Origin of the sequence: Pseudomonas sp. DCB_BI, from assembly GCF_026240995.1 — a bacterium.
In the GTDB taxonomy this organism is placed as follows: Bacteria; Pseudomonadota; Gammaproteobacteria; order Pseudomonadales; family Pseudomonadaceae; genus Aquipseudomonas.
The window spans coordinates 57,672-115,342 of record NZ_JAPFCG010000022.1 but is presented as its reverse complement, the minus strand read 5'-3'; the positions used below and the strand labels follow the sequence as shown (position 1 = coordinate 115,342).

The 57,671-nt window shown below is 63.9% G+C and carries 43 protein-coding genes (2 of these 43 cut by a window edge); 28 read left to right on the top strand and 15 right to left on the bottom strand.

Annotated elements, in window-relative coordinates; all coding sequences use genetic code 11:
* The 4 genes from OO258_RS22225 to OO258_RS22210 form a co-directional block, all read right to left on the bottom strand.
* A protein-coding gene (locus OO258_RS22225; RefSeq protein ID WP_110745640.1) for an MFS transporter crosses the window boundary here: on the bottom strand, positions 1–876 show its 5' portion. It extends 450 nt beyond the left edge of the window; only the first 876 of its 1,326 coding nucleotides appear in the window; the start codon lies at positions 874–876; its stop codon lies beyond the left edge, outside the window.
* A 71-nt stretch (positions 877–947) separates the two neighbouring features.
* Complete coding sequence (locus tag OO258_RS22220; RefSeq protein ID WP_266032667.1) at positions 948–1,427, bottom strand: histidine kinase; 480 nt, start codon at positions 1,425–1,427, stop codon at positions 948–950.
* Between the two features lie 167 nt (positions 1,428–1,594).
* Positions 1,595–2,071 (bottom strand): sigma-70 family RNA polymerase sigma factor, encoded by a 477-nt coding sequence (locus OO258_RS22215; protein ID WP_110745638.1) that lies wholly within the window; start codon positions 2,069–2,071, stop codon positions 1,595–1,597.
* 122 nt (positions 2,072–2,193) lie between these two features.
* Positions 2,194–3,819: a twin-arginine translocation signal domain-containing protein gene (locus OO258_RS22210; protein WP_266032665.1), complete on the bottom strand. Its 1,626-nt coding sequence runs from the start codon at positions 3,817–3,819 to the stop codon at positions 2,194–2,196.
* Between the two features lie 182 nt (positions 3,820–4,001).
* Between OO258_RS22210 and OO258_RS22205 the strand changes: the two genes are divergently transcribed.
* The 4 genes from OO258_RS22205 to OO258_RS22190 all read left to right on the top strand — a co-directional run bounded on the left by OO258_RS22205 (position 4,002) and on the right by OO258_RS22190 (position 8,871).
* Positions 4,002–5,348 (top strand): dipeptidase, encoded by a 1,347-nt coding sequence (locus OO258_RS22205; protein WP_266032662.1) that lies wholly within the window; start codon positions 4,002–4,004, stop codon positions 5,346–5,348.
* A gap of 16 nt (positions 5,349–5,364) precedes the next feature.
* On the top strand, positions 5,365–6,654 hold the full coding sequence (locus OO258_RS22200; RefSeq protein WP_266032659.1) for an aminotransferase class V-fold PLP-dependent enzyme: 1,290 nt from the start codon (positions 5,365–5,367) through the stop codon (positions 6,652–6,654).
* Between the two features lie 64 nt (positions 6,655–6,718).
* Positions 6,719–7,840: a cupin-like domain-containing protein gene (locus tag OO258_RS22195; protein ID WP_266032655.1), complete on the top strand. Its 1,122-nt coding sequence runs from the start codon at positions 6,719–6,721 to the stop codon at positions 7,838–7,840.
* 74 nt (positions 7,841–7,914) lie between these two features.
* Positions 7,915–8,871: a siderophore-interacting protein gene (locus OO258_RS22190; RefSeq protein WP_266032652.1), complete on the top strand. Its 957-nt coding sequence runs from the start codon at positions 7,915–7,917 to the stop codon at positions 8,869–8,871.
* Between the two features lie 40 nt (positions 8,872–8,911).
* Here the strand turns inward: OO258_RS22190 and OO258_RS22185 are convergent, their stop codons facing one another.
* Entirely contained in the window at positions 8,912–10,303 is a 1,392-nt protein-coding gene (locus OO258_RS22185; RefSeq protein WP_266032649.1) for an aspartate aminotransferase family protein, read from the bottom strand.
* 508 nt (positions 10,304–10,811) lie between these two features.
* Here OO258_RS22185 and OO258_RS22180 point away from each other — a divergent pair.
* Positions 10,812–11,765: an IS110 family transposase gene (locus OO258_RS22180; protein WP_266032646.1), complete on the top strand. Its 954-nt coding sequence runs from the start codon at positions 10,812–10,814 to the stop codon at positions 11,763–11,765.
* A 309-nt stretch (positions 11,766–12,074) separates the two neighbouring features.
* Here the strand turns inward: OO258_RS22180 and OO258_RS22175 are convergent, their stop codons facing one another.
* From OO258_RS22175 to OO258_RS22145, 7 genes are all read right to left on the bottom strand, one after another.
* Positions 12,075–13,397 carry an ATP-binding protein gene (locus tag OO258_RS22175; protein WP_266032643.1) on the bottom strand — a complete coding sequence of 441 codons (1,323 nt, stop codon included), beginning with the start codon at positions 13,395–13,397 and terminating at the stop codon, positions 12,075–12,077.
* The gene (locus OO258_RS22170; protein WP_266032640.1) at positions 13,394–14,077 is read right to left on the bottom strand and encodes a response regulator transcription factor; all 684 of its coding nucleotides are present in this window, start codon (positions 14,075–14,077) and stop codon (positions 13,394–13,396) included. The genes OO258_RS22175 and OO258_RS22170 overlap by 4 nt, the downstream gene beginning before the upstream one ends.
* Positions 14,078–14,481: 404 nt before the next feature.
* Positions 14,482–15,045, bottom strand: coding sequence for a nucleotidyltransferase family protein (locus tag OO258_RS22165; protein WP_266032637.1), 564 nt, complete (start codon positions 15,043–15,045; stop codon positions 14,482–14,484).
* Entirely contained in the window at positions 15,042–16,013 is a 972-nt protein-coding gene (locus OO258_RS22160) for an XdhC family protein (RefSeq protein WP_266032634.1), read from the bottom strand. The genes OO258_RS22165 and OO258_RS22160 overlap by 4 nt, the downstream gene beginning before the upstream one ends.
* Positions 16,014–16,016: 3 nt before the next feature.
* Positions 16,017–17,228 (bottom strand): cytochrome c, encoded by a 1,212-nt coding sequence (locus OO258_RS22155; protein ID WP_266032631.1) that lies wholly within the window; start codon positions 17,226–17,228, stop codon positions 16,017–16,019.
* Positions 17,229–17,230: 2 nt separating this feature from the next.
* Positions 17,231–17,767: a (2Fe-2S)-binding protein gene (locus OO258_RS22150; RefSeq protein WP_266032628.1), complete on the bottom strand. Its 537-nt coding sequence runs from the start codon at positions 17,765–17,767 to the stop codon at positions 17,231–17,233.
* Positions 17,760–20,591 carry a xanthine dehydrogenase family protein molybdopterin-binding subunit gene (locus tag OO258_RS22145; RefSeq protein WP_266032626.1) on the bottom strand — a complete coding sequence of 944 codons (2,832 nt, stop codon included), beginning with the start codon at positions 20,589–20,591 and terminating at the stop codon, positions 17,760–17,762. Before OO258_RS22145 ends, OO258_RS22150 begins: the two co-directional genes overlap by 8 nt.
* 366 nt (positions 20,592–20,957) lie before the next feature.
* Between OO258_RS22145 and dsbD the strand changes: the two genes are divergently transcribed.
* From dsbD to OO258_RS22120, 5 genes are all read left to right on the top strand, one after another.
* Positions 20,958–22,673 carry a protein-disulfide reductase DsbD gene (gene dsbD / locus OO258_RS22140; RefSeq protein ID WP_266032623.1) on the top strand — a complete coding sequence of 572 codons (1,716 nt, stop codon included), beginning with the start codon at positions 20,958–20,960 and terminating at the stop codon, positions 22,671–22,673.
* Positions 22,673–23,509, top strand: a complete 837-nt coding sequence (locus tag OO258_RS22135; RefSeq protein ID WP_010954989.1) for a TlpA disulfide reductase family protein — start codon at positions 22,673–22,675, stop codon at positions 23,507–23,509. Before dsbD ends, OO258_RS22135 begins: the two co-directional genes overlap by 1 nt.
* A 1-nt stretch (position 23,510) precedes the next feature.
* A complete protein-coding gene (dsbG, locus tag OO258_RS22130) occupies positions 23,511–24,269 on the top strand; it encodes a thiol:disulfide interchange protein DsbG (RefSeq protein WP_266032620.1) in 759 nt (252 codons plus the stop codon).
* Between the two features lie 535 nt (positions 24,270–24,804).
* Positions 24,805–25,548, top strand: coding sequence for a hypothetical protein (locus tag OO258_RS22125; RefSeq protein ID WP_266032617.1), 744 nt, complete (start codon positions 24,805–24,807; stop codon positions 25,546–25,548).
* Positions 25,548–26,249, top strand: coding sequence for an ATP-binding cassette domain-containing protein (locus OO258_RS22120; protein ID WP_266032614.1), 702 nt, complete (start codon positions 25,548–25,550; stop codon positions 26,247–26,249). The genes OO258_RS22125 and OO258_RS22120 overlap by 1 nt, the downstream gene beginning before the upstream one ends.
* A 42-nt stretch (positions 26,250–26,291) precedes the next feature.
* Here the strand turns inward: OO258_RS22120 and OO258_RS22115 are convergent, their stop codons facing one another.
* Positions 26,292–39,245: a non-ribosomal peptide synthetase gene (locus OO258_RS22115; RefSeq protein WP_266032611.1), complete on the bottom strand. Its 12,954-nt coding sequence runs from the start codon at positions 39,243–39,245 to the stop codon at positions 26,292–26,294.
* A 305-nt stretch (positions 39,246–39,550) separates the two neighbouring features.
* Between OO258_RS22115 and OO258_RS22110 the strand changes: the two genes are divergently transcribed.
* Positions 39,551–40,081, top strand: a complete 531-nt coding sequence (locus tag OO258_RS22110; protein ID WP_110747973.1) for an RNA polymerase factor sigma-70 — start codon at positions 39,551–39,553, stop codon at positions 40,079–40,081.
* Position 40,082: 1 nt separating this feature from the next.
* On the opposite strand, the gene OO258_RS22105 is transcribed toward OO258_RS22110, so the two are convergent.
* A complete protein-coding gene (locus OO258_RS22105) occupies positions 40,083–40,892 on the bottom strand; it encodes a substrate-binding periplasmic protein (RefSeq protein WP_266032675.1) in 810 nt (269 codons plus the stop codon).
* Between the two features lie 171 nt (positions 40,893–41,063).
* Here OO258_RS22105 and OO258_RS22100 point away from each other — a divergent pair, with 171 nt between their 5' ends.
* Both OO258_RS22100 and OO258_RS22095 read left to right on the top strand, forming a co-directional pair.
* On the top strand, positions 41,064–41,615 hold the full coding sequence (locus OO258_RS22100; protein WP_266032606.1) for an exonuclease domain-containing protein: 552 nt from the start codon (positions 41,064–41,066) through the stop codon (positions 41,613–41,615).
* Between the two features lie 75 nt (positions 41,616–41,690).
* Positions 41,691–41,975: a pyrimidine/purine nucleoside phosphorylase gene (locus tag OO258_RS22095; RefSeq protein WP_054894773.1), complete on the top strand. Its 285-nt coding sequence runs from the start codon at positions 41,691–41,693 to the stop codon at positions 41,973–41,975.
* Between the two features lie 113 nt (positions 41,976–42,088).
* Here OO258_RS22095 and OO258_RS22090 read toward each other — a convergent pair whose 3' ends face one another.
* Positions 42,089–42,781: an alpha/beta family hydrolase gene (locus tag OO258_RS22090; protein WP_266032595.1), complete on the bottom strand. Its 693-nt coding sequence runs from the start codon at positions 42,779–42,781 to the stop codon at positions 42,089–42,091.
* A gap of 50 nt (positions 42,782–42,831) precedes the next feature.
* Between OO258_RS22090 and ccoN (OO258_RS22085) the strand changes: the two genes are divergently transcribed.
* The 15 genes from ccoN (OO258_RS22085) to fnrA form a co-directional block, all read left to right on the top strand.
* On the top strand, positions 42,832–44,256 hold the full coding sequence (gene ccoN / locus OO258_RS22085) for a cytochrome-c oxidase, cbb3-type subunit I (protein ID WP_110747986.1): 1,425 nt from the start codon (positions 42,832–42,834) through the stop codon (positions 44,254–44,256).
* 13 nt (positions 44,257–44,269) lie between these two features.
* Positions 44,270–44,878: a cytochrome-c oxidase, cbb3-type subunit II gene (gene ccoO, locus OO258_RS22080; protein WP_110747989.1), complete on the top strand. Its 609-nt coding sequence runs from the start codon at positions 44,270–44,272 to the stop codon at positions 44,876–44,878.
* A gap of 5 nt (positions 44,879–44,883) precedes the next feature.
* On the top strand, positions 44,884–45,078 hold the full coding sequence (locus OO258_RS22075; protein WP_266032591.1) for a cbb3-type cytochrome oxidase subunit 3: 195 nt from the start codon (positions 44,884–44,886) through the stop codon (positions 45,076–45,078).
* Complete coding sequence (ccoP, locus tag OO258_RS22070; protein WP_266032588.1) at positions 45,075–46,016, top strand: cytochrome-c oxidase, cbb3-type subunit III; 942 nt, start codon at positions 45,075–45,077, stop codon at positions 46,014–46,016. Before OO258_RS22075 ends, ccoP (OO258_RS22070) begins: the two co-directional genes overlap by 4 nt.
* Positions 46,017–46,676: 660 nt before the next feature.
* Entirely contained in the window at positions 46,677–48,119 is a 1,443-nt protein-coding gene (gene ccoN, locus OO258_RS22065; RefSeq protein ID WP_085625437.1) for a cytochrome-c oxidase, cbb3-type subunit I, read from the top strand.
* Positions 48,119–48,727 carry a cytochrome-c oxidase, cbb3-type subunit II gene (gene ccoO / locus OO258_RS22060; RefSeq protein ID WP_016488340.1) on the top strand — a complete coding sequence of 203 codons (609 nt, stop codon included), beginning with the start codon at positions 48,119–48,121 and terminating at the stop codon, positions 48,725–48,727. The genes ccoN (OO258_RS22065) and ccoO (OO258_RS22060) overlap by 1 nt, the downstream gene beginning before the upstream one ends.
* 5 nt (positions 48,728–48,732) lie before the next feature.
* Entirely contained in the window at positions 48,733–48,924 is a 192-nt protein-coding gene (locus tag OO258_RS22055; RefSeq protein WP_056801413.1) for a CcoQ/FixQ family Cbb3-type cytochrome c oxidase assembly chaperone, read from the top strand.
* A complete protein-coding gene (gene ccoP, locus OO258_RS22050; RefSeq protein WP_266032583.1) occupies positions 48,921–49,901 on the top strand; it encodes a cytochrome-c oxidase, cbb3-type subunit III in 981 nt (326 codons plus the stop codon). Before OO258_RS22055 ends, ccoP (OO258_RS22050) begins: the two co-directional genes overlap by 4 nt.
* Before the next feature lie 309 nt (positions 49,902–50,210).
* Positions 50,211–51,626: a cytochrome c oxidase accessory protein CcoG gene (ccoG, locus tag OO258_RS22045; RefSeq protein ID WP_266032580.1), complete on the top strand. Its 1,416-nt coding sequence runs from the start codon at positions 50,211–50,213 to the stop codon at positions 51,624–51,626.
* 15 nt (positions 51,627–51,641) lie between these two features.
* Positions 51,642–52,169, top strand: coding sequence for a FixH family protein (locus OO258_RS22040; protein ID WP_266032578.1), 528 nt, complete (start codon positions 51,642–51,644; stop codon positions 52,167–52,169).
* A 148-nt stretch (positions 52,170–52,317) separates the two neighbouring features.
* Complete coding sequence (locus OO258_RS22035; protein WP_266032576.1) at positions 52,318–54,792, top strand: heavy metal translocating P-type ATPase; 2,475 nt, start codon at positions 52,318–52,320, stop codon at positions 54,790–54,792.
* Entirely contained in the window at positions 54,771–54,986 is a 216-nt protein-coding gene (gene ccoS / locus OO258_RS22030; RefSeq protein WP_110746488.1) for a cbb3-type cytochrome oxidase assembly protein CcoS, read from the top strand. Before OO258_RS22035 ends, ccoS begins: the two co-directional genes overlap by 22 nt.
* Complete coding sequence (locus OO258_RS22025) at positions 54,979–55,662, top strand: sulfite exporter TauE/SafE family protein (protein ID WP_266032573.1); 684 nt, start codon at positions 54,979–54,981, stop codon at positions 55,660–55,662. Before ccoS ends, OO258_RS22025 begins: the two co-directional genes overlap by 8 nt.
* 103 nt (positions 55,663–55,765) lie before the next feature.
* On the top strand, positions 55,766–57,148 hold the full coding sequence (gene hemN / locus OO258_RS22020; RefSeq protein ID WP_266032571.1) for an oxygen-independent coproporphyrinogen III oxidase: 1,383 nt from the start codon (positions 55,766–55,768) through the stop codon (positions 57,146–57,148).
* Positions 57,149–57,334: 186 nt separating this feature from the next.
* Positions 57,335–57,671: the beginning of a Crp/Fnr family transcriptional regulator FnrA gene (fnrA, locus tag OO258_RS22015; RefSeq protein WP_110746481.1), read on the top strand. 398 nt of this gene lie beyond the right edge of the window; only the first 337 of its 735 coding nucleotides appear in the window; it begins with the start codon at positions 57,335–57,337; its stop codon lies off the right edge, out of view.

Sequence of the window (57,671 nt, the reverse complement as noted above, 5' to 3'; positions counted from 1 at the left end):
GACGATGCCCACGCTGCTCAGGGCGAAGGTGTACCCGGCACTCATGCCGAAACGCTGCTGCATCACCGTCGGCGTGATCACCACCAGCACCACCACCGCCGAGGTCAGCACACAGGTCAGCAGCGCGGCGGGGATCAGCGCCCGGCGGTGCTCGCCCAGCACGCGTCGCAGCGGGAACGTCACAGGTTGCGCCTGGCGCGCGCGCAGGGCGAGAAACACCGGTGTTTCACTGAGCCACCGGCGCAGCCACACACCCATCACACCAAACACCCCACCCAGGAGGAACGGGTAGCGCCAGGCGTAATCGAGGATTTCCTGCGGGGTGAACAGTTGCGCCAGCAAGGTCGCGGTCAGCGCCCCCAGCAGGTAGCCGAAGGTCAGCCCCGCCTGCAGAAACCCCAAGGCATAGCCGCGTCGCCCATTTGGCGCATGCTCGGCGACGAAGGTCCAGGCGCTCGGCACTTCCCCGCCTACAGCAGCCCCCTGGAGGATACGCAGGGCCAACAGGACCAGCGGTGCCGCGTAGCCAATGTCGGCGTAGGTCGGCATCACCCCGATCAGCAGGCATGGCAAGGCCATCATCAGGATGCTCAGGTTGAACACCCGCTTGCGCCCCAGGTGGTCGGCGAAGTGCGCCATCAGGATGCCGCCCAGCGGACGCGCCAGGTAACCGGTGACGAAAATGCCGAAGCTTTGCAGCAGGCGCAGCCACTCGGGCATTTCGGGTGGAAAGAACAGCTGGCTCAGGGTCAGCGCAAAGAACACGAAAATGATGAAATCGTAGATTTCCAGCGCGCCGCCCAGCGCCGCCAGGCCCAGGGTCCTGTGGTCGCCGCGGCTGAACCGGGGCGGGCGAGCGGTATCGATGGCAGTCATGGCAGGGTCCGCAAATCGGCAAAGGGCAAGAGCATAACAAATCGCTGCCCGATTGCCCGCTGGCGGCTTGGCTAGCGGTTGAACACCGTGTGCGCGAAGTTGGCCCGTGGCCGTGGCCTGACAGCATTGGCAGGCGCGTTGCCCGGCAGCGGCAACTTGCCCACCAGCAGGGGTGCATCGATGATTGCCATGAACGTCTCCAGCGCCTCGTTATCAGGCGCCTGCGGCAGGCTCAGGCTGACCGCCTGGCGCTCGGTTTGCGGCACCGCAGGCACTTTCAACTGGCTGGAGTGGTACAGCAGGGCGTGCTGGATCTGGGTGCTGACGCGACAGAAGCGCGCCAGGTCGACGCCAGCATGGCTGGCCAGTTCGATATTGCCCAGCAACAGGTTGAAGGGCTGTAAGGCGCACAGCACCAAGCGCTGTAGCTCCTCGAAGCTGTCCACTGGGGCTATCCGGTAATAGCCCAGGCCATTGAGCAACCGCTCCAGCTGCAAGCGCTGGCACGGGTGTTCATCGGCGATGAGAATGCGCAGGGTCTTGTTTGCCATGGGCGGACCTGGGCAGCTGGGTAATGGGCACGCTCCATGACCATACTGCGCCAGTGACGGCGACTGCCACAGTAACGCAGGCAGCGGTCTTCTTTGATAGAAGTCGGAAAAGCCGCATAAATCAAGTGATTGACTGACGGAATTTGCATTCGCCTTTAGCCAGGCAATCAGGACTCCCACTGCCGCATGCGCACCCGGCAGTGCTTCATGGCATTGACGATGTGCTTTTCCACCAGGCTGCGCGAGATGCCCAGGCGCTCGGCGATCTGCAGATGGGACAAGCCTTCGATCTTGCGTAGCAGGAAGCTTTCGCGGCAGGGGCCGGTCAGTTCGTCAAGTGCCCGCTGCATCAAGGCCAGGCGCTGATCGAGCTGCAACTCCTGCGCTAGCGCCGGCACGTGCCAGCACTCATCACTGTCCAGAACCTCCAGCGGCTCGGCCTGACGCACCAGATGGCGACGATGGCGGTCTACCAGCAGGTTCAGGGCGGTGCGGTACAGGAAGGCGCGCGGATGCTCGATCTGCCCGTTGTCCGTTCGCTCCAGTACCCGCAGGTAGGCATCGTGGGCAACGTCCTCCGCCGCCTGACGGTTACCCAGGCGCGCGGACAGGAAACTCACCAATTCACGATAGTAACGTTCCACAACCACACCTGGAATCGTCCTGCACACCCACGCTGGGGCCGATGCAGAACTGAGTGATATCAGCGCGCGATCTTACAAAATATAATGATTCTCAGCAACGCATGGTTGCACTGCGTTTATCGTCAGCCCGACGCCTGCACGAGTTTCAGATTGCGGGCGTACCAAGGCCGCTGCGGCACCCGCGGTCGCAAGCGGGCAAAGAGGTCTTCGTTGCCGTATATGATGCGCAACGCCAGCTTCATGGTTTCCGGGTCCATCTCGACACTTCGACCCGGCCGCAGGCCCGGCACCGTGGAGCAGCCATGGGTATCGGGACCAAGCCATGGGTCCGCCACCTCCACCCAGCGCCCGGGGGCGAACCAGGATACGCCGTTCACCTGCAGGCGACGGATCTCGCCCGGGTGGATCCGCTCATGGGCGCGAAACCAGTCGTCGATCCGGTCGTCGATCCAGCCATGGAAATGCCAGAACACCGGATTTACATGTGACGAGAACGGGTCGCCGAGAAAGTCGTTGCGTGCCTCGAACCAGCGCTCGGCAAAATCACCCGGCGTTCGTGCGGCGGGCACCGGCATACCGTTGGACGGGTCGCGCGGCACCGCTGCCCAGCGCATGTGCAACCAGTCATGCAGGCCCAGCTCCAGCTCTGAGCCGAACTGCCCCAGGGTCAGCTTGCCCAGGTAATCCGGGTCACTGTATCGCGACTCCCAGACCTGGAAGTTGCCATGGAAGGTGTCCGGGCTCTTGATGGCGCGTACCCACTGGGTGTATTCCGGGTCGTCATGGGCCAGCCAGGTCGGTGGCAGGGCGTTGCCGTCGTGGTTGTCGTAGTACCGCGCAAACCCGATGCGGTCACGCTCGAGTTCCGGCTGAGGCAGCGGGAACCGGGCCCACGAGGGCAGTGCCTGCAGGGCCCTGGCACTGCCAAGCATGTGCCGGTGCATGAACAGGAAGTCCTCTCCGGAGCCGTTGCGATCCTTGTGTCGGCCACGTGCATCACGCTCCTGGCCACGCGGCCCGGGCTGCCAGCCCAAGCCACGCAGGGCGGACTGCTTGTCTTCTTCCAGCTTGTGCCACTTGTCCCGTGAAGCGTGCCAGAGCTGGTGGAACAGCCGGTGCTCCGGTGCTATGAGCCAAGCCAGCAACTGCGGCGACAGCGGTGTGCGTTCGCGAGCCTCCGGGAAGGGGCGCTTCAAGGCCAGGAAGCCATTGTCCAGCACAGGCAGAGACAGGGCGCGGTCCAGGGCCGAGACACGGCCGTTGAGCGTTGCCGGCCCGGCATTGCCAAAGGCGCCCCAGACCTCATCGATCACGACATGGCATTCATAGCGCGCCTGCCCTGCACCGGGCTCGGTTGAAAACAGCCGCCAGCGCAACGTCCCGGGCTTGTCCGTCAGCAAGTCACCCATCACCCGATAACGTGGTTCCTGCTCACTGCGCAGCCGTTCGGCGGTGTCCAGGTAGCCGCGCAGCCCCCGGCCATTGCTGGCGACATCCAGAAACAACTCCAGCTCGCCGTCGGGCAGGCCCTGCAGCTGGGCATCCATGCCCTGTGCAGTCCAGCGCCAGACGCCCCGCAGGATGTCGCCCAGCTGCTGCAGGCGGGTATCGGCCAACTCGACAACAGCCTCGCCAGGCGTTTCCGGAAACGCCTCGGCATCCCGCTGGCGCTGCACATACAGCGCACCGGGCACCGCCACGCCCGTCAATGCCACAGCGGCGATGAACCCGCGTCGAGAAATCGTCATTGCCACTACCTGTGCCTTCATTGCGGCCATGGAGCACGGCCCGTCCAAGGCTAGAACGTTGTACCTGCGCTGAAATTTAGCGCCGCGGCCGGGGCGGCTAAATTTCCTTCGTGTCGACTCGTTCACCCCAGGTAGCGGCGGCCCCTGTGCCATCCCTCGACGGTGAACCTACTGAGACCAAGATGACGACACCACGCTGGAAAAAAGCCCTGTACATCAGCCTGGCTGCGGCAGTCGCCGCGGGTGCCGGTCTGGCTGCCTGGTACCATTTCGCGACCCCTGGCGGTTACCCCCGGGAGGTGGTTCGTCAAGCCAACGACTTGCAAGAACGCATCATCTCGTTCGACAGCCATGTCACCTTGCCGCTGGACTTCGGCAACGAAGGCAGCGAAGCCGACAAGAATGGGCCGGGCCGCTTCGACCTGGCCAAGGCTGCCCAAGGGCGGTTGTCTGGCGCGGCGCTGACCATCTTTGCCTGGCCCGAATCCTGGACGGGCGCAAACAGCCCGCATCGCCCCACGCCAGGCTTCGTCGAGGCGGCCCGGCATACTCAGGAGGTGCGCTACAACGCGATCACCGCGATGGTGCGCGACTTCCCTGAACGCGCTGCGGTTGCCTACACCCCCCAGGACATGCGGCGCTTGCACGGCGAAGGCAAATTCGCGGTGTTTCTGAGCATGCTCAATGCGTATGCGCTGGGGGACGATATCGACCAGCTCGACCGCTGGGCGGCACGCGGGGTGCGCATGTTCGGCTTCAGCTATGTCGGCAACAACAGCTGGGCCGACTCGTCTCGTCCCCTGCCATTCTTCAACGACACCGTCGATGCACTCGATGGCCTGTCCCCCATCGGCAAGCGCGCCGTACAACGGCTCAATGACCTGGGCGTGATCATCGATGTCTCGCAGATGTCCACCAAGGCACTGACCCAGGTCCTCCAGCTCAGCCGTACACCAGTGGTGGCCTCGCACTCCGCACCGCGGGCCATGGTCGATATCAACCGCAACCTGTCCGACAAGGAAATGCAACTGATCAAGGACGGCGGCGGTGTCGTGCAACTGGTCGCGTTCTCCAGCTACCTCAAGCCGCTCAGCGCGCAAACCCAGGAAAAGCTCAATGCCTTGCGCGCACGCTACGCCCTGCCCCCCTTGGCAGACCTGAACTACGCACTGATGCCAGGTGACCCGGTCATTGCCGGCTGGCCGGAGCAGAAAGTCGGGCAGTACGCCAATGAGCTCTACGCAATCCTCGATCAAGAGCCCCCGGCGACGCTGAAGGACTACGGTGATGCCATCGACTACACCGTGCGCAAGATCGGCATAGACCACGTAGGCATCAGCTCGGACTTCAACGAAGGCGGCGGCATCGACGGCTGGCACGACGTCAGCGAGGCACGCAACGTAACCGCCGAACTCATCACCCGCGGCTACTCCGAAGCCGATATCGCCAAACTGTGGGGCGGCAACTTCCTGCGCGTCTGGGAACAGGTGCAGAGCGCCGCCCACGGCACCGAACCCTCTCAGCGCTAAGCCATCGAGCACCGTCATGAACGACCGCCGCACCTTTCTCAAACAGGCTGGCATCCTTGCCGCCAGCCTGCCGCTTGCCGGCCAGCTGCTACCGGTTGCCGAGGCGGCCACGGCGACCCCGAGCGCCGGCAACCAGCGTTGGGCCGATTTTCGTCGCCTGTTCGAACTCGACCCCAACTATGCGCACTTCGCCAATTTCCTGATCACCTCTCATCCAAAGCCGGTGCGCGAAGCCATCGAGGCCCTGCGTGCACGTTTCGACCGTCACCCGGCGCGAATGGTCGACTGGGATGCCCAGTCGGAGTGGAAACACGAGGCTGAGGTACGCCAATGGGCGGCACGCTACCTGGAGGTGGCGCCACGCCAGATTGCCCTGACGGGCAGCACTACCGAGGGCCTGGGTTTGATCTATGGCGGCATCAAGCTGGCGCCCGGCCAGGAAATCCTGACCACGGTGCACGAGCACTCCGCCGCCCGACAGACCATGAACTACCGCAGCGCCCGCGATGGCAACCCGGTACGCAGGCTGCGCCTGTTCGAGCAGCCCTGGCAGGTGAGCACCGACCAGGTGCTGGGCACCTTGCGTGCGGCCATCTCCCCGCAAACGCGTGTGCTGGGCATGACCTGGGTACATTCGGGCAGCGGGGTCAAACTGCCGGTTGGCGAAATCGGCGCGCTGGTACGCGAAATCAATCGGAACCGGGATGAGCGCGACCATATCCTGTATGTCATCGACGGGGTGCACGGCTTCGGTGTCGAGGACATGCGCTTCGCTGACCTGAACTGCGACTATTTCATCTCCGGCACCCACAAGTGGATGTTCGGCCCGCGCGGTACCGGCATCATCTGCGCTGCATCCTCGGCGCTGGGGCAACTGCACCCGAGCATCGCCACCTTCTCGGAAAACGAAGACTTCGCCACCACCATGAGCCCGGGCGGCTACCACGCCTTCGAGCACCGATGGGCCTTGGGCAAGGCATTCGAATTGCACCTGCAAACCGGCAAGGCAGCCGTGCAGGCGCGTATCCACGCCCTCAACGAATACCTCAAACAACAGCTGGAAAGCCTGCCCGCCATCGAACTCGTGACCCCGCGCAGCAGCACTCATTCAGCGGGTTTCACCTTCTTCCGCGGCAAAGGCCAGGACGCCGACGAACTGGCCAGGTACCTGACTAGCCAACGCATCGTCGTCGACGCCGTTTCGCGCGATGCCGGGCCAGTGGTGCGCACTGCGCCGGGCCTGTTGAATACCGAAGCGGAAATCGACCGACTGGTCGACGTGCTGCGCCAGCGCTTGCGCGCCTGACAGGCCGCGCCCGGCATCGCGATCCCATGCCAAACCTGCACAACAACAACCGACGAGGCTTACCGTGGACTTTCAGCGCATACTCGAAAAACTGTTCGTCAATGCCCATGCCGTCGGTATCGAAGGCGTGTTCCAGTTCGACTTCGGCCAGGGGCTCGCCTACTGGTCCGAGGTACGCGACAACCCATGCACGGGGGGTGGCCGGCATGAGGCTCCGGACGTCACGATCGAAGTGGCCCAGGATGACTTCCTCGGCATCATGGCGGGCGCTGTCGACGTAGAGGAGCTGTTCGCCAGCGGACGCCTGAAAATAACCGGCAACATGGGCCTGGCGACCCTGCTGCCGCAGGTTATCAGCAGCGCGCGGCAAGGCACGACCGCCAGCAAGGCAGCGATGAACCAGCGCTACCCCACGCCAGGACGCTACAGCGAGGAGGTCTCGGCAGCCCAACCCGCGCTGCATGAGGTACAACGCCTGTCACGGGCCGAAATGCCGCCGTCGCGGTTTCACCATGAACACCTTTCAACGGGCGTGCCAGTGGTGCTGAGCGATGCCCTTGGCGACTGGCCGCTGTTCACCATGGGCCGTGACGCCTCGCTGGCCCACTTTGCCGAGCTGCAGGGCATCACCCGGCATGGTGACTACGTGAAGAAGACTTTCTCTACCGACCGCGACTTCCGCGCCACCTCCATGGCCGACTTCATCGCTTCGCTCGACAAGCCGGCCAAGCCCGGCGAGCCGCCCGCCTACATGGGTAACAATATCGTGCCGGAGAAGCTGCAGGCCCTGATCCGCTACCCGGACTACTTCGATCGCCAGCGCTTCATTCCACCGCGCATCTGGATCGGCCCCAAAGGCACCCTTACACCCCTGCACCGGGATGATACCGACAACCTGTTCGCCCAGGTCTGGGGGCAAAAATCGTTCATCCTGGCAGCACCGCACCATCGTGCCGCACTGGGCACCTGGTCAACCAGCCCGAAGGGCGGCCTGGACGGCTGCGACTTCAACCCCGATGCCCCCGACTACGAGCGCTTCCCCGAAGCCCGTGAAGTGCCCTTCTTGCGCGTGGTATTGCAGGCCGGCGACTTGCTGTTCCTGCCCGAGGGCTGGTTCCACCAGGTAGAGTCGGTGTCCACGTCGCTGTCGGTGAACTTCTGGGTAGATTCCGGCCGCGGCTGGTAACCGGCGATCACGGCAACCTAATTCGCGGGGCCAACAGCTCGTCCACAAAGAAACACCCCTGCAAAAGGCCCCGCATGTCCAGCCTGACCCAAACGCTGCAACAAGGCCTGCGCCGCCTGCTGGGCAGCCGCCCGGCCGCCAGTGCCTATCGCCTGTTCGACCTGGTGCTGCACCAGCGGATCGAACTGAGCCCATCCTTCGTGCGCATGGTGTTCAAAGCCCCCGAGGTGGCCCAAATGAGCACGCGTGCGCCCGACCAACGAGTGAAACTGTTCTTCCCCGGCCCGGATGGCTCACTGCCCAGGTTGCCCGACAGCCAGCACTGGAAAAGTGCGCTGGAAGCGCTGCCCGTGGCCCGACGCCCGGTGATGCGTACCTACACCATTCGCGCCCTGCGCCGCGAAGCGCATGAGGTGGACGTGGATTTCGTACTGCACGGCGTCAACGGGCCGGCTTCGACCTGGGCGACTCACGCCCAGGTGGGCGACCGCTTGCAGATGCTGGCCCCGCACCTGGCCCATGAAGGCCAGCTGGGCGGTTATGAGTGGAAGCCACCCGCAGGGGTGCGCAACGTGTTGTTGGCCGGCGACGAAACGGCACTGCCGGCTATCGCCGGCATTCTCGAATCCCTGGCAAACGACGCGGCGGAGCTCAACGTAGAGGCCTTCATCGAAGTCCCCCTGGATGCCGACTGCATCGCCCTGCAACACAGCCCGGCCGCCCGCGTGCACTGGTTGCCCAGGAACGTGCTGCGCTGCGCGCACGGCCAGGGTCTGCTGCATGCCGTGAGTGAACTGGCCAGCCTGCCACAAGGCCATGCCGCACCAGGCATGCGCCTGAAGGAAGTGGATATCGAGAAACGCATACTGTGGGAACAGGCCAGCAGCACCGGCAGCGCATTTTACGCCTGGGTGGCGGGAGAGTCGGCGACCGTGATGGCCATACGTCGGCACCTGATCAAGGAGCGTGGGTTGCAGCGCGAGTGCCTTACCTTGATGGGCTATTGGCGGGCCGGGCGGTCCCTGGGTTGAGTTGGTACAGCCGGGGCCGCAAAGCAGCCCCGGCAACCGGTCAGACTGCCGCGATCAACGCCTCGGCAAAGCGCTGCGCCACCTCATCGACCTGCTCGCCGCTGATGATCAAGGGCGGCAGGAAGCGCACCACCGCGCCATGCCGCCCCCCCAGCTCCAGGATCAACCCGCGCTTGAGGCACTCGCGCTGCACCTTGGCCGCCAGCTCATGGTTGGCCTGCGGGTAACCCAAGGCATCCCGTTTGCCATGCGGGTCCACCAGTTCCACCCCAAGCATCAAGCCACGCCCGCGAACATCACCCAACTGCGGATAATCCCGTTGCAACTGCAACAGGTGCTGGCGCAAGCGCAGCCCCATGGCCTCGGCATGCTCCGGCAGGCGGTGCTCGACCAGGTAGTTGATCACCGCCGACCCCGCCGCCATGGCCATCTGGTTGCCACGGAAGGTACCGGCATGGGCGCCCGGCTTCCAGGTGTCCAGCCAGTCGCGATACACCACTACCGCCAGCGGCAGGCTGCCGCCGATTGCCTTGGACAACGTCACCACGTCGGGCACGATGCCGGCGTGCTCGAAGGCGAACATCCGCCCGGTACGGCCGAAGCCGCTCTGGATCTCGTCGACAATCAACGCCACGCCCGCCTGCTCGGTAATGCGCCGCACGCCTTTGAGCCATTCGATGTCAGCCGGAATTACCCCGCCCTCACCCTGTACCACTTCAAGGATCACGGCGGCAGGCAGCGGTACACCGCTTTCAGGGTCGAGCAGCAGGTTTTCCAGGTAATGCAGGTTGGCCTTCACACCGGCCTCACCACCCAGGCCGAACGGGCATCGGTAATCGTACGGGTACGGCATGAATTGCACGCCGTTGCTCAGCAGCGCACCCAGCGGCTGCTTGGGGCCATGGCTGCCCATCAGGCTCAAGGCGCCTTGGCTCATGCCGTGGTACGCCCCCTGGAAGGCCAGTACGGTGCTGCGCCCTGTTGCGCCCCGCACCAGCTTGAGGGCCGCTTCCACGGCGTCGGTACCGGTCGGGCCGCAGAACTGCACCTTGGCCTCGCGACGCAGGGCCTCGGGCAGGATGCCGAACAGGTCCTGGACGAAGCGGTCCTTGACCGGGGTGGTCAGGTCGAGTGTATGCAGCGGCAGTTCGTCAGCCAGCACGCGCTGGATTGCCTCGATCACTGCCGGGTGATTATGCCCCAGGGCCAAGGTGCCAGCGCCGGCCAGGCAATCGATGAACTGGCGGCCTTCGACATCTTCGACATGGATACCACGGGCGCGCTTGAGTGCCAGCGGAATGCGCCGCGGGTAGCTGCGGGCGTTGGACTCTTGTTGCTGCTGGCGCTGCAGCAAGGGTGAATCGGTGAATTCGTACAGAGGCTGCGGCGCGCTGGCCGGTGCGACCTGGGCAAGGCTGGAAGCGGTGGACATGGGTGAATCCTCGCAAGCAAGCGAATGGGCAGTTATCGCTTTGAAAACGCTTGAGTGCGGGTAGGATTTAGCGGTTGCTGCGGGATTTATTTTGGTCTGTGCCGGCCCTTTCGCGGGTGAACCCGCTTGTGTCTGTATGGGGATTGGTCACTGCGCGATCGAGGAAAACTTCCCAAACACGGTGCATGGCACGGGCTGCGCCCGTGTTCGCGGGACAAGCCCGCTCCCACAGTGATTGCGCTAGATTTTGGAAACTGAGCAAGCCAGTTGTTTCCCCAGGTACTGCACCAGCCTCAAGCCCGCTTGTATGGTTAGACTTGAAGGGGTGGTGGGACTAAATGCCCGATTCTGACTGTTACGAGCAGTACAGACCGTGGGAGACATCGCCCCACCCCTTCCACCAAAGCGCCGATAAAGAATGCATCGTTTGCAAGCGACGATAGAAGCAAGCCAGCGCCTCTTGGTGAAAGCCCTTCAAGCCGAAAAACCATAACGTGGAGAGCCGCCGATGGCAATGCAGGTAGTGAAGTCGATCATTGGAGCGGACGTTGCAAAAGCTGAATTGGTGATCCATCACGAGGAGCGTGATGAGATCATCAAGCTGAAAAACTCCAAATCTGAAATCAATAAGTGGCTCAAGCAGCAGCCACTGAACACGGCTATCGCCGTTGAAGCGACCAACATCTATCACTTGGATCTGGTCGAGCTAGCCCACGGCATGGGCTTTGATGTTTATGTCATTGATGGATTTCAACTGAGTAACTATCGCAAGAGTGTTGGCGGCCGAGTCAAAACTGACCCGTCCGATGCGCGGTTGCTGTCCCGTTTTCTGAAAAACGAGGGTGAGGATCTTCGCCCTTGGACCCCGCCTCCCGCTGTCTACGGCAAGCTGCAGAGCCTTCTGCGGCGCAGGGCTGCGCTGGTATCGGCCCGTACTGCAATGACGCAGAGCTGGGCTAACGAGGGCCTGTTGAAAGCAGCCTTCGAAACCTTCGTCAAGTCGATAGAACGGCTGGACTTGCTGATACAAAAGAAGATCAAAGAAGTATTGCGAGAGGCAGGGCTGCTTGAACAGGTTATTCGCTGCCAGGCCGTGGAAGGTATTGGTTTTCTCACAGCGTCAGCACTGGTAATGGCGTTTATCAGAGGCGAATTCAAAAGCAGTGACGCTTACATCGCCTTCTTGGGGATGGACCTGCGAGAGAATGACTCCGGGCAAAAGAATGGACGCCGCCGCCTTACAAAGCGAGGCTGTTCGGAGATTCGTCGTTTGTTGCATAACGCAGCGATGTCGGCCAGTAGGTCAACTACCTGGAAGGACGTGTATGAGCAGTATCGGAGCAACGGTAAAGCAACGACCCAGGCACTAGTGATCTTGGCTCGCAAGCTCGCTCGCGTCGCATTCGCCCTGATGCGAGATCAGGGCGAATACGTCACCAAAAGCCGGAAATTGGCTTGCTGAAAACCATAGAATCTCCCACAGGGATTGCACTAGATTTTAGAAACTGAGCAAGCCAGTTGTTTCCCCAGGTACTGCACCAGCCTCAAGCCTGCGGGGGTAGCTGTGGGAGCGGGCTTGTCCCGCGAAGCATCCAACACGGTGGATGGCACGGGCTTCGCCCGTGTTCGCGGGACAAGCCCGCTCCCACAGTGATTGCGCTAGATTCACGAAATTGAGCAAGCCAGTTGTTTCCCCAGGTACTGCATCGCCTCAAGCCTGCGGGGTACCTGTGTGGGTTCACCCGCGAAGCGCCCGGACAGGCGATGAACATCAACGCCCGGTCCGCGCTGGGACTTGCAACAGCACCCGCAACCCGTCACTACGGCTGTCAAACCTCAGGCTACCGGCACACCGCTGCACGATCGCCTGCACAATCGCCAACCCGAGCCCGCAACCACCACTCTGCCCATTGCGCCAGAAGCGCTCGGTCAAATGCTCCAGGTCCGCGTCGGCAATTCCAGGCCCATGATCGCGAACCATGAACCCCACCTGCCCGTCGGCCATCTGCACGTCCAACTCAACCGCCTCGTCACCGCCATGACGCAAGGCGTTGTCCAGCAGATTGCGCAGTGCTGCCACCGCCAACGGTGCCGGCATGCCCAGGTAGATTTGCGTAGCCTCCTCAGGCAGACGCAGCACGATACGCCGGTTGTCGCCGCCGCCGGCATCCTGCATCGCCTGCCGTGCCACCTGCTCGGCACTGCACTGCACGCCATCCTCGAACGACAAGCTGCCTTCTACCCGCGCCAGCATCAGCAACTGCTCAAGCGTGCGGTGCATGCGGTCGGTGCCCTGCTCGGCATGCTCCAGCGCCTGCTCGCGCACTGCACCGTCGGTCATGCGCGCCACCTGCAGGTGGGTCTTGATCGCGGTCAGCGGGCTGCGCAGTTCATGTGCAGCATCGTCGGTCAGACGCCGCTCACGCTCGATGGTCTGGGCAATGCGCAGAAACAGCTGGTTCTGGGTCTCCAGCAACGGCTGCAACTCGCTGGGCATGCCTGCCACCTGCAGCGGTTCGACACTGTCCGCACGCCTGCGGCGCAAGGCATCGCGCATGCGGTTGAGCGGCTCCAGGCCCTTGCCCAGGCCAATCCACAACAGCCCCAGGCTGCCGAGCAGGGCCATCAGTACCGGCGCAGAAGCCGCCAGCAGAATCGACTGGTTCAGCGCCTCGCGTTCCATGTGCCGGTCGGCCGTGGTGATGCGCACATCGCCATGGTTGTAGGTGAAGGTGCGCCACAACGCATCGTCGATGGTCTGGTCACGGAAGCCACTGCGCTCGTCATCCATGGCGCCATCATGCTTGTGGTTGCTGGCGAGGATCTCGCCACGCAGCGAGCTGACCTGGCAGGCCATGCCGTCCGGCACGCTGAACTGGTCGGCAGAAAAGTGCGCTTCGCCGCCCTTGGCGGTCAGCGGTTGCGGCAGCTGGTCGATCAGCCCGGCAACCATCCGCGCCGAAGCCACCAGGCGCTGGTCGAGGGAAAACATCATCTGCTGGCGCAGGTCGCGCAGCATCCACGCAGCAGCCAGCACCCAGATGATCACGAAGGCACTGCCCAGGATAAGGCTCAGGCGCACCCGCAAGCTCATGATGCGGCCTCCTCCGGCGCTTGCGCCGGGCCCAGGCGATAGCCGAGGCCGCGCACGGTCTCGACGATACCGTTGCCGAGCTTGCGCCGCAGGTGATGGATATGCACATTCAAGGCATTGCTCTCGACTTCGTCGCTAAAGCCGTAGACGCAGTCCTTCAGTTGCTCGCTGGACAGCACCCGCCCAGGGTTCTGCAGCAGCGCCTGGAGCAGGGCCTGCTCACGGCGGGACAGGTCGACATGCTGACCCGCCAGGGTAGCCTCGCAGCTGCTCGGGTCATACCGCAGCGGGCCGTGCTCGATCACGTTCACCGCGCGCCCGGCCACCCTTCGCAGCAAGCTATGCAGGCGCGCGGCAAGCTCGCGCAGGTCGAAGGGTTTGAGCAGGTAATCGTCGGCACCGGCCTGCAGGCCATCGACACGATCGGTGACGGCATCCCGGGCAGTGAGCACCAGTACCGGCAGTGTCTCGCCTTTCTCGCGCAGGCGGCGCAGCAGCTTGAGGCCGTCTTCGTCGGGCAGGCCGAGGTCGAGGATCATCACGTCGAACTGCGCGGCCTGCAGCATCGCCCGCGCCGCGGCAGCATTGCCCACCCGGTCCACGGTCAAGCCCTGAGCGGTGAGGCCGGCGCAGATGCCGGCGGCGATCAGGTCGTCGTCCTCGCAGAGCAGAACGTGCATGGTGGGGCTCCCGGAGTGGTGTGGCTGGTATTGCACCTTGGGCGGATTAAGGGGGGATTATGGACCTTTTGTGGGGTGGCTGGGGGCTCGCTTTGGGTGTCGTCAGGGGCCGGGGGTTCGCCACAAAGAATTCTGCGCCTGGGAGATCGAGCGCCGCCCGCGCGGCGCATCGCGAGCTGCGCTCGCTCCTACGGTTGTTTCGGGCCAGTTATCTCTGCGGGATTTGCGCGCGAACGCCTGGCGCATGGCGCGATATTGCGTCGTACAAACAAGGCGGTCGCGCGCGCCTGTCACTGGCGTCACTGGCCAGAAAAAAACGTAGGAGCGAGCGCAGCTCGCGATGCGCCGCGCGGGCGGCGCTCGATCTCCCAGCCACAGAATTCTCCGTGGCGAACACCCTCGGCCTACATCAATCCCCGCGGCGTATCCACATCCAACAAAACCCCAGCATCCCCCACTTCAACCACGACACAACGATCCCGGTGTGCCTGCACCACCGCCCGCGCCCCCTCATCCCCGGCCAACTGCCGCAGCGCCGGCCAGAAATCGCGCCCGAAAATCACCGGGTGCCCCTGTTGCCCCGCATGGCGCGGCAAGACGATGTTCGAAGCACTGGACACCTCGGCCAACCGGCGCAAGGTCGCCAGCTCGATCCACGGCATATCCCCCAGCAGAATCGCCACCGCCCGAGCCTGGCTGTCGTCCAGCGACCCGGCACCGGCAGCCAGGCTGTGCCCCATACCCGACGCCGCATCTGCGCTGGCAACCACCCGGTATCCGGCAGGCAAGCCAAGATCCTCGCCGCGCTCGCCCGTGCGCAACACCACACGCACATCATCGAACACCGCCTTGGCCCGCTCCACGCTATGCGCCAGCAGGCTACGGCCATCAGCCAGCGTCGCCCGGCGCTTGTCGGAACCGAAGCGCGTGCCGCGCCCGGCCGCCAGCACCAACGCGACCACGCTCACAGCGCTTCCCGCCCAATGCCGTTGCGCAGGCGCAGGATATCGGCCAGCACCGCCAGGGCGATTTCAGCCGGGGTCTTGCTACCCAGGTTAAGGCCGATCGGCGCATGGATGCGCGCCAGTTCGTCGGTGCCCAGGCCACCAATTCGCTGCAAGCGTTCGCGACGCTTGTCGGAGGTGGCCTTCGAGCCCATCACGCCGATATAGAACGCTTCGGTACGCACCGCTTCAAGCATGGCCAGGTCATCGATTTTCGGATCATGGGTCAATGCAACCACCGCCGTGTCGGCATGGCAACCACCATTGGCGATAAATTCCGATGGCAGCTCACGGCGTACTTCGATGCCATCCAGCCGCACGCCATCGAGCACCTCATCACGCGGCTCGCAGAGGATGACTTCAAAACCCATCCCTTTGCCGAACTCGGCACAAAAATGCGCCACGCTGGAATAGCCGGCCAGCAGCAGGCGCTGGGCGGCGCCGACCCGTAGACGCACCCAGGCGGCTTCCCGTTCGACCCGCGGACCTTGGCTGTGGTCATTGGCCAGCTGGCGACTCCCCTCGGGCAGACGCACCTCTCGCAGCAGCCGGCGCTGGCCCAGCAATGCACGTTGCAGCTCACGCAGGTGCGCCTGCACTTCGCACTCGGGCGCCAGGTTTTCCACCAGCACTTCAAGCACCCCACCACAGGGCAGGCGAATGCTCGAGCGCGAGTCACTGCCATCGCCATAACGCACGATGGCAACCGGTTCGGGGAATTCGCCCAAACCGACGCGTTCAAGGAAGTCGTCTTCGACGCAGCCACCGGACAGCGAACCCAGCCACTGGCCGCTGGCGTTCACCGCCAACAGCGAGCCCGGCGCCCGCGGTGCCGAGCCATAGGTGGCGAGTACCGTGCACAGCCATACGCGCTGGCCGCTGCACGACCACTGCAATGCTTGGCGGATAACCTGAAGATCGAGATGCTGCACGGGCTATTCCGCCTTCAGCTCGGCGAGCTGCTGCACGCCCAGGTCACCGGGTAATCCACCCCAGGCCTGACGCAGGTAGTTGACCATGTCCGTCACCTGCTGGTCATCGAGCTTGTCGGCAAAGCCTGGCATCGGCTGCATGCGCTCGAAGCCGGTGAACTGCTGTTCGCGGATGCCCTCGAGGACCACCTTGACCAGGTTGCGCGAGTCGGCCTGGCGCAGCACGGTGTTGCCGCGCATGGCCACGGCGATGTGCGGCTTGCCCTCGCCGTCGACCCCATGGCAGCCGGCGCAGACGTTGAGATACTGCTGATGGCCGCGCCGGGCGCTGTCGCTCATCTGCTCCAGGGCGACGGGCTGGATGACCTTGGCCGCTGGCGGCTGATCGCCCAGCAGGAAGGTGGCCATGGCCGCCAGGTCGGCGTCTTCAAGGTGCTGGGTGCTGTGGTGCACCACCGGGAACATCTCGTTGAACATGCTGCCCTGGGCGCTGATGCCGTGCTTGAGGAAGGTGGTCAGGTCCGGCTGGGTCCAGCCGCGCTCGGCCAGGTCCTGGGCCAGCAGGCTTGGCGCCAGATAGCCTCCCAGGAGGCCGCCGCTCAGACGCTGGTCCTGCTGCAGCGCGCCGATCGGGTTACGCGGGGTATGGCACTCGCCGCAATGGCCCATGACCTCGACCATGTACTGGCCGCGCTGCCACGCCGGGCTTTTGCCCTCGGTTGGCTGCAGTTGCACGCTCTTGCCGTACAGCATATTCCAGCCGCTGAGCCCCATGCGCACATTGAACGGGAAGCGCAAGGCGGTCTGCGGTGCCGGGCGGTTGATCGGCGGTATGGTCATCAGGTAGGCGAGGATCGCGTCCGAGTCTTCACGCTTGATCAGGTGGTACGAGGTGTAAGGCATCGCAGGATAAAGGTTGGCGCCGTCCTTGCGCTTGCCCTCGGTGACTGCGGCGAAAAACTCGTCGGCGCTGTAGTTACCGATGCCGTACTGTTTGTCCGGGGTGATATTGCTGCCATAAATGGTGCCAAACGGCGAATGAATCGGCAGGCCGCCCGCATACGGCGCACCGCCTTCGGCGGTATGACAGGCCATGCAGTCGGCCACGCGGGCCAGGTATTCGCCCCGCTTGACCTGCGCCTGGTCGGCCGCCAGTGCAACCGAAGTGAAAGCCACGCCGAATGCCAGCGCCAATGCGCTACGTACGAAGCCCATGCTCAACCCTCCTTGACCAGGCCGAGGTCATTGAGCACCGTGCGGGTGGCATCGTAGTAACGCACGTAGCCTGTACAGCGGCAGATGTGGTGGCCGAGGCTGGCCTCGATGCGGTCTTCCACTTCGCTCTTCTTCAGCGGCTGGCGCTGGGCAGTTTCCACCAGCACGGTGGCGGCGTTGACAAAGCCCGGTGCGCAATAGCTGCACTGGAAGGCGAACAGGTCGACGAACTTCTGCTGGATCGGATTCAGCGTCAGGTTGCCGGCCTCGTCTTTTTTGGCATGGCCTTCGATGGTGCGCACTTTCTTGCCTTCGAAATAGTGGGCGCCCGTGATGCAGGTGCGCACCTCCTCGCTGGTGCCGTCGGGGTTGTCGACGATCACCACGCAGGCGTGGCAGATGCCCTGGCCGCAGCCCAGGCGTGAGCCGGTAAGGTTCTGGTGTTCGTGCAGATAGTCGATCATCGCCAGGTCAGCGGGGACCTCGACCGGACCGACCGGTTGACCGTTGAGGGTCAGTTGCAGTGGACGGTTAGCCATTGAGGGCCTCCTTGATACGGGCTGGGGTGATGGGGAGATCGCGCACGCGCTTGCCGATGGCATGCGCGACGGCATTGCCGATGGCACCGACGACCGGGATCATCACCACCTCGGCTATGCCCTTGGACGGGTCGGTCGGTGACAGCGGTGGGAGGATTTCGCTGGTCTGTTTCCACACCGCCACATCGCGCGCATGCGGCAGGCGGTAGCGGTTGAAGTTCCAGTCACCCTCCCCGGGCCCGCCTTCATACAACGGCATCTCTTCGGTCAGCGCATGACCAATGCCCATGGCGATACCGCCTTCGAGTTGGCCTTTGACCAGCTCCGGTACCAGCACCCGGCCACACTCGATCCAGCTGTGGTGGTTGAGCACCTGCGTCTCCAGGGTGCCTTTGTTGACCTTGACCTCGACGATGGTCGCCACCGGGCTGTAGTAGGTGACCATGGCGTTGTTCAGCTGGGTGTCGGGGTAGGCCGCATTCTGCCGGTCGAGCAGGTGATAGCCATGGCTACCCATCTGCGCCTTTTTGGCATTCACCGCACCATCGCCGTATTTCACCGCCATGGCATCGAGCGGGAAGCGCTCGCGCACGCCGTCGATGACAAAGTCGGCCTCGGCCCAGCTCCAGCGGTTGAAGCCGTGCACGCTCACGCCAGTCACCAGGCCCATGTCGTGGGCCTTCTGCGCCAGCTGGGCAAACGGAATCGGCGCCAGGCCGTTGCCGGTCAACTCACCGTTGACCCACACCGCGTTCTCGCGGCGCACCACCAGCGGGTTGGCCTGGCCGCCATGCGGGCCCTGGCTCCAGATGGCCATGGCCGCCGGCCACAGGCCATGGTTGAACAGCACACGGGCGGCTTCACGGGTGGCGTGGCTGAAGTAGAACGCCGAGTTGGTGGCCGACGACGGCGACGCCAGCTTGCCAACCCAGCGCGGGTTGCGTAGCGCAGCGTCCTGTTCGGGCTGGCTGATCAGGTAGGGATTGCCGCTGGTGGTCAGCTGCAGCTCTGGCCATTCGGTGACCGCGGTCTTCACCTCGTCGGCCGAACGGCCAAGGAAGTCGCTGATCACCAGAGCCTGGGAAGTGGACATGCCAGTGCCCAGCTCGGTACCGATGTGGCGCAGGCTGATGCGCCCATCGGCGCTGAATTCGACACTGGCCATCGGCGCCTCGGAGCCTGTGCCGAAGTCCTTCTGGCAGATGGCGAAACCGACGCCGTACCAGTGGTCCGGGTCCTTGGCGTCCATCTGTTGCTTGCGTGCAGCGCGGTTGCGCCACCATTCGTGCACGGCGGCCTTGTCGAGGATCTCGTAAAGGCGCAAGGCGCCCGCCGGGACCGCACCCTGGGTGTTCTTCATGCCCGATTTCAGCGCGTTGGCACGGCGCAGGTCGATGGCATCGACGCCCAGGCGACCGGCGATTTCATCCACCATCATTTCGGTGGCGGCCATGCTCTGCAGGGTGCCGTAGCCGCGCATGGAGCCCGCCTCGACCCCCCGCGAGAAGTAGGCGGTCACCGACAGGTCGTTCTGCGGCATGTAGTAGATCGACTGCGCCGCGGTGGCTCCCACGGCGGCCACCGAAGGGCTGTAGTTGATGCGCCCGCCGCCGTCGCAGCTCATGTCGGCGCGGAAGATCTTGAAGCTGTTGTCCTTCTTGTCCACCGCCAGCTGGTAGCGAATGTCGAAGGCATGGCGCTTGATACCGCTCTGAAACTGCTCGTAGCGGTCGTTGGCCAGGCGGATCGGCACCCCGGCACCATACAGCGCTGCCACGGCAGCGTAGAAGACGAAGATGTTGTTGTCTTTCGAGCCATAGCCCACGGTGTAGCCAGGGTGCATGTTCAGCGTGTTCAGGGCGAAACGCGACGGCTTGATCATGTGCACGCATTCCTGCGCCACTTCGAACGGGCACTGGGTGGCGACCACGAAGTGCAGCGTGCCGCTGGCCGGGTCGTACCAGCCATTGCCGTTGTCCGGCTCCAGCGCGGCAGGCTCGATGGACGGCGTTTTGTAGCGTTCTTCGAACACCAGCCAGTCTTCGGGCGGGTTGTCCAGCTGCTCGGCCATGCGCTTGGCGTAAAACAGCCCCTGCTCGGTCAGGTCGCCGTGCTGGTTGGGTTGCTTCGACCACACCGGCTTGCGGTTGAGAATGGTGGGGAACAGCATGGAGTTCTTCAGGCTGGAGAACTCATCGTCGTCGAACGGCGTGGCGCCGCCCACGCGCACGAAGCGGAAGCTGCCATAAGGGTCGCGCTGGTACAGCGGCGCCTGGGCACCATAGCGGATCGCCTGATCGTTGAACTGCAGCTTGCGCTTGGCCTGACGGAAACGCTCGAAATCGTGCCAGATCAGAATCGCCACCGGGTGGCCGATGAACATCGGCACCTTCCCGGCCGGCAGCAGCGGGTCGGGCGAGTGGGCTTCTGGCCAGGCGATGCCATCCTGCTCCAGGTCGGCGGCGGTGACGATGCGGTCAGGCTGCAGGTCGGCCCCGAGCAGGCTGAGGTCATGGCCGGCATAAATCCGATCGACCTTGGTCGCCTTGAGCAGCAGCGCATGACCCTGCTGCGCGGGCCACCCGGGCATGTCCTTGGCGCGGATGTCGCGGGCGAACACTTTGTCGCCGCAGACCTTGGACAAGGCGTCGTTACGGAAACGCGCTTTGCCGTCGTGGTTCATCCACTTCTGCGGCGAGGTGGTGACGCGCTCCTCCATCAAAGCGGCGAAGGCCTGGCTGCCAAGTGGCGCCATGGTCACACCGACACCAGCGATCAGGCCGCCTTGCAGGAAGGCGCGCCGGGAAATATCACGGTTGGACATGCTTGATCCTCTGGGCAGTTGGGGCCTGCCCTTTCTTTTGATTCTTGGCCTGGCTTGAGAAAAGCTGACCTTGGCGTCAACTTTACAGCAATTGGGTGGGGCTAGGCAAAGTCAAGCCGACAATGTGTCGCGGTGTGACGAGGGTTGAGGGGGGGCTGGGATGGGGCTGGGGGTGTTGGGCTTTAGGGGTTCAGCGCCTGTTAGATCGAGCGCCGCGCGGGCGGCGCTCGATCTAACAGGCGCTGAAAATCCCAAGGCCAAGACCTGCAAGCCCTAATGCTCTCCCAGCCCCAAATCCCGGGTTAACCTTCATTTAATCAACCCCATCCAGCATGGCCCCATTCCCAGATCTGCCAAGGCGAAGACATGCGCGTTCTCCTGCTCTTCCTCACACTACTGCTGGCCGGCCCGTTGCAAGCCAACCCGTTCGATGTGAAACCAGACTTCCTGCCGGTTGACCAAGCCTTCGTGCTCACCCACGACCGCCAGGCCGACGGCCAAACGCGCCTGTACTTCCAGATCAAGCCGGGCTACTACCTCTACCAGAAGCGGCTGAAGTTCGATGGCTTGCCCACCGAGCAGCACCCGCAACTGCCACCCGCACTCAACCATCACGACGAGTTCTTCGGCGACAGCGCGGTGTACCGCGACCAGCTTGAACTGGTATTGCCTGCCAACGCCCAGGGTCAGTTGCGCCTGGGCTGGCAGGGCTGTGCCGATGCCGGCCTGTGCTACCCGCCGCAAACCACCTCGATCGACTTGGGCGGCAGCGTAACGCCCGCCGCCGAGCAAGCCAGCGACCAGGCCCTGGCCAGCGGCCTGCAACAAGGCCACCTGGCCTGGAGCCTGCTGGCGTTCTTCGGCCTTGGCCTGCTGCTGGCGTTTACCCCCTGCTCGCTGCCGATGCTGCCGATCCTGGCCGGGCTGGTGCTGGGCAATGGCGCCAGCGCCCGCCGTGGCTGGGTGCTGGCCGGGGTCTATGTGCTGAGCATGGCCATGGTGTACGCCGGGCTGGGGGTGGTTGCTGCCCTGCTGGGTGCCAGCCTGCAGGCCTGGCTGCAGCAACCCTGGCTGCTGGGCAGCCTGGCGGGGCTGTTCGTGCTGCTGGCACTGCCGATGTTCGGCGCCTTCGAGCTGCAACTGCCTGCCGCCCTGCGCGACCGCCTGGACCGCGCCGGGCAAGGTACCCGTGGCGGCAACCTGTATGGCGCGGCACTGCTCGGGGCGTTGTCCGGCCTGTTGCTCGGCCCGTGCATGACTGCGCCGCTGGCAGGTGCGCTGCTGTACATCGCGCAGAGCGGTGACGTGCTGCAAGGCGCGCTGGTGCTGTTCAGCCTCGGCCTGGGCATGGGCGTGCCGCTGCTGTTGCTGGTCACTTTGGGCAACCGCTACCTGCCGCGCCCGGGTGCCTGGATGAACAGGGTAAAGGCGGTGTTCGGCTTCGTGTTCTTGGCCATGGCGCTGTATACCGTGCGTAGCCTGCTGCCAGCGACCCTGCTGCTGGCGCTGAGCGGCGCCTGGCTGATCGCCCTGGCCTGGGCCGCGTGGCCGGCCCTGCAACGGCTGCCGGCGTTGCGTGCAGTACCGTTGCTCGGCGCGCTGTGGGGCGGCCTGCTGCTGGTAGGCGCGGCAGCCGGTGGCGACGACCTCTGGCAGCCACTACGCCCCTTCGCCGGCGGTGCCGCCGCGCCAGCCCAAAGCCAGCATACCGAGGACAGCTTCGTCACTGTCAGCCGCCCCGAAGACCTGCAACGTGAACTGGACGCCGCCAAAGCCCGTGGCCAGTGGGTGATGCTCGACTACTATGCCGACTGGTGTGTGTCGTGCAAGGTCATGGAAAAGCAGGTGTTCGCCCGCAGCGACGTGCAAGCCGGACTGGCCGGTGTACACCTGCTGCGCCTGGACGTGACCGCCGACAGCCCTGCCAGCAAGGCCCTGCTGCAGCGCTATCAGGTACCCGGCCCGCCCAGCATTATCTGGATCGGCCCGGAAGGCGAAGAACGCCGCGCGCGACGCATCACCGGTGAGGTGGACGCAGCCGCGTTCCAGCAACACTGGGTCCAGACCAGGAGTCAAGGCTGATGCTGACCGTAACACTCGGGCCACTGACCATGGCCCTCAACCACCTGCTGATGCTCACCGCCCTGGTGATCGCCAGCGTGGTCGGCTGGTGGGTCGCCCGACGTGGCGGCGAGAGCCCGGAATCGGCGCTGTTCAACCTGTTCCTGATCGGCCTGCTGTGTGCCCGCGCCGGCTTCGTGCTGGCCTACTGGCCGATGTATCAGGACGACCCACTGCAAATCATCGACATCCGTGACGGCGGCTTCCTGTTCTGGTCGGGCCTTGCCGGCATCGTGCTCGGAGCCCTGTGGCAGGGCTGGCGCCACCCCGGCCTGCGCCGCCCACTAGGCTGGGCGCTGTTCAGCGGGGCACTGTTCTGGGGCCTGGCCAGCCTCGGCGGCCACCTGTACAGCAAAGGCACCGAACTGCCCGAACTGAGCCTGAACAACGCCGGCGGCCAGGCCGTGGCATTGCACAGCTACCGCGGCAAGCCGCTGGTCATCAACATCTGGGCCACCTGGTGCCCACCCTGTCGGCGTGAGATGCCAGTGCTGCAACAGGCACAAAGCGATTACCCGCACGTGACCTTCCTGTTCGTCAACCAGGGCGAAACCCCCGAGAACGTCAGCACCTTCCTCGCCACCACCGGCCTGAGCCTGACCCACGTGCTGTTCGACGGCACCGGCCTGTTGGCCCAGCGCGTCGGCTCCATGGCCCTGCCCACCACGCTGTTCTACGACGCCAACGGGCGGCTGGTCGGCAGCCACCTGGGCGAGCTGTCCCGGGCCAGCCTGCGTCACGCCCTGGAACCTTTCGACCGGGCCATTGCGCCCGCCCCTGCCGCACAAGGAAACTGACATGCGATTGACTGCACTGCTGCCCCTGTCCCTGGCCCTGCTGGCCTCCCCTACCCTGCAGGCCGAAGAACTGCCCAAGGCAGTTCAGCAGCTGCAAGCCAAGGGCGCCGTGATCAAGGGCAGCTTCGATGCGCCTAACGGCCTGCGTGGTTATGCCGCCGAGTACCAGAACAACGCCCTGGCCCTGTACCTGACCCCCGACGGCAAGCACGTGCTGGTCGGCAGCCTGTTCGACGAACAGGGCAAGGACCTGAGCGCCGAGCCGCTGCAAAAGCTGGTCTACGCGCCGATGAGCAAAGAAATCTGGGCGAAAATGGAAAAGACCGCGTGGATCGCTGACGGCAAGGCCGATGCGCCGCGCAAGGTGTACCTGTTCAGCGACCCGAACTGCCCATACTGCAACATGTTCTGGGAACAGGCGCGGCCGTGGGTAGAGTCGGGCAAGGTGCAGCTGCGCCATATCATGGTCGGCATCATCCGCGAAGACAGCCCGGGCAAATCGGCGGCGCTGTTGGCAGCGAAAGATCCGGCCAAGGCCCTGCAACAGCATGAAAAGGCCGGCAAGGCCAGCACGCTGAAGCCCCTGGACCAGGTGCCGGCGACGGTACAGCAGAAGCTGGCGGCGAACATGGCCTTGATGGAAGAGATGGGACTGCAGGCTACTCCGGCCATTTTCTATCAGGATGAGCAAGGCAATCTGCAAAGCCAGCAAGGGGCACCCCGGCCCGAGATGCTTGGGAAGATTCTGGGCAAGCGATAGGCTTCACTTGAGTGTTGCGGTGGTGCCTAGATCGAGCGCCGTCCCGGCGGCGCCATTTCCGCCGCCCCACCGCTCAACCTCACCTGGGCCCCGAGCCGGCTGGTAAATCTAGCTGATCAATCTCACGGCCCGGCAGATCCATCCCGTGCAGGTCTAACTCAGCAACTTAAAACATCTAGAAACAATTATTCAGCGCCCGCTAATGTGAAACTTCGATTGCTCGGCCCCCTGATCAAAATCCCACCCCGCGCACAACTAAGAATATTCACACGTTCACTGCAGGGCTTTCGTACGCCAGAACCAGAAACCTCTTACACAAATAGAAGAAACACTAGAAACTGAAAATCATTATCAGATTTAAGTAAGATCCTTCTGAAGACCTTCCCCACGAAAACAGCTGTAAACCAAACGCCTCGATACCACTCCAAGCGCCTCCACCCCCATCGAAAGATTGACATTGAATACTTGAACGCCTAAACCTCCTGATGCCGCACCTGTCGAGCCATAACAAAAACAACGAGATGGAGCTATTCCCATGAGCTCAAAATCAACGCACTTTTATACGCAGCATAAAAAAGTCATCGCCATTACAAGAATCCTGACCACTGAGCATTTAAGGGAGCCCACATCGCTCCTCTGGTCAGCGCTGGCCCCTTGCATACTCTTCATCATCACCAACCCGACGCATGCGGCCGCAACCTATACCGCTTCAGCCGCCTGGTTCTACTCATACATCTCTGCCACCCTCGCGTTCTTTGGATTCAGCTTTTACCTCATCGGCAGGAGGGAAAGTGGCTTTACCCGATCCTTCATCTACCAACACGGCGCGATCAAGCTATTCCTGACGGCCCACACACTCAGTTATTTATTACTGAGTTTGCTTTACGCCACACTATTCTATCTCTTGACCAAACCCCTACGAGGTCACTACTCACTTCCTGAATACCTCTATCTGATGGCATGTTTTTACACCAGCTACCTCATGTTCACCTGTCTCGGCCTGGGGATCGCTGCGCTGCCGATCAAATTCAGCACGGCCAGCACACTTTTTTCACTCTTGTCATTCCTCATGCTGGTTTCCGGATACACCGGCGCCACGCTGGGGCACGATGCTGCGCAGGCGCTAACGCTGATCAACCCGCTCTTTCTAAGCGCGCAGATCTTCCATGGCGAAATGCCCCTTCTCAACAGTTTCCTGATTGCACTCTCGGCCTCTGCAACCGCGACTTACCTGACCGGAAGGTATTTCAGAATCCAACCCATCTGGAGCCGATACTGATGGACATTTTAACTATCAACAAACTTCAATTCGGATACAGCGGAAATCCGCTACTGAACGACATTGAACTCACTATACAAGCGGGGGAACTGGTCGGCATTCTGGGCAACAACGGGGCCGGAAAGACAACCCTTTTCGACCTCATCTGTAAAATAAAGAAACCGGCAAAAGGCGCCATTTCCAATTTATCCAGGCGTCAGGCCTATTTGACGCAAATCCTTACACCGCCCCCATTGCTCCGCATGAACGAAGCGGGCAAGCTAATCACCAGCCTGACCCCCAATGCTTCCCCAGATCACACAGAGATTCTCTCGAAACTAGCCAAATGGTCCCCGTCACTGTCCAAGCGATATGCAGAAATCGCCAAGAAAAAAGCCGCCAATTGCAGCTACGGTGAAATTCGCAGCTACTTCACGCTGACCTTGCTGCTTTTAAACAGTGACTTGATCATTCTTGACGAGCCAACGGCTGGCGTAGACCCTGAATTTCGACATTATATATGGCTCGGTATAAAAAGCGCGTGCGCGGAAGGCGCGAGCGTGCTGATAGCTTCTCATTACACAGAGGAAATCACGAAAAATTGCCAGCGCTTTTATATGCTCGCAAACAAGCGACTGGAAGCGTTTGACAGTGGTGGACAGTTCATGGAACGCCACCATGCCAAATCACTGGATGAAGCCTTTATCAATGCCTCGATCTAGGTACCGTGGCCATTGAGAGGGGGCGCCAAGCGCCCCTGCCCATCAAAGTCCCTCAAGCTCCGCCATCAGGTCACTGAGCCGGTCGACCTTGTCATCATCCAGCGCACTGCCCTGCAGCCCCTGTACATACTCGGCCAACGCCTCCACCGTGCTGCACTCGAACATCGCCCGCAGCGGCACGTTCAGCTGTAGCTGCTTCTGCACCCGCGAAGCGATCTGCGTGGCCAGCAATGAATGGCCGCCCAACTCGAAGAAGTTGTCGTGTACCCCCACCCGCTCTGCCTTGAGCACATCGGCCCAGATACCCGCCAACAGGTCCTCCAGTTCGTTGCGTGGCGCCAGATAGGCCTGGCTGTGCTGGGCGCCGATGTCGATGGATGGCAGGGCCTTGCGGTCGAGCTTGCCGTTGGCATTGTGCGGCAAGCTGTCGAACCAGCCCCAGTGCAACGGCACCATGTACTCCGGCAACTCGGCACGCAGCCGTTGCTTGACCTGCTCCAGCATTGCGGCATCGGCACTGACGCCCTGATGCGCCACCAGGTAGCCAACCAGATGCTTGCCGTTCACGCCCTCCTGCACGCCCACGGCGGCATCGCGAATTTCCACCTGCTCATGCAACCGGGCCTCGATCTCGCCCAGTTCGATGCGATAGCCGCGAATCTTCACCTGGTGGTCGATGCGCCCGACATATTCCAGCACGCCGTCCGGGCGTTGCCGCGCCAGGTCGCCCGTGCGGTACAGACGTTCGCCCGGCGCCCCATAAGGGTGAGGGATGAACGCCAGCGCTGTGCGCACCGGGTCACCGACATAGCCACGACCCACGCCCGTGCCGGCCACGCACAACTCACCCACTGCCCCCAGCGGCACCAGCTTCTGGTCCTCGCCGAACAGGTACAGCCGGTTGTTATCGGTGGGCGTACCAATTGGCAGGTAGCTGCCTTGGGTCGAGGCGGCATCGACGCGGAAGAACGCCACGTCATCCGAGCACTCAGCCGGCCCATAGGCATTGACCAGGCCGATCTGCGGGTAGCGCTGCAGCCACTGCGCCGCCAGCTCCGGTGGCATGGCCTCGCCGGTCGGCAGCATCCAGCGCAGGCCGTCGAGGGCCTGGTGGTCGCTGGCCAGCATGCCCTGAATCAGGGACGGTACGCTCTCCAGCACGGTAATGCCGGTGGCCTGCACGTGCGCCAGCAGGCCATGCGGGTCGTGGGCGATGGCGTTAGGCACGATCTCTACCTGAGCGCCGAACAGCGGCGCAGCCAGGAACTGCCAGACCGAGATGTCGAAGCTTTGCGAGGCGGTCTGGGCAATCACGTCCTGCTCGCTCAGCGCCAGGTAAGGCACCTTGCTGAGCTGGTTGTTGAGCATGCCGCGCTGCTCGACCATCACCCCTTTCGGCAGGCCGGTCGAGCCTGAGGTGTAGATCACGTAGGCGAGGTTGTCCGGGCCACTGTGGATACCGGGGTTGTGGCTTGCGATCGGGTTGGCCTGGACGTCTTCCCAGACCAGCAGTTGCGGCCGCAGCGCAGCCTCCAGCTCACCCAGCAACTGCCGCCCCTGCTCGGCGCAGGCCGCGCTGCACACCAACACTGGCGTGCGGCTGAGCTGGATGATGCTTTGCAAGCGGGCTGCCGGCAAGCCAGGGTCCAGCGGCAGGTAACCAGCGCCGGCCTTGAAGCTGCCGACGATCATGCCCAGCAGCGGCAAGCCGCGTTCGGCCAGCAGTGCCACCGGCTGGTCCACCCCCACGCCCGCCGCGACCAGGGCATGGCCCAGGCGGTTGGCCGCCAGGTTCAAACCAGCGTAGTCGTAGGACGCGCCCAGGCAGCGGGCCACGGTACGTTGTGGATGCGCGGCAACTTGGGCTTCGAACTGGGCGACGTAGCTGTGCTCCAGCGGATAAGCCCGTTCGGTGCGGTTGCAGTCTTGCAACAGGAAACGTTGTTCTTCGGCACCGAGCAACGGCAGTTCGCCCACTTCGCCGTCAAAGCCCTGCACCAGCGCCAACAGCAGGCGCTTGAACTCGGCCAGCAGGCGCTCGACGGTCGGGTAGTCGAAATAACGCTGGTCAAACGACAGGTGCAGGCCCAGGTCATCACCCGGGTAGCACACTGCGGTCAGCGGGAAGTTGGTGTGGGTTCGCCCCGAATCGGAGCTGGCGTTAAGGTGCTGCGCGTGGTCGAGCACGGCGGTTTCCACCGGTGCGTTCTCGAACACGAACAGGCTGTCGAACAGCGGCTGGCCCTTTGGCAGCTCGCTGCACGCCTGGATCGCCACCAGCGGCAGGTATTCGTACTCGCGCAGTTCCATGTTGCTTTGCAGCAGGCCCTGCAGCCACTGGCGTACGCTGCAACGCTCACCAGCGATGGGCAACTGCACGCGCAGGGCCACGCTGTTGATGAACAGGCCAACAGTGCGCTGCATCTGCGGCATGCTCACCGGGCGCCCGGCCACGGTCACGCCAAAGGCCACGTCGCGGTCGCCGCTGTAGCGCGCCAGCACCAGGGCCCAGGCCGCCTGGGCGAAGGTGTTGACGGTGAGCTGGTGGGCCTGGGCCAATTCACGCAGACGCACGCCGTCGCTGGCTTCCAGCCGGGTATAGCAGTCGCCGACGACCATGCCGCTGCCGGCGTGGTCATGGCGCAATGGGCGGTCGCTGGGGATCGCAGTGGCACGCTCGAAGCCGGCCAGGTTGGCCTGCCACCAGGCGCGCGCGTCGTCCAGGCCTTGGTGTTGCAGCCAGCCAATGTAGTCGCGATAACGCGGCGGTACCGGCAGTTGTGCCTGGCGGCCTTCGCCGAGGGCCTGGTAGACCTCGAAGAAGTCGTTCATCAGCAGCGAGCGGCACCAGGCATCGATGAGGATGTGGTGGTTGCTCATCATGAACCAGTAGCGCTCGTCAGCCACGCGCACCAGGCGCAGGTGGAACGGTGCCTCACGGAGCAAGGCGAAACCGGCCTCGCGCTCCTCCTTGTGCAGGGCCTGAAGACGCTGCTCCTGGGCATCGTCAGCAAGGCCACGCCAGTCCTGGTAGTCGACCGCCAGGTTGCCCGGCTTGTGGATGATCTGCAGCATCGCCTCGCCACTGTTCCAGCTGAACGAGGCGCGCAACGCTTCGTGGCGCGCCACCACCGCCTGCCAGGCTTGGGCGAAACGCTCGGGGTCGAGCGGGCTGTTGATGCGGTAGCGGTCCTGCATGTAGTACAGGCCAGTGCCCGGTTCCAGCAGGGTGTGCAGCAGCATCCCCTCCTGCATCGGCGTCAGCGGGTAGACATCCTCGATCTGCGCGGCCGGGACCGGCAGTGCGTCGATCTGCTCCTGGCTCAGGTGTGCCAGCGGGAAGTCCGACGGGGTGAAGCTGCCGTTGCCTTCGGTCAGGCAGTGCGCAACCAGTGCCAGCAGCTCCTGCCGGTAGGCCTCAGCCAGGTTGGCGATGGTGTGCTCGTCATAGCGCTCGGCACTGAAGGTCCAGCGCAGTTGCAGGGCACCGCCGTACACCTGGCCATCGACACTCAGCCAGTTGGGCAGTGGCGCATCGAGGTCATGGGCCAGGCCGGCCGCTTCATCCAGCGGCTGGAACAGCGCCGCGCTGTCGAACTGCTGGTCGAACTGGCCCAGGTAGTTGAAGGTGATGCGCGCTTGCGGCAAGGCGGCCATCTGCTCGCGCCCGGCATCGTCGGCAAGGTAGCGCAGCACGCCGTAACCCAGCCCTTTGTGCGGCACCTGGCGCAGTTGCTCCTTGATCCGCTTGATCGAGCCGGCCCGCGCCGCATCGTCTTCGCCTGGGTGCGGGCGCAGGCTCAGCGGATAGGCGTTGGTGAACCAGCCGACGCTGCGGGTCAGGTCCATGTCTTCGAACAACCCGTCGCGGCCATGGCCTTCCAGTTGCACCAGCACTGCTTCGTCCCCGCTCCAGCGGCACAGGGCGCGCGCCAACGCGGTCAGCAGCAGGTCGTTGACCTGGGTGTGGTAGGCCGCCGGCGCCTGTTGCAGCAACTGCCGGGTCTGCTCCACGTCCAGGCCGATGGCCAAGGTCTGGGCGTGGCGGTGAAGGTTGCCGCCCTGCGGGTGATCGCACGGCAATTCGCGGCGCACACCGCCCAGTTGCCCTTGCCACCACGCCAGCTCGTCGCGCAGCGAATCGCTGCCAGCATAGCTGGCCAGCCGTGCGGCCCAGTCGCTCATGGCATGGGTCTTGGCTGGCAGCGGCTGACCGCGATAAAGCGCCTGCAGGTCTTCCAGCAGCACCCTCCAGGACACGCCATCGACCACCAGGTGATGGATCGCCAGCAACAGGCGCTGGCTCCCTTGGCCGTCGCGCACCAGCAAGGCGCGCAGCAGCGGCCCCTGCTCCAGGTCGAGGCTGCGCTGCACGTCGGTGTAGAGCGGTTGGCAATCAGCGAAGTCAGCGACGGTAGCGGTCCACAGCAGCTGCTCGGCGGCAGGCTGGGCGTACCGGGCCTGGCGACGCCCACTCGCCTCGCTGAAACGCAGCCTCAGGCTGTCGTGGTGCTGCACCAGCGCCGCCAAGGCCTGCTCCAGCACTGTTGCATCCAGCGGCTGGCGCGCCTCCAGCAATACAGCCTGGTTCCAGTGCTGCGGCTGCGCCACTTCACTGTCGAAGAACCAGTGCTGGATCGGTGTCAGGCCGACCTGGCCCTGGCGCAGGCCCTGGTCGATGCTGCTGGCGGTTTCGCCCTGCTGCACGATCGCCGCCAAGGTCTGTACAGTCTGGTGCTGGAACAAGTCGCGCGGGGTGAACTGCAACCCAGCCTGACGGGCCCGGCTGACCACCTGGATCGACAGGATCGAGTCACCGCCGAGTTCAAAGAAGTTGTCCTGCACGCCGACCCGGGCAACGTTGAGCACATCGCGCCAAATCTGCGCCAGTTGCGCTTCCACCTCATTGCCTGGGGCTTGGTATTGCTGGCGCGCCTGATCCAGGTCCGGCGGCGGCAGGGCGCGGCGGTCGAGCTTGCCATTGCCCATCAGCGGCAGGCTGCCGAGCAACACCAGGTGCGCAGGCACCATGTAGTCCGGCAGGTGCTGGCGGGCATCGGCTTTCACCGCTTCGCGCAACAGGCTTTGCGCCGCGGCACTGGCTGCGGCCTGCTTGCACACCAGGTAGCCCACCAATTGTTTGCCGCCCGGCAAATCCAGGGCAAGCACCACGGCTTCGTCGACATCGGCATGTGCCTGCAGGCGGCTCTCGATTTCGCCCAGTTCGATGCGGAAGCCGCGAATCTTCACCTGCTGGTCGGCACGGCCAACGTACTCGACAAGGCCATCAGTGCCCAGCCGCACCAGGTCGCCGGTGCGGTACAGCCGCCCGCCTTCGCTGCTGAACGGGTCGGCGACGAAACGCTCGGCGCTGAGGCCCGGGCGGTCATGATAGCCCTGGGCCAGGCCCGCACCGCCGACATACAACTCGCCGATCCCGCCTTGTGGCAGCAGGGCGAGGTCTTCATCGAGGATATACGCCGTGCGGCTACCGATGACGCGGCCGATCGGGACGCTGCCGAGCTCCGTCGGTAGCACCTCGGGTGCCAGGCACGCCAGCGGCATGACCACGGTTTCGGTCGGGCCGTAGGCATTGAAGAACTGCTGCGGCGCAAATGCCTGACGGATACGCTGCAGGTGCTCGCCGGTCAGCGCCTCGCCACCAGTGATCACCAGGCGCACCGGCAGTTGTTCGCCCTGCCCGCCCAGGTACTGGGCCAACTGGCTGCCGTAGCTCGGCGTAAAGCCAAGGATACTCACCTGCTGCTCACGCACCAGTTGGCAGATTTCCTCGGCGCCCCACTGGCCTTGGGCACGCAGCACCACCCGGGCACCACACAGCAGCGGCACCCACAGTCGCTCGCTGGCAGCGTCGAAGTTGATGGAATAGAAGTGCAGCTCGCAGTCATCGCTGCGCATGCCGAACGCGTCGATCACCGCCTGGCAGTGCATGGCGAATTCGCCATGGCTGACCACCACCCCCTTGGGCTTGCCGGTGGAGCCGGAAGTGTAGATGAGGTAAGCCTGGTGCTGCGGCAGGTTCAGGTTATCCAGCGGCGCATCGCTGTAGGCCGACAGGCTGGCGGCGTCATCCTCCAGGCTCCAGCGCGCCACGCCCTCAGGCAGTTCACCCAGGGTTTGCAGCAGTTCCCGCTGGCTCAGCAGCAGGCCGATGCGGCTGTCTTCGATCATGTAGCGCAGGCGGTCGAGCGGGTATTCAGGATCGAGCGGCACGTAGGCGCCACCAGCCTTGAGGATGGCCAACAGGCCGACGACCATTTCCAGCGACCGCTCCAGCGCCAGGCCCACCCGTACCTGCGGGCCGACACCCCGTTCACGCAAGGCACGCGCCAGGCGGTTGGCCTGCTGGTCGAGCTCGGCGTAGGTCAGGTGCTGGCCGGCGAAGGTCAGCGCACCCGCCTGCGGCGTGCTTGCGGCCTGGGCGGCGAACAGACCGTGGAGGGTCTGGCCGAGGTCGAAATCGTGTTCGCCCTGCAATTGGCCGACCAGCGCCTGTTGCTCGGCACGGCTCAACATTGGCAGTTCGCACAGACGGTGTTGCGGGTTGTCGAGCAAGCCGATCAGCAGCTGTTGCCAGTGCTCGGCCATGCGTGCGATACGCGGCTCGTCGAACAGGTCGCGGCTGTAGGTAAAGCAGCAGCCCAGGCGGCCGTCCAGGTCGGTCACTTCCAGGTACAGGTCGAACTTGGTGGCGCTGGCATCGTTGACCAGGTAATCCACCTGCATGCCGGCCAGCGTGCGGCTTTGCTGGAAGGCCCAGCGCTGCACGTTGCACATCACTTGGAACAGCGGGTTGTAGGCACTGCTGCGTGGCGGCTGCAGGGCCTCTACCAACTGGTCGAACGGCAGGTCCTGATGCGACTGGCCTTCAATGGCAACCTCACGCAGCTGCTCCAGCAGTTCACTGGCGGTCATCTGCCCGTCCAGCTCGCAACGCAGCACCTGGGTGTTGAGGAAGGCACCGATCAGGCCTTCGCTCTCCGGGCGGATGCGGTTGGCCACCGGCGCGCCGATGCGCAGGTCGCGCTGGCCGCTGTAGCGGTGCAGCAAGGCAGCCAGGGTGGCGGTCATGGTCATGAACAGGGTCAAGCCACGCTGGCTGTTGAACGCGTGCACGCGAGCGACCAGCGCCGGGTCGAGCTCAAAGCGATACAACTCGCCACGGTGGCTCTGCACGGCCGGGCGCGGGCGGTCTGCGGGCAACGCCAACACCGGGTGCTCATCACCCAGGCGGTCCTTCCAATAGGCCAGCTGGCGGGCGCCCTCGCCACTTTCCAGCCATTGCCGCTGCCACACGCTGTAGTCCAGGTATTGCACCGGCAGTGGCGCCAATGGCGACTCGCGGTCATCGACGAAGGCCTCGTACAGCTCGCCCAGCTCGCGAGCGAAGATGTCCATGGCCCAACCTTCGGTGACGATGTGGTGCAGGGTGAGGACAAAGAAGTGCTCGCGCTCCTCGGCCTTGACCAGGCAGGCGCGCAGCAACGGCCCGCGCTCCAGGTCGAACGGCTGGTGCGCCTGATCGTCGGCCAGTTGTTGCAGGCGTTGCTGGCGGGCATCGGCAGGCATCGCGCTGAAGTCCTGCCAGTCGAGGTGCAGGCCGCCGTCCTCGGCTACGCACTGGTAAGGCACCCCGTCGATGCTGGGGAAGGTGGTACGCAGGGTTTCGTGGCGGACGATCAGCGCCTGCAACGCGCGCTCGAAGGCGTCCACATGCAGGGCGCCGCGCAGGCGCGCCATACCACCGACGTTGTACGCCGGGCTGTCCGGCTCCATTTGCCAGAGGAACCACATGCGCTGCTGCGAGTACGACAGCGGCACCGCCTGGCGGCGGTCGACGCGGGCGATTTCACCCTGCAGGTTACGCTCACCCGCAGCGTGAATACGCGCAATCTCGGCACAGAAAGCGCCCAGTTCGCTGGCTTCGAACAGCGCCTTGAGCGGCAGTTCGACGTCGCAGGCCAGGCGCGTGCGGGAGACGACCTGGGTGGCCAGTAGCGAGTGGCCGCCGAGGGCGAAGAAGTCGTCCTGCAAGCCGACCCGCGGCAGGTTCAGCACTTCGCGCCATATCGCAGCCACTTGCTGTTGCAGTCCGCTTTGCGGTTCGACGTGTTCACGCTGCTGCCACACCGGGGCCGGAAGCGCCTTGCGGTCGACCTTGCCGCTGGGGCCCAGTGGCATCTGCGCCAGCGGGATGAGTTGGGCCGGCACCATGTATGCCGGCAGTTGCCCAGTCAACACCGCCAACAGCGCTTCAGGCTGGGCAGCACCGCTGTAATAGCCGACCAGCTGCGCGCCAATGGCGTCCTTGTGGATCAGCACCAACGCCTGCTCGACCCCCGCCTGCGCCAGCAGGCAGGCCTGGACCTCTTCGGGTTCGACGCGAAAACCCCGCACTTTTACCTGTTGGTCGAGGCGGCCGAGGTACTCCAGCGCCTCCAGCTGCACCAGCCATCGGGCGCGGTCACCACTGCGGTACAGGCGTTCGCCATTGCCATCGGCCTGCGGCACGAAGCGCTCGGCGGTAAGGCCTGGGCGCCCCAGATAACCGCGGGCCAGGCCCGCTCCGCCAAGGTACAACTCACCCGCCACGCCGGGCGCAGTCAGTTCAAGCTCGTCGTCCAGCACTCGGCACAACACATTGCCCAGCGGGCGGCCAATCGGCGAGCGTTCACCATCCCCCGCCTGGCAGTGCCAGTGGGTAACGTTGATGGCGGTTTCGGTCGGGCCGTAACGGTTGTGCAGTTGCACCTGCGGCAGCAGCTGCAGCACCTGATCACGCAGTGCGGCAGGCAAGGCTTCGCCACCCGAGAACAACCGGCGCAGGCTGCTGCAGGCAGCCACTTTCGGCTCCTGGACAAACATCTGCAACAGCGGCGGCACGAAGTGCAGCGTGGTCACGCCATGGGTTTGCACCAGTTCGGCGATGCGCTGCGGGTCACGGTGTTCGCCTGGGCCAGCGAGCACCAGCTTGCAACCCGTGATCAATGGCCAGAAGCACTCCCACACCGAAACGTCGAAACTGATCGGCGCCTTCTGCATCAACACGTCGCTGTCAGCCAGCGCGTAAGTCGCCTGCATCCACTGCAAACGCTCGGCCAGCGCCGCGTGGGTGTTGCCCACGCCCTTTGGCTGGCCGGTAGAGCCGGAGGTATAGATCACGTAGGCCAGGTTGTCCCCGTGCAAGTGCAAACCGGGGGCATGGCTGGGCCAGCTGTCCAAGTGCAGCTGGTCCAGCGCGATGGCGCTGACACCGTCAACCTGCGGCAGCTGGCCCAGCAGGTTGCTGTGGCTCAGCAGCAGGCCGGCATTGCAGTCGGTGAGCATGTAGGCGAGGCGTTCGGCCGGGTAATCGACGTCCAGCGGCACATAGGCGCCACCCGCCTTTAGAATGGCCAGCAGGCCAACCAGCAACTGCGGCGAGCGCTCGATGGCAATCGCCACGCAGGTATCAGGCCCTACCCCCTTGTCGCGCAGGTAGTGGGCCAAGCGGTTGGCCTGCTGGTGCAGCCCGGTGTAATCCAGGCTGCCCCCCTCCCATACCAGGGCGGTGCGCTGCGGGGTCAGGCGTGCCTGCTCGTTCAGCTGCTCGACCAGAAGCTGCCCCGGCGCAGGGGCCGTTGCCTGGCCCCACCCCAACAGCTGGGCACGGCCAGGCTCGTCGAGCAACTGCACTTCGCCCAACGCCCGCTGGGGTGCTGCGCACACCTGCTCCAGCAGCGCCAGCAAATGACCGGCCAGCCGTTTGATGGTGCTGGCGTCGAACAATTCGGCGGCATAGTCGAAGGCCAGGCTCAGGCGGCCCAGGTGGTCTTCTTCACTGTGTAGCTGCAAGTCGAACTTGGCTTCGCGGCTGTGCCACGGCAGCTCCTCGGCCAGCAGCCCCGGCAGGCGCCGCAGCGCTGACAGGTCGCGCTGCTGGTGGTTGAACATGACCTGGAACAGGCCCTGTTCGCGGGCCTCGGGCAGGGCTTCGACCAGTTGTTCGAACGGCAGGTCCTGGTGGGCCTGGGCCTGCAGCGTGGCCTGGCGCACTTGGGCCAGCAAGTGGTCGAACGGCAGCCGGCCATCGAGCTGCGCGCGCAGTACTTGGGTGTTGATGAAGAAACCGACCATGCCCTGGGTTTCCTGGCGCGGGCGGTTGGCGTTGGGCACGCCGACGCGGATGTCCGCCTGGCCGCTGTATCGCTGCAGCAGCGCCTGCCAGCCGGCCAGCAGGACCATGAACAAACTGGCCTGCTGTTCGCGAGCCAGGCCCTTGAGAGCATCGGTGAGCTTGGCTGGCACCTTCATAGTCAACCGTGCCGCGCTGTGTTCGCGCTGGTTGGCGCGTGGGTGGTCGGTACACAGGTCGAGCACCGGCAACTCGTCACCCAGGTGGGCTTTCCAGTAGTGCAGCTGGCGCTCGGCCTCACCCTCGGCCAGCCATTGGCGCTGCCAGTTGCCATAGTCGGCATAACCCAGGGTCAGCGGCGCCAGGTTGGCCTTTAGCCCCTGACAATGGGCAGCGTACAGTTTGGCGAACTCATCGAGCAGGATGTTCAGCGACCAGCCGTCGGCAACGATGTGGTGCAAGGTCACCCACAGTTGATGATCTTCGTCATCCAGGCGGGCCAGCGTCACCCGCAGCAATGGGCCTTGGGTCAGGTCGAAAGGCTGGCGAGCCTCGGCTTCACGCTGGGCTGTAACCTCTTCGCAGGGTTGCCCTTCGAGGTCCAGCCGTGACAGGACGAACGGCTGCGGTGGCAAGACTAATTGCAACGCCTGGCCGCCCTCTTCACTGAACACGGTACGCAGCGATTCATGGCGCGCCACCAGTGCCTGGAACGCCGCTTCAAGGGCACGTTCATCCAGTTCGCCACGCAGGTGCAGGCCGGCCGGAATGTTGTAGGCCGCCGATTGCGGTTGCAGCTGCCACAGCAGCCACAAGCGGTTTTGCGCCAGCGACTGAGGCAGTGCCTGGTTGCGCGCCAGGTTGGCGATGGCTGGCGCCTGTTGATTGCCTTCGGCGATTATTGCGGCCACGGCCTGGCGGTAGTCGGCCAGCACTGGCGCTTCGAACAAGGTGCGCAGGTTCAGCGGGGTGCCCAGTTCATCGCTCAGGCGCGCAGTGGCCTGGGTCGCGGCGATGGAGTTGCCGCCCAGCAGCAGGAAGTGGTCGTCTGCCGCCACCGTCGGCACCTTGAGCACATCACGCCAAACGGCAGCGATGCGTGCCTGCAATTCATCACCCGTTGCATCAGCGGCAACCGCCTCGCTCAATTCAGGGAACCGGGCGTAGCAATCCAGGCTGCCATCGTCCATGCGCAGGCGACAAGCCGAACGCTGCAGCTTGCCGCTGGAGGTTTTCGGCAGCGCACCGGGGTTCAGCAGCAGGACCACCGCCGGCGCCTGGCGGCAGGCGTCGGCGATCACCTGGCGCAGGGTCTTGATCAGCGCCTGGGGTTCGAGTGCCTTCTGCACGTTGCGGCTGATTTCCACCGCTACGCCGATGCCCTCCTCGCCCAGGTGCTCAACGGCAAACACGGCCACCCGACCTTTGCGCAGCACGTCGACTTCACGCTCGAGGGTTTTTTCCAGGTCCTGCGGGTACAGGTTCTGCCCGCGCACGATCAGCATGTCTTTCAAGCGCCCGGTGACGAACACTTCACCGTTGCGCATGAAGCCCAGGTCGCCGGTACGCAGCCAGGTCTGGCCGTCCATTTCGACAAAGGTGCGGGCGCTGGCTTCGGGGTTGCGCCAGTAACCCAGGGCAATACTCGGGCCACCCGCCCAGATTTCGCCAACCTGGTTGTCACCCAGCACTTGCAGTTGCTGCGGCTCGACAATGCGTACCGCATGCCCCGGCTGCGGGTAGCCGCAACTCATCAGCACGCTGCCCGCGCCCGGCTCGGCGCGGTTGGCGGCGAAGGCCGCGGCGTCCAGCTCCAGCGCCGCGATGCCCTGGCCACGGCGGCTGCCGCTGACAAACAGGGTGGCTTCTGCCAGGCCATAGCTGGCAAAGAAGCTTTGCCGGTCGAAGCCGCAGGCCTGAAACTTGTCGGCGAAGGTCGCCAGGCTGTCCTGGCGAATGGGCTCGGAGCCCGAATACGCTACACGCCAGCGGCTCAGGTCGAGCCCTGCCAGCGAAGCCTCGCTGACCCGCTCGCTGCACAGGCGGTAGGCAAAGTCGGGGCCCCCGCTGATGGTGCCGCCGTATTCGCTGATGGCCTGTAACCAGCGCAACGGCCGGGCGAGGAAGTAACCCGGCGACATCAGCACGCAGGGCACACCGCTGAAGATTGGCTGCAACAGGCCGCCGATCAGGCCCATGTCGTGATACAGCGGCAGCCAGCTGACGATCACATCATCGGGGTTGAGGTCGATGCCAAAGCCTTGGCGGATCAGCTGCTCGTTGGCCACCAGGTTGCCATGGCTGACCTGCACGCCCTTGGGCAGCGCAGTGGAACCCGAGGTGTACTGCAGGAAGGCAATATCATCACCCTTGAGTGCAGGTGCTTGCCAGCTTGCGGCCAGCGCCGGGTCCAGGCCGTCCACTGCCAGCAGCTCGGGCGCATCATCTGCCGCAAGCGCCTCCAGGCCTTGCAGGCTGTCGTGCAGCGCCGCCACCGTCAGCAGCAGGCGCGGCTCGGCGTCGGCGATGATCGACAGCAAGCGTTCCTGGTGGTGCTGCCGCGCGGATTCCGGCGGGTAGGCCGGCACTGCAATCACACCCGCGTACAGGCAACCGAAGAAGGCCGCCACGTAGTCCGGCCCACTGGGGAACAGCAGCACGGCTCGATCACCGAAGCCGGCGCGCGCCTGCAAGGCGGCGGCGATGGCACGGGCACGCTGGTCGAGGTCCCGGTAGCTGAGCACGGCCTGCTCGCCGGGGGCGTCGGCGAGAAAGCGCAGGGCAATCCTGTCCGGGGTCTGCGCGGCGCGTTGCGCCAGGGCCTGGACCAGCGAGAGCGGGAGTTCGAAGGCGTCCGTCATGGGGTGTTCCTGCCAGTGTCTGTTGGGGCGAGCCGGCTGCGCCGCAAACACGGGCGGGCAGCGTTGGGTGGCCGAGGATGTACACAGGGGAACGGATGGGCGGGGGTAGAAATTAAAGCGATTGCGCAGGGGCAGACAGGCCAAGGGGTGAACTGTTTCACATAGCGGGCTTAGAACTGAAAGATACAGATACTAATTTCGTTTCGTATTTGACAATCATTATCATTCTGAATAGCTTGTCGCACGTCGTAGGAAGCTTCCCAGCCTGGGGTGCCTCCTCTCCCCTCTGTGACAAGGTGATTTCCATGGCGGAACAACTATCCACAAGTAAGTGCGATTCACCATTACTGCAGGCCTTCGTCGACAACCGCAGCATCCTGGTCAAGATCGCCGCGCGCATTACCGGCTGCCGCTCGCGCGCCGAGGATGTGGTGCAGGACGCATTCTTCCGGCTCGGCGCCGCCCCACAAATCACGTCGTCGTTCAAGGCGCAGCTAAGCTACCTGTTCCAGATCGTGCGCAACCTGGCGATCGACCACTACCGCAAGCAGGCCATGGAGCTGAAGTACTCCGGCAGCGAAGAGGAAGGCCTGAATGTGGTGATCCAGAACGCCTCGCCGGAAGCCACCCATATCAACCTTGCCGCGCTGGACGACATTGCCGAGGCGCTGAACGAGCTGCCGCAGCGCACCCGCTATGCCTTCGAGATGTACCGCCTGCATGGCGTACCGCAGAAGGACATTGCCAAGGAGCTGGGGGTATCGCCGACCTTGGTCAACTTCATGATTCGCGACGCCCTGGTGCATTGCCGCAAGACCACCAACCGGCAGGCCTGAGTCATTCCTCAAGCGCCCTGGGCGCGCTGACGGTGATGCGGTATGGCTCGAAGATCCGCGCCAGCTCGCCGTTGTCGCGCAGCCCGCGTAGCAGTTCGGCGAACGATTGCTCGCCGATGGGGCTGCCGGGCCGCAACAAGGCGTAATGGTGATAGACCTGATCGATGCGCCGTGAAGGCACCAGTTGCGCCTGGCTGGCCGGGTTGCGCGCCAGAAAGTCACTGAGGTAGGAACGCGTGACCAACGCGATGTCGGCACGCCCTGCCTGCACCATCAGCAGGTTGCTGTCGTGGGAATAGGTCAGCGTAGCGCGGTAGGCCTTGCGCAAGTAGGCCGGGTCCGAGTTGAAACCGGCGAACGCGTAATGGTAGCCGTTGAACAGCGCCAGGCGCTTGCCGTTCAGGTCATCGAAGTAATGCGGGTCCCGCCCATTGGCTTTGCGCGCGACAAACACCTCAGCGTCCTCCAGGCCCATGTCCACGCTCTGATGTGGGATCTGTTCCCAGCCCCATTGCGGGTTCTCGAAGATGGCCATGTCGGTACGGCCCTGCTGGAAGTCACCAAACCGGCGCTGGATGGACGTGGGTACCAGGACGAAATGGTAGCGCTGTTGTGCGCGGTTGAGTGCGTCGACCAGTTGCGGCAGCAGGCCGGTATCGGCGCCTTGCTCGGGGCGCACTGTATACGGCGGGAAATGCGCCGCACCAATCTTCACTTCAACGCCATCTGCGGCCCATGCCGGTGCCGCCAAGCAGCACACGGCCAGCAGCATCAGAGTGGACAAGGCCTTTAGGCCGGGCGCTGGAGTCAAGACGGACACTCATCACGGTTCATGCCTGGGTCCGCCTAAGCTAGGCGTTTTCCGGGTACGGCACAACTGCTGGTGCCTGCTCTTTTTGCCAAAGCAGGCGGCAAAATGCCATAGGGTGCCGGATGCGCTGAGTTTGGCTACGCTCTAGCTGGGTTTGCAAGGGAGCCTGGTATGGGCCACTGGTTGGTGATCGACCTGGAAGCCACCACCGACGAGGGTGGATGGCCGGTCGCAGAGATGGAAGTCATTGAAATCGGCGCGAGCCTGGTCACCCGCGAAGGCCGTGAGGTTGACCATTTCCAGTGTTTCGTGCGGCCACGGCGGCGTCCGCAACTGACCACGTTCTGCCGCGCGCTGACCCACATCGGCCAGGCCGAGGTGGACAGTGCCCGGCCGTTTCGCGAAGCGTGGGCAGGGTTCGAAAGCTGGCTTGGACAGCATCGTGAGCAATTGCAGGCGTGGGTCAGCTGGGGCGACTACGACCGCCAGCAGCTGCACCAGGAATGGCAGCAGCACGGGCTCGACAGCCTGCTGCGCACACTGCCGCACATCAACCTCAAGCAACGCTTTGCCAAGGCCCGTCACCTGCAGCGCCCCGCCGGCCTGAACAGTGCCCTGCAACTGGCCGGCATGCACTTTTGCGGGCAACAGCATCGCGCCCTGGAGGACGCTCGCAACACGGCTCGGCTGTTGCCGCTGAGCCTGCCCGCCGAAGGGCCCTGAAAGCAGATGACGGGGATTGTGGGCTTGGGCATACTGGCCAGCCCTTTTTTCATCACCCCTTTTCAGGAGTCGCCCATGTTCCAGGTCAACGAGTACTTCAACGGCACCGTCAAGTCGATCGCATTCGCGGGCGAAGAAGGCCCCGCCACTGTCGGCGTAATGGCCCCGGGCGAATACGAGTTCGGCACCGCCAAGCGTGAAATCATGCACGTGGTGTCGGGTGCGTTGATCGTGAAACTGCCAGGTAGCGACAACTGGGAAACCTTCAATGCCGGTGACAAGTTCAATGTGCCGGCGGACAGCAAGTTCCAGCTGCAGGTGAAGGTAGATACCGCTTACCTGTGCGAGTACCGCGACTAAGCGTCAGCCTGTGCCGGCCTCTTCGCGGGTGAACCCGCTCCCACAGGTGCATCACCGTCTTCGGAAACGGTGACCTTCTTGGGGGAGCGGGTTTACCCGCGAAGGGTCCAGCACTAATCCTTCAGGAACTCAGCAACGCGCTCAGCCGCCGCCTGCAAATGCTGCTCATGGCTGAACCCCGAGGCCTTCAACGGCTTCAGGTCATGGTCCCCCGCCACTAGCCAGCTCACCTCGATCGCTGGCGACAACGCATAGCCCGCCACTGCTTCGCGGTTACCCAGCGCATCGCGCTCGCCCTGCACGATCAATGTCGGCGTCTTCAACTCCGCCAGGTGCTCGACCCGCGGCTTCTCCGGCTTGCCCACCGCATAGAACGGATACCCCAGGCACACCAGCGCATCCGCGCCCAGCTCGTCAGCCAGCAGGCTGGCCATGCGCCCCCCCATCGACTTGCCACCCACGGCCAGCTTGCCCGTGACCAAAGGTCGCACCTGCCGGTACACCTCGCGCCAGCATTCCAGCAACACCTTCTGCGGGTTCGGCGGCCGCTTGCCACCGCCAACCCGGCGCTCGGCCATGTACGGGAACTCGAAGCGCACCACCGCCACCCCAAGTGCCGCAAGCCTTTGCGCCATTTCGTCCATGAACCCGCTGTCCATCGGCGCACCGGCGCCATGGGCCAGGATCAGGCAGCCCTTGTAGCCGTCCTTACTTTCATCCTGCGCAAGATCGCAGCGCAAGCCTGGGACATTTGCGACCTTCGCCCATTGATCCCCGTCAATACCGGCACTTTGCCCATTAATCATGCTTGCCTCGCTGTAAAGCCTGCCAAATAACCGTGGATGGGAACCCATACATGAACACAACCAGCAGTACCGCCTATAACTACAAGGTGGTCCGCCAATTCGCCATCATGACGGTGGTGTGGGGAATCGTCGGGATGGGGCTCGGCGTCTTCATCGCCGCCCAGCTCGCCTGGCCGTCCCTCAACTTCGACCTCCCCTGGACCAGCTTCGGCCGCCTGCGCCCCCTGCATACCAATGCGGTGATCTTCGCTTTCGGCGGCTGCGCGCTGTTTGCCACCTCCTATTATTCGGTGCAACGCACCTGCCAGACCACCCTGTTCGCACCCGGCCTGGCCGCGTTCACCTTCTGGGGCTGGCAACTGGTGATCCTGCTGGCGGCCATCACCCTGCCACTGGGCTACACCAGTTCCAAGGAATACGCCGAACTGGAATGGCCGATCGACATTCTGATCACCATTGTCTGGGTGTGCTACGCCATCGTGTTCTTCGGCACGCTGATGAAGCGCAACACCAAGCATATCTACGTGGGCAACTGGTTCTTCGGCGGGTTCATCCTCACCGTGGCGATGCTGCACATCGTCAACAACCTGGAGCTGCCGGTCAGCCTGACCAAGTCGTACTCGGTCTATGCCGGCGCCACCGACGCCATGGTGCAGTGGTGGTACGGCCACAACGCGGTAGGCTTCTTCCTGACCGCAGGCTTTCTGGGGATGATGTACTACTACGTGCCCAAGCAGGCCGAACGCCCGGTGTATTCCTATCGCCTGTCGATCGTGCACTTCTGGGCGCTGATCACCCTGTACATCTGGGCCGGCCCGCACCACCTGCACTACACCGCCCTGCCTGACTGGGCGCAGTCGCTGGGCATGGTGATGTCGCTGATCCTGCTGGCGCCAAGCTGGGGCGGCATGATCAACGGCATGATGACCCTGTCCGGTGCCTGGCACAAATTGCGCAGCGACCCGATCCTGCGTTTCCTGGTGGTATCGCTGGCGTTCTACGGCATGTCCACCTTCGAAGGCCCGATGATGGCCATCAAGACCGTCAACGCGCTGTCCCACTACACCGACTGGACCATCGGCCACGTTCACGCCGGCGCCCTGGGCTGGGTGGCGATGATCTCGATCGGCGCGTTGTACCACACCATCCCGAAAGTGTTCGGCAAGGAGCGCATGTACAGCATCGGCCTGATCAACGCGCACTTCTGGCTGGCCACTATCGGCACTGTGCTGTACATCGCCTCGATGTGGGTCAACGGCATCGCCCAGGGCCTGATGTGGCGCGCGGTGAACAGCGACGGCACCCTCACCTACTCGTTCGTGGAAACCCTGGTAGCCAGCCACCCAGGCTTCATCGTGCGCTTCGTCGGTGGTGCGATCTTCCTTAGCGGCATGTTCCTGATGGCCTGGAACACCTGGCGCACCGTGCGTTCGCCAGCACTTGATGTCGCCCCTGCGAACGCCCAGCTGGCTTGAGGAGAACCCCCCGATGAAACATGAAGTCATCGAGAAAAACGTCGGCCTGCTGGCCTTGCTGATGGTGTTCGCCGTCAGTATCGGCGGCCTGACCCAGATCGTCCCGCTGTTCTTCCAGGACGTCACCAACAAGCCGGTCGAAGGCATGAAACCCTACACCGCGCTGCAGCTGGAAGGCCGCGATATCTACATCCGCGAAGGCTGCGTGGGCTGCCACTCGCAGATGATCCGCCCGTTCCGCGCCGAAACCGAGCGCTACGGCCACTATTCGGTGGCCGGTGAAAGCGTGTGGGACCACCCGTTCCTGTGGGGCTCCAAGCGCACCGGGCCGGACTTGGCCCGGGTCGGTGGCCGGTACTCGGACGACTGGCACCGTGCGCACCTGTACAACCCGCGCAACGTGGTGCCGGAATCGAAGATGCCGTCGTACCCATGGCTGGTCGCAGAACAGGTGGACAACAGCCACACCGACGTCAAGATGCGCACCCTGCGCACCCTCGGCGTGCCATACACCGACGACGACATTGCCGGGGCCCGCGACGCGGTCAAGGGCAAGACCGAAATGGACGCGCTGGTCGCCTACCTGCAGGTGCTTGGCACCGCGATCAAGAACAAGAGGTGAGTGCGATGGAACTGGACATCGGCATGATCCGCGGCCTGGGCACCCTGGTGGTGATGATCGCCTTCATCGGCCTCTCCCTGTGGGTATTCAACCGCCGCCGCGACCGTGATTTCGCCGAAGCGCGCCTGCTGCCCTTCGTCGACGACCACCTGCCCGCTGCCGGGCAGGAACCTGCTGCAAAAAGGAGAAACGGGCAATGACCACCTTCTGGAGTACGTACATCTGCGTACTGACCATCGGTAGCCTGATTGGCCTGACCTGGCTGCTGCTTGCCACCCGCAAGGGCCAGAGCAACAGCAGCACCGACCAAACCATGGGCCACAGCTTCGACGGTATCGAGGAGTACGACAATCCACTGCCCAAGTGGTGGTTCTGGCTGTTCGTCGGCACCTTGGTGTTTTCGGTCGGCTACCTGATCCTCTACCCGGGCCTGGGCAACTGGAAAGGCATCCTGCCGGGCTATGAAAATGGCTGGACCGGCGCCAACGAATGGCAGAAGGAAATGGACAAGGCCGATGCCAGGTTCGGGCCGATCTTCGCCAAGTACGCCGCCATGCCTGTGGAAGAAGTGGCCAAGGACCCGCAAGCGCTGAAGATGGGCGGCCGATTGTTCGCCTCCAACTGTTCGGTGTGCCATGGCTCGGACGCCAAGGGTGCCTTTGGCTTCCCCAACCTCACTGACAAGGATTGGCGCTGGGGCGGCGAGGCGGAAACCATCAAGGCCACCATCATGGGCGGTCGTCATGGCGTGATGCCGGCCTGGGCCGAGGTGATCGGTGATCAGGGCGTTGCCGACGTGGCTGCGTTCGTGGTCAGCCAACTCGATGGCCGCACATTGCCTGAGGGCGCGAAGGCCGATGTGGAGAACGGGCAGAAGATCTTCGCCGCCAACTGCGTGGCCTGCCACGGACCGGAAGGTAAAGGTACGCCCGCCATGGGCGCACCGAACCTGACCCACCCGCAGGCGTTCATCTACGGCTCGAGCTTTGCCCAGCTGCAGCAGACCATTCGTTATGGTCGCCAGGGGCAGATGCCGGCGCAGGCCGAGATCCAGGGCAATGACAAGGTGCACCTGCTGGCGGCTTACGTGTATAGCCTGTCGCAGGGTGGTTCGGCTGAGGCTGTGACTGCCAAGTGAGTTCGCCGAAAGGGATTTGGCGCCTGTGAGATCGAGCGCCGCCCGCGCGGCGCTTCGCGGGGCAAGCCCGCTCCCACATTTGTTTCGGGCCAATCATTTCTGTGGGATTTGCGCGCGAACGCTTTGGCGCACGGCGCAATATCGCGTCGTACAAACAAGGCCGTCGCGCGCGCCTGTCACAGACATAACTGGCCCGAAACAAATGTGGGAGCGGGCTTGCCCCGCGAAGCGCCGCGCGGGCGGCGCTCGATCTCTGCCCCACCACAACACTCAAACCCTACACCCCCGCCCCAACACAATCCTCCAACCTTGAACTCCCCCCTACCACCCTCAGCCCCCCTACCCTTGCACCCCCACCGAACAGAACTAAGCTTGTTGCCTCAGTAGGCATCGCTACGAAAGGACCGATGCAGACGCGGCGCATGGCCTGTCGCCGCCCCAAAAAAAGCTTGACCGATCGATCAGAAAAAGGCGAAAAACGGTACACATTACAAATATTTATTTGTGTACAATCGTTCGGACCCGATCACTGCGGGACATCAGTGAACGGGCACGGGCACGGGTCGGCGTACCAAAGTTGCGTTGCGGTAACCCTGGTGGTTATCAATACTGGCGCCGATTTTTCGACCAACAAGAACATCAAAACCGTGGAACCTTAGAATGAGCACAGCAATCAGTCCGACTGCTTATAACTACAAGGTCGTCCGCCAGTTCGCCATCATGACGGTGGTCTGGGGGATCCTTGGCATGGGCCTCGGCGTCTTCATCGCCTCGCAGCTGGTGTGGCCCCAACTGAACCTGGACCTGCCCTGGACCAGCTTCGGCCGCCTGCGACCGCTGCACACCAACCTGGTGATCTTCGCCTTCGGGGGCTGTGCGCTGTTCGGCACCAGCTACTACGTGGTGCAGCGCACCTGCCAGACCCGGCTAATCTCCGACAGCATGGCCGCCTTCACCTTCTGGGGTTGGCAGGCAGTGATCGTCGGCGCGCTGATCACCCTGCCGATGGGCTATACCACCACCAAGGAATACGCCGAGCTCGAATGGCCGCTGGCGATCCTGCTGGCCATCGTCTGGGTCACCTACGGGCTGGTGTTCTTCGGCACCATCGTCAAGCGCAAGACCAAGCACATCTATGTCGGCAACTGGTTTTACGGTGCATTCATCGTGGTCACCGCGATGCTGCACATCGTCAACCACATCTCGCTGCCAGTGAGCCTGTTCAAGTCCTACTCGGCTTATTCCGGCGCCACCGACGCGATGATCCAGTGGTGGTACGGCCACAACGCCGTGGGCTTCTTCCTCACCACCGGCTTCCTGGGGATGATGTACTACTTCGTGCCCAAGCAGGCCGAGCGACCGATCTACTCGTATCGCCTGTCGATCGTGCACTTCTGGGCGCTGATCACCCTGTACATCTGGGCCGGCCCGCACCACCTGCACTACACCGCACTGCCTGACTGGGCGCAGTCGCTGGGCATGGTGATGTCGATCATCCTGCTGGCGCCAAGCTGGGGCGGCATGATCAACGGCATGATGACCCTGTCCGGTGCCTGGCACAAATTGCGCACCGACCCGATCCTGCGCTTCCTGGTGGTGTCGCTGGCGTTCTACGGCATGTCCACCTTCGAAGGCCCGATGATGGCCATCAAGACCGTGAACTCACTGTCGCACTACACCGACTGGACCATCGGCCACGTGCATGCCGGCGCCCTCGGCTGGGTAGCCATGATCTCGATCGGCGCTGTGTACCACATGATCCCCCGCCTGTATGGCCGCGAGCAGATGCACAGCGTCGGCCTGATCAACGCGCACTTCTGGCTGGCCACCATCGGGACCGTGCTGTACATCGCCTCGATGTGGGTAAACGGCATCACCCAGGGCCTGATGTGGCGCGCCATCAACGACGACGGCACCCTCACCTACTCGTTCGTCGAAGCCCTGCAAGCCAGCCACCCTGGCTACATCGTCCGCGCCCTGGGCGGTGCGTTCTTCGCCAGCGGCATGCTGCTGATGGCCTACAACGTGTTCCGTACCGTACGTGCCGCCAACCCGGCACAGGCTGAGGAAGCCGCCAAGATCATCGTTGTGGGAGCGCACTGATGAAGCATGAAGCTGTCGAGAAGAACATAGGCCTGCTGGCCTTCTTCATGGTCATCGCCGTGAGCGTTGGTGGCCTGACCCAAATCGTCCCGCTGTTCTTCCAGGACGTCACCAACAAGCCGGTCGAGGGCATGAAGCCACGCACCGCGCTGGAAGTCGAAGGGCGTGATATCTACATCCGTGAAGGCTGCGTAGGCTGCCACTCGCAGATGATCCGCCCGTTCCGCGCCGAAACCGAGCGCTACGGCCACTATTCGGTAGCCGGTGAAAGCGTGTGGGACCACCCGTTCCTGTGGGGCTCCAAGCGGACCGGGCCGGACCTGGCCCGCGTCGGTGGCCGCTACTCCGATGACTGGCACCGTGCGCACCTGTACAACCCGCGCAACGTGGTACCGGAATCGAAGATGCCGTCCTACCCGTGGCTGGTCGAGAACAAGCTCGACGGCAAGGACACCGCGAAAAAGCTGGAAGTGCTGCGCACACTCGGTACCCCGTACACCGATGCCGACATCGCCGGTGCGCGTGACGCGGTCAAGGGCAAGACCGAAATGGACGCCATCGTCGCGTACCTGCAAGGCCTTGGCACCATCATCAAGAGCAAACGGTGACGCTGATGGATATCGGGATGATTCGCGGCCTGGGCACCGTCGTGGTGATGGTGGCCTTCGTGGGCCTGGCGCTGTGGGTGTTCAACCCACGGCGCAAAAAGGATTTCGACGAAGCGACCCAACTGCCTTTCGCGGATGACCCCGAGGCCAGCCGGCACGTCGAGCAAGCAAAAGCTTCTGGGAGCAAACAACAATGACAACCTTCTGGAGTCTGTACGTTACCGTCCTGACCCTGGGCACCATCTTCTCGTTGACCTGGCTGCTGCTGTCGACCCGCAAGGGCCAGCGCGAAGAGGTCACCGACGAAACCGTCGGGCATGCCTTCGATGGCATCGAAGAATACGACAACCCACTGCCCAAATGGTGGTTCTGGCTGTTCGTCGGCACCATCATCTTCGCCCTCGGCTACCTGGTGCTGTACCCGGGCCTGGGCAACTGGAAAGGCATCCTGCCGGGCTATTCGTACCTGGACACCGACAAGCAGACCGAGTTTTCCAACGGCCAACCGGGCTGGACTGGCGTGCACGAGTGGGAAAAGGAAATGGCCAAGGCCGACGCCCGCTTTGGGCCGATCTTCGCCAAGTTCGCGGCCATGCCTATCGAAGACGTCGCCAAGGACCCACAGGCATTGAAAATGGGGGCGCGGCTGTTCGCCTCCAACTGCTCGGTGTGCCATGGCTCCGACGCCAAAGGTGCCTTCGGCTTCCCCAACCTGACCGACAACGACTGGCGCTGGGGTGGCGAACCGGACACGATCAAGACCACCATCATGGGCGGCCGCCATGGCGTGATGCCAGCCTGGGCCGAGGTGATCGGTGATCAGGGCGTGGCCGACGTGGCCGCCTTCGTGGTCAGCAAGCTGGATGGCCGTACGCTGCCGGAAGGCGTCAAGGCCGATGCCGAAAATGGGCAGAAGATCTTCGCCGCCAACTGCGTGGCCTGCCATGGGCCGGAAGGCAAAGGCACGCCGGCCATGGGCGCGCCGAACCTGACCCACCCGCAGGCGTTCATCTACGGTTCGAGCTTTGCCCAGCTGCAGCAGACCATCCGCTATGGTCGCCAAGGCCAGATGCCCGCCCAGGAACAGTTGCAGGGTAATGACAAAGTGCACCTGCTGGCGGCTTATGTTTACAGCCTGTCGCAACGGGACCAGGCGCAGGCCAAGGCTGAGTAAGCAGGCCTGGCCTCTTCGCGGGGCAAGCCCGCTCCCACAGGTACACCACCGAACCCGGAACAATGGGTTACTTGTGGGAGCGGGCTTGCCCCGCGAAGAGGCCGGCAAATGCGACCCAGGATGACCTGGATCAATTGACACCCGCCATAACACGATTCACACCACGAACCCAACGCGACTAAAGGTCGCAGTGCGATCCCATACCGCCATCCGCGGCGTATCATGGACCGCAGAGCGCTAGCAGATTGCGCGAGACTGCGGCCGGCACGCACTGGCCGCGGCGTTTCTCCACTGCCGTGGGACTTGATGATGAGCAAGCAAATTCCGGTACATGATGTCACCCCGCCTGCCAGCAAAGGGAAGGATTCCGTCGACCTCTACGCCTCCCGGGAAAAGATCTACACCCGCGCCTTCACCGGCCTGTTCCGCCGCCTGCGCATGGTCGGCGGTGCAGTGCTGTTCCTGCTGTACTTCGGCACCGTGTGGCTGAACTGGGGCGGCCACCAGGCCGTATGGTGGAACCTGCCCGAACGCAAGTTCTACATCTTTGGCGCTACCATCTGGCCGCAAGACTTCATCCTCCTCTCGGGCATCCTCATCGTCGCCGCCTTCGGCCTGTTCTTCATTACCGTGTTCGCCGGCCGCGTGTGGTGCGGCTACACCTGCCCGCAAAGCGTGTGGACCTGGATCTTCATGTGGTGCGAAAAGGTTACCGAGGGCGACCGCAACCAGCGCATGAAGCTCGACAGGGCGCCCATGAGCGGCAACAAGTTCCTGCGCAAGCTAGCCAAGCACAGCCTGTGGCTGCTGATCGGTTTTGTCACCGGCATGACCTTTGTCGGCTACTTCTCGCCAATCCGCGAGCTGGTGATCGAGTTCTTCACCGGCCAGGCCGATGGCTGGGCCTATTTCTGGGTCGGTTTCTTCACCCTCGCCACCTACGGCAATGCCGGGTGGCTGCGCGAACAGGTGTGCGTGTACATGTGCCCGTACGCTCGCTTCCAGAGCGTGATGTTCGACAAGGACACGCTGATCGTTTCCTACGACCCGCGCCGTGGCGAAACCCGCGGGCCGCGCAAGAAAGATACCGACTACAAAGCCCAGGGCCTGGGTGACTGCATCGACTGCACCATGTGCGTGCAGGTCTGCCCGACCGGCATCGACATCCGTGATGGCCTGCAAATCGAGTGCATCGGCTGCGCAGCCTGCATCGACGCCTGCGACAGCATCATGGACAAGATGAACTACCCCAAAGGGCTGATCAGCTACACCACCGAACACAATCTGTCCGGGCAGAAAACCCACATGCTGCGCCCGCGGCTGATCGGCTATGCCGCCGTGCTGCTGGTGATGATGATCGGCCTGGCCACTGCCTTCGCCACACGCTCGCTGGTCGGTTTCGACGTCAGCAAAGACCGCGTGCTGTACCGCGAGAACGCCCAGGGCCGGATCGAGAACGTGTACAGCCTGAAGGTCATGAACAAGGACCAGCGCGACCATGTGTACGTGCTGGATGCCGCCGGCCTGCCGGACCTCAAGCTCGAAGGCCAGCGCGAGATCCGCGTGGCCGCCGGTGATATCGTCAGCCTGCCGGTACAGCTGTCGGTCGCTCCTGAAAAACTGCCTTCCACCACCAACGAAATCACCTTCATCCTCAAGAGCGCCGACGACAGCGACGCCCAGGTTGAAGCCAAGAGCCGCTTCATCGGCCCACAGATCCGCTAAGAGAGATAACGCACAATGCCTGCCGCCACCGCCGCCAGCCCCTGGTACAAGCACCTCTGGCCCTGGATCATCATTGGCATCCTCACCACCTCGGTGTGCCTGAGCCTGACCATGGTCAGCATCGCCGTACGCAACCCGGACAACCTGGTGAACGACAACTACTACGAGGCCGGCAAGGGCATCAACCGCTCCCTGGACCGCGAGCTGCTGGCGCAGCAACTGGGCCTGAAAGCCAGCGTGCATCTGGACGAACTGACCGGCGAAGTGGACCTGCGCCTGACCGGTAGCAGTGGCCCGCAAAACCTGGAGCTGAACCTGATTTCGCCGACCCAGCCAGAGAAGGACCGCAAGGTGCTGCTGAGCCGGGTCGAAGCAGGGCGCTATGTGGGGCAACTGGAGGACAAGGTCGACGGGCGGCGCTTTGTGGAAGTGCTGGGTAGCGAAGGGGGCCAGGTGTGGCGCCTGTTCGAAGAGGAAAAAGTGGAGCATGGAGTGACCTTGCAGCTGGGTGATGAAGCACTGCAAGGCGCCGAACACCAATAAACGCACCACCCCCGCCCCTTGTGGGAGCGGGTTTACCCGCGAATGCGTCAGCCCTGAAAACATCAATGCCTGATCTGACGCATTCGCGGGTGAACCCGCTCCCACAGCTACAGTGCCCAGCCAGCGATTTGTCTAAGGCAATGATGTGATGACCCAGCCCACCCCCTGCTACCACTGCGCCCTGCCCGTCCCCGCCGGCAGCCGCTTCACCGCCGTGGTCCTCGGCCAGCCGCGGCAGTTCTGCTGCCCCGGCTGCCAGGCGGTGGCAGAGTCCATCGTTGCCGGTGGGCTGGAGCACTACTACCAGCACCGCAGCGACAACAGCGCCAACCCCGAAGCCCTGCCCAGGCAACTACAGGACGAACTGGCCCTGTACGACCGCAGCGACGTGCAGCAAACCTTCGTCCGCCACCAGGGCGAGCTGGCCGAAACCACCTTGCTTGTCGAAGGCATCAGCTGCGCCGCCTGCGGCTGGCTGATCGAAAAGCACCTGCGCAACCTGCCTGGCGTCGCCGAAGCCCGGTTGAACCTGTCCAACCACCGCCTGGCGCTGAACTGGGACGACAAGCAGCTGCCGCTGTCGCGCCTGCTGGCCGAACTTCGCCAGATCGGCTACGCCGCCCACCCCTACCAGCCTGACCAGGCCGCCGAGCAATTGGCCCGGGAAAACCGCAGCGCCCTACGCCGCCTGGGCGTGGCCGGGCTGCTGTGGTTCCAGGCGATGATGGCAACCATGGCCACTTGGCCGGAATTCAACATCGACCTGACGCCCGAGTTGCACACCATCCTGCGCTGGGTGGCGCTGTTCCTGACCATTCCCATCGTGTTCTACAGCTGCGCGCCCTTCTTCAAGGGCGCGGCGCGCGACTTGCGAACGCGCCACCTGACCATGGACATTTCGGTGTCACTGGCCATTGGCCTGGCGTTCGGCGCCGGCATCTGGACAGCCATCACTGGCAGCGGCGAGCTCTATTTCGACACGGTGGGCATGTTCGCCCTGTTCCTGCTGACCGGCCGCTACCTGGAGCGCCGCGCCCGCGAGCGCACAGCGGCGGCCACTGCGCAGCTGGTCAACCTGCTGCCAGCCTCATGCCTGCGCCTGGACGCCATCGGGCGCAGCGAACGCATCCTGCTCAGCGAATTACACTGCGGCGACACCGTGCAGGTGCTGCCCGGCGCGGTCATCCCTGCCGACGGGCGCATCGTCGAGGGCCGCTCGAGCGTCGACGAATCGCTGCTGACCGGCGAGTATCTGCCGCAACCACGCCGGGTGGGTGAGCGGGTCACTGGCGGTACGCTGAACGTCGAAAGCACGCTGAATGTGGCTGTGGAAGCCCTCGGCCATGATTCACGCTTGTCGGCCATCGTCCGCCTGCTGGAACGCGCCCAGACCGAAAAACCACGCCTGGCGGAAATCGCCGATCGCGCCTCGCAGTGGTTCCTGCTGTTCTCGCTGCTGGCCTCGGTAGCCATCGGCCTGTGGTGGTGGCACCTGGATCCGGCACGGGCGTTCTGGATCGTGCTGGCCATGCTCGTGGCCACCTGCCCTTGTGCCCTGTCTTTGGCTACGCCAACCGCATTGACCGCCGCCACCGGAACCCTGCACAAGCTTGGCCTGCTGGTCACCCGCGGCCACGTGCTGGAGGGCTTGAACCACATCGACACGGTGATTTTCGACAAGACCGGCACACTGACCGAAGGCCGCCTGACCTTGCGCAGCATCCGCCCGCTCGGCAGCCAGACTGCGGACCGCTGCCTGGCCCTGGCCGCGGCGCTGGAAAACCGCTCTGAACACCCCATCGCTCGCGCCTTTGGTCGCACCACCACGCCCGCCGAAGGCGTACAGAGCGTACCCGGCCTGGGCCTGGAGGGGCTGGTCGACGGCCAGCGCCTGCGCATTGGTCAGGCTACCTTCGTCTGCGCCTTGAGTGGTGCGGAAATCCCCGCTGTACCTGAGCCTCGCGGCCAGTGGCTGCTGCTGGGCGACCGCCAGGGCCCCATGGCGTGGTTCGGCCTGGATGACCGCCTGCGCGACGACGCGCCGGCCCTGCTCGCTGCCTGCAAGGCGCGGGGCTGGCACACCCTGCTGCTGTCGGGCGACAGCTCGCCGATGGTTGCCGAAGTGGCCGCGCAGCTGGGTATCGACCAGGCCATTGGCGGCCTGCGCCCGGATGACAAACTGGACCGCCTGAAAGCCCTGCAGGCTGACGGGCGCAAGGTGCTGATGCTCGGCGACGGGGTCAACGATGTACCGGTACTGGCCGCCGCCGATATCAGCATCGCCATGGGCAGCGCCACCGACCTGGCCAAGACCAGTGCCGACGCCGTCTTGCTGTCCAACCGCCTGCAAGCGCTGGTGCAGGCCTTCGAGCTGGCCCGCCGCACCCGCCGCAACATCCTCGAGAACCTGCTGTGGGCGACCCTGTATAATGGCCTGATGTTGCCGTTTGCCGCGCTCGGCTGGATCACCCCGGTGTGGGCTGCGATCGGCATGTCGGTCAGCTCGTTGATCGTGGTGCTCAATGCCCTGCGCCTGACTCGCATGCCGGATGCATCCGCACTGCCGAAAAACGCAGCACCCCAACCCGGGAGGAAGTCGCCATGCCCGCCCTCTATGTCATGATCCCCGCAGCCCTGCTGCTGGTCGGCGTGGCCGTGTACATTTTCTTCTGGGCCGTGGACAGCGGCCAGTATGACGACCTTGACGGCCCCGCTCACAGCATCCTGTTCGATGATCAGGACCCGCGTCACCAAGCGGCAGTGAAACCTGACGACACCCAGGCCGACGCCAACAAGGAGCCGCCACCCCGTGCCTGACCTGCTTCCGCTGCTGGGCTCGGCACTGGTCCTTGGCCTGCTCGGCGGCGGTCACTGCCTGGGCATGTGCGGCGGCCTGATGGGCGCACTGACTTTGGCCATCCCCCCCGAACAACGCGGCAAGCGGCTGCGACTGTTGCTGGCGTACAACCTGGGGCGCATTTTCAGCTATGCCTGCGCCGGCCTGTTGCTGGGCCTGGCCGGATGGGCCGTGGCAAGCAGCCCGGCAGCGCTGGCACTGCGGGTGACGGCAGCCCTGCTGTTGATTGCCATGGGGTTGTACCTGGCTGGCTGGTGGAGTGGGCTGACCCGTATCGAGGCGCTGGGCCGGGGTTTGTGGCGGCATATCCAGCCGCTGGCGTCGCGCTTGCTGCCGGTGTCCAGCCTGCCCAGGGCGTTGCTGCTGGGCGCCCTGTGGGGGTGGCTGCCGTGCGGTTTGGTGTACAGCACCCTGCTGTGGGCGGCCAGCCAGGGCAATGCCGGGTACAGCGCGGTGTTGATGCTCGCGTTCGGGCTGGGGACCTGGCCGGTGTTGCTGGCCACCGGGCTGGCGGCCGAACGGGTGAACGCCCTGTTGCGGCGACGCAGCGTGCGCGTGGCGGGTGGTGTGCTGGTGATGCTGTTCGGTGTCTGGACCCTGCCGGGCCCACACCAGCACTGGCTGATGGGGCATTGACGGGGCGCTCTGCGGCCCCAGTGCCCTTGATACAAATCAACACAGGTTCCTGCGGACGGCCATAGACTCCGGTGCACTGCTGCTCTTTCCGGGGACCGCCCTCATGCTCGACGACCTTCGTTGGGACACCGACCTGATCCGCCGCTACGATCTCGCCGGGCCACGCTACACCTCCTACCCAACCGCCGTGCAGCTGCACAGCGAGGTGGGCTCGTTCGACCTGCTCCACGCCCTGCGCGAAAGCCGTCGGGCGGTGCGCCCGCTGTCGCTGTACGTGCACGTGCCGTTCTGCGCCAACATCTGCTACTACTGCGCCTGCAACAAGGTCATCACCAAAGACCGTGCCCGTGCCGCACCGTACCTGCAGCGCCTGGAACAGGAAATCCAGCTGATCGCCTGCCACCTGGACCCGAAACAGCGTGTGGAACAGCTGCATTTCGGCGGCGGTACGCCGACCTTCCTCAGCCATGTGGAACTGCGCCAGCTGATGGCCACCCTGCGCCAGCACTTCCACCTGCTGGACGACGACTCCGGCGACTACGGCATCGAGATCGACCCGCGCGAAGCCGACTGGTCGACCATGGGGCTGCTGCGCGAACTGGGCTTCAACCGCGTCAGCCTTGGCGTGCAGGACCTCGACCCCGCCGTGCAGCGCGCGGTCAACCGCCTGCAGAGCCTGGAGCAGACCCGCACCCTGATCGAGGCGGCGCGCACCCTGCAGTTCCGTTCGGTCAACCTGGACCTGATCTACGGCCTGCCCAAACAAACCCCGGAAGGCTTTGCGCGCACGGTCGAAGAAGTGATCCGCCTGCAGCCCGACCGCCTGTCAGTGTTCAACTACGCCCACCTGCCCGAGCGCTTCATGCCGCAGCGGCGCATCGACAGCAACGAGCTGCCCAGCCCGGCCGCCAAGCTGGAGATGCTGCATGCCACCATCGACCAGTTGACCGCCGCAGGTTACCGCTACATCGGCATGGACCACTTCGCCCTGCCCGACGACGAACTGGCCATCGCCCAGGAAGAAGGCACCCTGCAGCGCAACTTCCAGGGCTACACCACCCACGGGCACTGCGACCTGATCGGCCTGGGCGTATCGGCCATCAGCCAGATCGGCGACCTGTACTGCCAGAACAGCAGCGACCTCAATACCTACCAGGACAGCCTGTCCAACGCCCAACTGGCGACCCAGCGCGGCCTGGTGTGCAACCACGACGACCGGATACGCCGTGCGGTGATCCAGCAACTGATCTGCCATTTCGAGCTGGCATTCGAACCGATCGAACAGGCCTTCACCATTGATTTTCGCGGTTACTTCAACGACCTCTGGCCCGAACTGTTGACCTTGCAGCGCGACGGCCTGATCAGCATGAACGACAAAGGCATCCGCATTTTGCCGGCTGGCCGCCTGCTGGCGCGCTCGGTGTGCATGGTCTTCGACGCTTACCTGGCGATGCAGAATCGCGAGCGTTTCTCGCGGGTTATCTGAAAACCGAGTCGTTCAACCGCATAGACAAGCCTCCTTGCCAGGCACACTATGGGCACACGAGGACTCCCGGCAGCCCGTCTGCCGGGGTTTCGCCAGGGCGCACCATCAACGCGCACGCTGGCCTACACCCTGTGTCGTGGGTTACCCTTACGACTTATGTGTGCTTTCCCACAAGGATCGATCCAAATGTCCGAGCCAGTCAAACTGCGCCCACACAACCAGGCCCATTGCAAGGATTGCAGCCTGGCCCCTCTGTGCCTGCCTCTTTCGTTGAACCTGGAAGACATGGATGCACTGGATGAAATCGTCAAGCGCGGGCGCCCGCTGAAGAAAGGCGAGTTTCTGTTCCGCCAGGGTGACAATTTCGGCTCGGTCTACGCAGTACGTTCCGGCGCCCTGAAAACCTTCAGCCTCAGCGACAGCGGCGAAGAGCAGATCACCGGCTTCCACTTGCCCAGCGAGCTGGTCGGCCTATCGGGCATGGACACCGAGGCCTACCCGGTATCGGCCCAGGCCCAGGAAA

What these genes read in the sequence shown, in the direction of transcription:
- OO258_RS22220 (WP_266032667.1), bottom strand. Translation starts at nt 1,427, where the DNA reads ATGGCAAACAAGACCCTGCGCATTCTCATCGCCGATGAACACCCGTGC.
- OO258_RS22210 (WP_266032665.1), bottom strand. Translation starts at nt 3,819, where the DNA reads ATGACGATTTCTCGACGCGGGTTCATCGCCGCTGTGGCATTGACGGGC.
- OO258_RS22205 (WP_266032662.1), top strand. Translation starts at nt 4,002, where the DNA reads ATGACGACACCACGCTGGAAAAAAGCCCTGTACATCAGCCTGGCTGCG.
- OO258_RS22200 (WP_266032659.1), top strand. Translation starts at nt 5,365, where the DNA reads ATGAACGACCGCCGCACCTTTCTCAAACAGGCTGGCATCCTTGCCGCC.
- OO258_RS22190 (WP_266032652.1), top strand. Translation starts at nt 7,915, where the DNA reads ATGTCCAGCCTGACCCAAACGCTGCAACAAGGCCTGCGCCGCCTGCTG.
- OO258_RS22185 (WP_266032649.1), bottom strand. Translation starts at nt 10,303, where the DNA reads ATGTCCACCGCTTCCAGCCTTGCCCAGGTCGCACCGGCCAGCGCGCCG.
- OO258_RS22180 (WP_266032646.1), top strand. Translation starts at nt 10,812, where the DNA reads ATGGCAATGCAGGTAGTGAAGTCGATCATTGGAGCGGACGTTGCAAAA.
- OO258_RS22175 (WP_266032643.1), bottom strand. Translation starts at nt 13,397, where the DNA reads ATGAGCTTGCGGGTGCGCCTGAGCCTTATCCTGGGCAGTGCCTTCGTG.
- OO258_RS22170 (WP_266032640.1), bottom strand. Translation starts at nt 14,077, where the DNA reads ATGCACGTTCTGCTCTGCGAGGACGACGACCTGATCGCCGCCGGCATC.
- OO258_RS22155 (WP_266032631.1), bottom strand. Translation starts at nt 17,228, where the DNA reads ATGGGCTTCGTACGTAGCGCATTGGCGCTGGCATTCGGCGTGGCTTTC.
- OO258_RS22150 (WP_266032628.1), bottom strand. Translation starts at nt 17,767, where the DNA reads ATGGCTAACCGTCCACTGCAACTGACCCTCAACGGTCAACCGGTCGGT.
- OO258_RS22145 (WP_266032626.1), bottom strand. Translation starts at nt 20,591, where the DNA reads ATGTCCAACCGTGATATTTCCCGGCGCGCCTTCCTGCAAGGCGGCCTG.
- dsbD (WP_266032623.1), top strand. Translation starts at nt 20,958, where the DNA reads ATGCGCGTTCTCCTGCTCTTCCTCACACTACTGCTGGCCGGCCCGTTG.
- OO258_RS22135 (WP_010954989.1), top strand. Translation starts at nt 22,673, where the DNA reads ATGCTGACCGTAACACTCGGGCCACTGACCATGGCCCTCAACCACCTG.
- dsbG (WP_266032620.1), top strand. Translation starts at nt 23,511, where the DNA reads ATGCGATTGACTGCACTGCTGCCCCTGTCCCTGGCCCTGCTGGCCTCC.
- OO258_RS22125 (WP_266032617.1), top strand. Translation starts at nt 24,805, where the DNA reads ATGAGCTCAAAATCAACGCACTTTTATACGCAGCATAAAAAAGTCATC.
- OO258_RS22120 (WP_266032614.1), top strand. Translation starts at nt 25,548, where the DNA reads ATGGACATTTTAACTATCAACAAACTTCAATTCGGATACAGCGGAAAT.
- OO258_RS22115 (WP_266032611.1), bottom strand. Translation starts at nt 39,245, where the DNA reads ATGACGGACGCCTTCGAACTCCCGCTCTCGCTGGTCCAGGCCCTGGCG.
- OO258_RS22110 (WP_110747973.1), top strand. Translation starts at nt 39,551, where the DNA reads ATGGCGGAACAACTATCCACAAGTAAGTGCGATTCACCATTACTGCAG.
- OO258_RS22100 (WP_266032606.1), top strand. Translation starts at nt 41,064, where the DNA reads ATGGGCCACTGGTTGGTGATCGACCTGGAAGCCACCACCGACGAGGGT.
- OO258_RS22095 (WP_054894773.1), top strand. Translation starts at nt 41,691, where the DNA reads ATGTTCCAGGTCAACGAGTACTTCAACGGCACCGTCAAGTCGATCGCA.
- OO258_RS22090 (WP_266032595.1), bottom strand. Translation starts at nt 42,781, where the DNA reads ATGATTAATGGGCAAAGTGCCGGTATTGACGGGGATCAATGGGCGAAG.
- ccoN (WP_110747986.1), top strand. Translation starts at nt 42,832, where the DNA reads ATGAACACAACCAGCAGTACCGCCTATAACTACAAGGTGGTCCGCCAA.
- ccoO (WP_110747989.1), top strand. Translation starts at nt 44,270, where the DNA reads ATGAAACATGAAGTCATCGAGAAAAACGTCGGCCTGCTGGCCTTGCTG.
- OO258_RS22075 (WP_266032591.1), top strand. Translation starts at nt 44,884, where the DNA reads ATGGAACTGGACATCGGCATGATCCGCGGCCTGGGCACCCTGGTGGTG.
- ccoP (WP_266032588.1), top strand. Translation starts at nt 45,075, where the DNA reads ATGACCACCTTCTGGAGTACGTACATCTGCGTACTGACCATCGGTAGC.
- ccoN (WP_085625437.1), top strand. Translation starts at nt 46,677, where the DNA reads ATGAGCACAGCAATCAGTCCGACTGCTTATAACTACAAGGTCGTCCGC.
- ccoO (WP_016488340.1), top strand. Translation starts at nt 48,119, where the DNA reads ATGAAGCATGAAGCTGTCGAGAAGAACATAGGCCTGCTGGCCTTCTTC.
- OO258_RS22055 (WP_056801413.1), top strand. Translation starts at nt 48,733, where the DNA reads ATGGATATCGGGATGATTCGCGGCCTGGGCACCGTCGTGGTGATGGTG.
- ccoP (WP_266032583.1), top strand. Translation starts at nt 48,921, where the DNA reads ATGACAACCTTCTGGAGTCTGTACGTTACCGTCCTGACCCTGGGCACC.
- ccoG (WP_266032580.1), top strand. Translation starts at nt 50,211, where the DNA reads ATGAGCAAGCAAATTCCGGTACATGATGTCACCCCGCCTGCCAGCAAA.
- OO258_RS22040 (WP_266032578.1), top strand. Translation starts at nt 51,642, where the DNA reads ATGCCTGCCGCCACCGCCGCCAGCCCCTGGTACAAGCACCTCTGGCCC.
- OO258_RS22035 (WP_266032576.1), top strand. Translation starts at nt 52,318, where the DNA reads ATGACCCAGCCCACCCCCTGCTACCACTGCGCCCTGCCCGTCCCCGCC.
- ccoS (WP_110746488.1), top strand. Translation starts at nt 54,771, where the DNA reads ATGCCCGCCCTCTATGTCATGATCCCCGCAGCCCTGCTGCTGGTCGGC.
- hemN (WP_266032571.1), top strand. Translation starts at nt 55,766, where the DNA reads ATGCTCGACGACCTTCGTTGGGACACCGACCTGATCCGCCGCTACGAT.